Origin of the sequence: Pseudomonas sp. H3(2019) (genome assembly GCF_007713465.1) — a bacterium.
Lineage (GTDB): Bacteria > Pseudomonadota > Gammaproteobacteria > Pseudomonadales > Pseudomonadaceae > Aquipseudomonas.
Map to the genome: position 1 here is coordinate 1 of NZ_VMSG01000025.1, position 57,671 is coordinate 57,671.

Below are 57,671 nucleotides of genomic sequence, written 5' to 3' on the forward strand. Positions count from 1 at the left end.
GATCAAGATCAACAGCGGCAGGCGAGCTAACGCTCGGCCTGTTGAGTGGTTGGGGGCGGGCGCGTCACTTCGCTGATCGTTCCCACGCTCTGCGTGGGAATGCCGCCCGGGACGCTCCGCGTCCCTTCCCGGATGTGACGCAGAGCGTCAAAGGATGCATTCCTTCGCTGCGCGTGGGAACGATCGAATCAAACGGTGATGTTTCTGGGCAAGCTCGTCGGAGATTTCCCGCACGTTGTAGCGGTGTGCGTGAACTGGCGTGAATTGGGCTTCACCGATAGTCTTTGGGCTGTCACTGCAAATTCAGTGACAGGGTGTGGAAGCCCTTATATCGTTAGGCGCACAAAGCGCCACCAGTTCGGCGTTTTTTTATCGTCTGAGTTTTATGGTGGCTGTGCGCGGGGCGCTTTCGAGCGCGCCGGGTGCCTAACGTCCCGGTCTTCCACACCTGCGTACAGCCGCCACCTATTGCGTGGAAGTGATAACTGGCGGCTTCAATCCATACGTTAGGAATCAGAATAATGAACACCTACACCCCCAATCCACCCTACGTCCCGCCAACTTCTCATCCTTCCAACCGCTACATGGCCCTCACCAGCAACTGCTCCGACATGCCGACCTTGTTCGTCGACACCCACGCGCCGCTCGATATCCTGCTCGACGCTGCCCGTTATCGCATTCGTGCGGTGACTCAGGTGCTGGAGAACCTGGCGATGCGTGGGGAGATTGCCAGCGATTCGGTGATCCTCAACGATTTCGCCTTGCTGTGCGCCATTCCGTTGCGTGATGGCTGTGATCTGCTGGATGTGCTCGGGCGGCGGTTGCCGGAACCGGTTTTGGATTCAGTTAAATAGAGTGTTCAGTGCGGTCTGTCTTTTTCTCGATCCTGCGACAGGCTTTTCACGAATTACTTACATCCTGAAGCGCAGATTGAACTGACAAAAGGATTTGACCCCATCAAGCAGAAAGCCCGCCATGTGCGGGTTTTTTGCTGTTTGTTTGGCGAGTTATGCGGCAACCGCCTGCCGCTGTTGCTTGAGCAACGGCACGGCGCGTACCGAGCTGCCAGCTTGCAATTGCAGGCGCTTGGCGGTCAGGCGATCGACCAGCAAGCTATTGCCGACCAGTCGGGCGCGGGCGGCGGTGATCCGGCAGTTTTCCAGGCGCTGGTTATGGATCAGCCAGAGCGGTGCATTGTCGTCAGGTGTGCCGACCATCAGGTCCAGCGACTGGCTGTTGCGCACGGCACGGATTTTCGAGACCTGGGCTTCGATAACCGGGCCGCCGTCGAAGATGTCGATGTAACCCTTATGGGCAAAGCCTTCGTTGCAGAGGATTCTGCGCGCCGGTTCGGCGTTTTGATGGGCCTTGCCGATCACCGCCTGGGCTTGCTCGGTGAGCAGGCAGGTGTACAGCGGCTGACGTGGCATCAGCTCGGCGATGAACGACTTGTTGCCGAGCCCGGACAAGTGATCGGCGTGGCTGAAATCCATTTTGAAAAAATGTCGACCCAGGCTGTCCCAGAACGGCGAGCAGCCTTGCTCGTCGGCGCTGCCGCGCAGTTCGGCGATCAGTTTTTCGCCGAACAGGTGCGGGAACTCGGCGACAAACAGCAATCGCGCAACCGACAGCAGCCGGCCATTATGGCCCTGGCGCTGATCCGGGCGCAGGAACAACGAGCAGATTTCCGATTGGCCGGTCATCTCGTTGTTGAGGAACAAGGTCGGGATTTGTCGACGGATTCCCAGGTCTGCCGAGGTGTTGACCGTCAACCCGACGCGGTAGTTGTACCAGGGCTCGCGCAGCCCGACGGCACCTGCCAGGGCGCTGACGCCGATCACTTGCTGATCGTCGTCTTCGAGCACAAACAGATAGTCGGCGTCAGCCCGTTCAACCTGCCCGGCAAAGGTCCGCTGCGCCCAGCGTATACGCAGGGTCAGACGCTCCTCGTTGGCCGGCAGCGTGGTGAACCCTGGGCCGGCGTGGCGTGCCAGCGCCAGTAACGCGGGCAGGTCGGTCATTTGAACCGGGCGCACGATCATGATGGAGCTCCTTGGGTGCGGAAGACCTGCTTCATAGCGCAATCAGCCGAACCGGGCCGCCATTGTCCAGTTGCAAGGCGTCAAGCTGGGCGGTGTTGAGCAAGACGGGCTCGTCCGCGCTCCAGTCCAGATCGGCGATAATCGCCCGGTAGTTTTCCAGCGCGTCATTGCTCAGCAGGTACGGCGTCTTGCCGCCGCTGTGTGAGCTCAAGTGCGCAACGGCCGTGCGGGTCTGGGCGATCGAACGAATACTCGGGGCGCGTGCAAACAGTGTTGGCCCACCATCGAAGAGGTCGATGTAGCTGTTGGTCTCGAAGCCTTCACGTTCAAGGATATCGAAGGCTTCCTGGCCATCCGGATGAATCCGGCCAATACACGCCTGAGCGCTTTGCGGCAGCATCGGCACGTAGATCGGGTAGTGCGGCATCAACTCGGCGAGAAAGCTTCGGTTCTGCAAGCCGCAGAGACGTTCGGCCTCGACGTAGGGCAGGTCGAAAAAGTGCTTGCCCAATGCATCCCAGAACGGCGACTCACCCGTATCGCTGCTGTAGCCGACGATTTCGGTAATTACTGCGTCGGAAAAACGCTGAGGATGGGCGGCGATGAACATCAGCCGGGCCCGCGAAAGCATTTCCGAGGAGGGCGTGCGCTCAAGCTCGGCGTTGACGTGAAAACCGCGCAGCAAGGTATGGGCGCTGAGGTCCTGGCATAACGACAGCGCCGGCACCCCGTGATGAATGTTCAGCTCGCGCGACTCACTGGTGAACGGGCGGTTGCGCAGGCTGTAGAAGGGCTCGTTGAAACCGGCGGTCGCGAGGACTTCCGAACAGCCCAGCAGCCGTTGACTGGCCAGATCCTCCAGCACGAAGAAATAGTTCTCCGGGCCAGGGTTCTTCACGTCACTGGCAAACGATGCGCAGGAAGCGAGAATCTTCTGGCGCAGGCGCTCGGTGTCGTCCGGCAACGAGGTGACACCCACCAGACTGTCGCGTGCCAGTTGCTGCAACTGAGGCAAGTCGGTTAACTGAACTGGACGTAAGGCCAGCATGGAGGTACTCCTGTATCAAAGGGCCTGATGCCGGGCATCAGGCTTGACTATCACTGTCGGTTTCCACGCATTACAACGGCGTTAGGCTAATCCTTGCCAGCGACCGCTCGACGTTTCAAACACAGGCCTTTCTTAACTGTTGGAAGGGTCCGGCAACACAGCGCTGGCGCCGATTCTGTTGAGGAAAAACAGGTAGACCAGGCCCGCCGCAATCCAGATGCCACCGAGCTTTTGCGCATCGACACCCATGTTGTACAAGATGGCGCTGACGATGACGAAGCCGATCACCGGGCAGACCAGATGACGGATCACCTGGCCGGATTTCTGCCGACGCCAGTAGTGGTTGATCACGGTCAGGTGCAGCAGCATGAAGCCGCTCAGGGCCCCGAAGTTCACCAATGAAGTCAGGGTGTCCACCGAGTTGATGAACAGGTAGCAGATCAGCAGCGACAGCACCGCCACCAGGTAAATGCTGATGTGCGGGGTGTTGTGTTTGGGGTGTACCTTGGCCAGCACTTTGGGCAGTTTACCGTCGCGTGCCATGCCAAATAGCAAGCGCGATACCGCGGCTTGCGAGGTGATCGCCACCGCCACGCCCCAGGCCAGTGCCGTGGCCACACCGGTGACAGTTGCCAGCCAACTGCCGGCGGCGATTTCGGCGATTTCATAGAACGCGGTATCGGCGGACTTGAATCCCATGCCAGCGGCCAGGTCCGTTGCGATCCAGGTCTGCACGACGAAAATCACCCCCATGACCACCAGCGTGATCAACGCGGCTTTGCCGACGCTGCGGCCCGGATCGCCCTTGATCTCTTCTGCCAGGGTCGAAATCGCATCGAAGCCGAGGAACGACAACACCGCAATCGACACCGCTTGCATGAGCAACGCGAAGTTGAAGTGCTCAGGGTTGTACAACGGCGCCAGGGTCAGCTGGCCGTTACCGGCGCCACCGTGCAAGGCGGTCCAGGCGTAGAACAGGAAAATCCCCAGCACCACCAGTTGCGCCAGCAGAAAGATGATGTTCATCCGTGCGGTAAAGGTGATTCCCCGCAGGTTGACGAAGGTCGCACTGACCAGGAAGGCGAGGATGAAACCGACCTTGGGAATGTCCGGGTACAGGTGATTCAACGCCATCGCCGCATACACGTAGAGCAGCGGCGGGATCAGCAGGTAGTCGAGCAGCATCAGCCAGCCGGCGATAAAGCCGACATGCGGGTTCAGCCCGCGTTGAGCATAGGAGTAGACCGAGCCGGCAATCGGGAAGGCTCGCGCCATACTGCCGTAACTCAATGCGGTGAACACCATCGCCACCATGCCGATGATGTAGGCCAGTGGCACCATGCCGGGCGCCTCCTGGTTGACGTAACCATAGACGCCGAACGGGGCGATGGGGATCATGAAAATCATCCCGTAAACCACCAGATCGGTCAGCGACAGGCTGCGTTTCAACTCTTGCTTGTAGCCGAATTCTTCTATTTCCATGAAGCAGTTCTCCTTGTAAGCCACTATGGCAATGTGTTTGAACCAGGCAGTTCATAAACACGCTGACGCGTTTGTTATCGTTGCTTTACCGGTATAACTATCGGTGTTTTTTCAGCTTGAAACGGTTCGCTTGACGCCGTGGCTCTACAGCAACGGCGCCAGATAATCGCTCCAGGTCTGGACTGCCAGCCGATTGCGCAACAGGTCGTTGCGCACCTCGATCAGCACCGAATCGATGCCTCGGGCGTCGCCGTGAAACGGCACTGTCATGTCGTTCGCCGGATTGATTCTGTAGGGCTGATTGCCGGCGACCCGCAGTGGATGACTGGCCAACCCGTCGATCAGCCGGTTCGCATAATCCTCGGCCTGCCCGTAGAGCACGCCGGCTTCCAGCGCCCGAGGCTGGCCGAAGTAGATCGGCGTGAAGCTGTGAATACCCACTACCCGCACCGCACGGCCTTCGGCCAGACGTGTATCGATCAGTTCGCCAAGGCGGGTGTGAAACGGCGTAAACAGGCACTGGCGTCGGTAGTCGCGGGTCGCTTCGTCGAGGTTCTGATTCCCTGGCACCGGGTAAATTTCGCTCTTGGCCAGGATGCTGTCCGGGGCCCGCAACGGACGGTTGAGGTCGATCAGCAGGCGCGAGTAGTTGGCCGCCAGCAGGGTTGCGCCGAGGGCTTTGGACAGGCTCTCGGCGAGCTCCAGGGCGCCGATGTCCCAGGCAATGTGCTCGTGCGCGGCCTCGCGGCTCAACCCCAGATCGTTCAAGGCCGGCGGGATGTAGCGGCTGGCATGTTCACACACCAGAATCAGCGGGTGCTCGGACGCTTCCAGGCTCAGGCTGTACGCCGGCTCGGTGTAGAGTCCAGACTCGGCAGATTCAGTAGAGGCGTGCATAGTGCTCACAGAGTTGGGCGGGCGACAGGTGTTGGGTCAAGGCGAGTTCCTCGGTTTTGACGGCGAAATAGGTGTCGAGCAAGGCGCTTGGCAAGGCTTCAAGCAAGGCCTCGCTGCCCCGCAAGTGGCTCAGGGCCTGCGCGAGTGACGCGGGCAGGGCGACGATGCCGCGGCGCTGGCGTTGTTCTTCATTCAGCGAATCCGGGACTTCATCGGTGATCGCGTTTAGCGCCAGGCGTTGCTCGATGCCCAGTCGGCCGGCAATCAGCACGGCAGCCAGCGCCAGATGAGGGGAGGCCGTGGCGTCCATGGCGCGGAATTCGAGGTTGAATTGCGCGGCCTCGGATTTGCTGCCCAGGCTCACGGTCGGGCAGATCCGCAGCGCCGCTTCGCGGTTGCGTTGGCCCAGGCACGCATACGACGCGCTCCAGTGATGCGGTTGCAGGCGCTCATAGGAAATCGGTGTCGGCGCGGTCAACGCGCAGAGGGCCGGCAAGTAGTGCAATACGCCTGCGGACCAGTGCTGGCCGAGGGTCGACAGGCCATTGGCGGTCCCGGCGTCGTACAGCACCGGATCGCCGGACAGGCCGTGCAGGCTCAGGTGCAGGTGCACGCCGTTGCATACCGCGTGCTCGGACGTCTTGGGTGCAAAGCTCAGGTTCAGGCCCATTTGCCGGGCGATCTCACGGGTGATCTCGCGCACATTGACCGCGCGGTCGGCCGCCGCGACACCCTGGGTCGGACGGCAGGTAATTTCGTATTGGTGTTTGCCATATTCGGGCAGGAACATTTCCGGCTCGACCCCACCTGCGCGCAAGGCGCTGAGCAGCCAGCCGCCGAATGCCGCGCCCTGACGCTGGGCCTCCAGCGAAAATGCCAGATGCTCGGTCTGGGCGCTGTCGGTGGTGAGGTTGAATTCGTGCTCGAAGGCCGAAGTGATCTGCAGCCCCAGTTCATCGTGGTAACGCTGTATTTCGTTGCGCAGCAGCGTCCGCGGGCAGGCCGCCCATGGACGGCCATCGGTTTCGCAAATGTCGCCATGGATAAAATCCAGGGCCGGCGCACTGGCATCGGGACCGTTGCTGACCGTTACGCGACTGGCCAGGTCGGGGATCAGCCGCAAGTCACCGTAGGCACCCCACGGATTACTGGAGGCGATGATGTCTTGCGGGGTCAGCGCGCTGTTGGCCGGGACCCAACCGCAACCGGCGGCTTTGTAGTGTTCGAGTTCATCGCTGGGAAACGACCGGCCGCGGGTCACGCCGATCAGGTCCGTGGTGACGATGGTGGTCATGGCCACGGGCGTCAGGGGTTCACTGCTGTTGGCGCGGCTCATGCCTGCAACGCCTGCAAACGGTCGAGCACGGTCTGCGTGTCGGTGATCCAGCAATAGCCCTTGATCGCGTTCAGGCACGCCAGATGGCGTTGCTCGGTGTAGGTCGCGCAGGCGTCTTCGACCAACGTCACCAGATAGCCGCGGTCAGCCGCATCGCGCACGGCCATGTCGACACACTGGTCGGTGACGATGCCGGCGATGATCAGATGGCGGGTTTGCAGATTGCGCAGCACATAGTCGATGTTGGTCGAGTTGAAAACTCCGGAGGAGGTCTTGGGCAAGACGATTTCGTTTTCGGCCGGTGTCAGCTCTTCAATGATGGCGGCGTGTGGGCTGCCTTTTGGCAGGTGCATGTCCGACAGTTTGTGGTCCAGCGAGCGGTCGCGACCGTCGGCGGTGAGGCTTTCGATAAGCGTGTGCAGAACGTTCTGCCGAGCCGTGCGCACGGCCGCCAACAGCCTGAGCTGATTGGGAATCACCTGCTGGCGGGTACGCTCGAGGAAATACCTGGCATCGGGCCCTTGCAGGTGCGGGTCGAACTGCGGCTCAAGCCAGGCGCGTTGCATGTCCACCAGCAGCAGCGCGGTGTGGTCGGTAGCAAACGGCAGGTCACGGGGCGAGTGATGGGGGAGCATAAACATCCTTATTTTTCCTCCAGCAGGTGAGTGGTGAAATCGCTTCGTAGTGCATCGATGCCTTCCAGTCGCTCGGCGAGATCCGGGCAACGCGGCGTCAGGCAGGCAATCAAGGCTTCGACCTGGGCCAGCGCCGGCACCAGGGTGTCGAAGGCTGACGCCGACTCCACGGGCGCAGTGATCACCAGATCCGCCATCTCGCGCAGCGGCGAGGCGTAGATATCGGTGAACAGCACGACACGCGCATGCCGGTTCCTGGCTGCGCTGGCAACGCGCAGTGCCTGGGATTGATAGCGTCGATAGTCGAACACCAGCACCACGTCCTGGCGTTGCACATCGAACAGCCGATCGGGCAGTTGCGCATTGTCTTCCAGGGCAAAACAGCCCGCACGCAACAGGCGCAAATGATTGAGCAGGTAGTGGGCGAGGAAACTGCTGAAGCGACCGCCGAAGCAATGCACTTGATGCCGTGCATCCAGCAGCCATTCGGCCAGAATGCGCACATCTTCGGGTTGGGTCAGGGCCTGGGTTTCGAGCAGGGCGCGGTGACTGTCCGCCAGGTAATGGGTCCAGACATCGTCTTGCTTGAGGTGCGAACGCGGTTGCAACAGCGCACTGGGCGAGCGCAACCGGTGATCCATGTCGCTGAGTAGCGCGTCCTGAAAATCGGCATAGCCACCGAAGCCGAGTTTTTTCACCAGGCGCACGATGGTCGGATCGCTGACGCCGGCATGCTCGGACAGGCGTGACATCGGGCCCAGCCCGTTGCGCGGGTACTGGTCCAGCAATGCACGTATGACTTTGCGTTCCGACGGCGTGAGGTCCAGGCCGGGATCGGTGATCCGGTCTCTGAGTGAGGGCATCCGAGCTCCTGCTAGAGGGGTGTGTTGCTTTTATTTCACAATCCGTTAAATCAGTATTTATGTAATTTATGCTACATGTCTAGTGAATTTTTTCATGTGCCTGAAAAGCACTAAAGTGGGGCGAAAGTCTTGTCGGACAAGGCCTGCGTGGCTTTCGCCTGATGTTGTACGCTAGTGCTTCATTCCGTGTAGGAAATTGGCACGTTTTTCTACGGATAGTCCGTTGGACACGATGACGCACAGCGAGGTGAAGCATCCATGAAGCAGCTACTGGTCATCGGCATCGGTGCCGGCAATCCCGAATACATCACCATGCAGGCGGTCAATGCGTTGAACCGGGTCGATGTGTTCTTTCTGATGGACAAGGGGCAGAGCAAGGACAAGCTGATCGACCTGCGGCGGGAAATATGCGAGCGCTATATCACCGAGCCGGCTTATCGCTTCGTCGAGGCCCACAGCCCCGAGCGGGTGCGCGGCGATGCGGACTACAATGCCAGCGTCGTAGAGCTGAACCGCGACAAGCAACAGCTCTTCGAGCGCTTGATTAACGAGGAGATGACGGACAACGAATGTGCGGCGTTTCTGGTGTGGGGCGATCCGGCGTTGTATGACAGCACCCTGCGGATCTTGCAGGCGATCATAGAGTCCGGTCGTTGTACCTTCAACTTCGAGGTGATTCCCGGCATCAGCAGCGTCCAGGCCTTGGCGGCGCAGCACAAGGTGCCGTTGAATCGCATTGGGCGCTCCGTTGAAATCACCACCGGCCGCCGGCTGGCTGCGGGCCAGGTCAGCGATGCCGACAGTCTGGTGGTGATGCTCGACGCAGAAGATTCCTTCAAGCTGGTTGCCGATCAGGAGCAGCAGATTTACTGGGGCGCCTACCTTGGCACGCCGGATGAAATTCTCATTTCCGGCAAGCTCAAAGACGTTGCGCAAGAGATAACGCGGGTCAGGAAAGCTGCACGGTTGGCCAACGGCTGGATCATGGACACCTATTTATTGCGCAAGCCTGAATCGCCAGAGTGAGCGCGGTTGTCAGTAAACCCAGACTTCCACCCGGCGATTCTTGATTCGTCCTTCATCGGCACTGTTGGCCGCCACCGGCATTTCGGCGCCGAAGCCACGAATCTCGCGAAACACCACGCCGCTTTTCACCAGCTCGCGGCGCACGGCCATGGCGCGCAGCTTCGAGAGCAGGGCGGCCCGCTGCGAATCGGTCTTGGCATCGCCGAAGCCAACCAGTGTCACCTGTTTGTTCAGCTTGTCGTGTTGCCTTAAATAGTCGAGTACCCGCGACAGGTCCTGTCGGGCCTTGTTGTCCAGGCTGGCGCTGCCTTCTTCGAAGCGAAAATTCACCGTGAGTCGTTGTGCATGCTCAATGATTGCCCGGTAGTCGTCAGGCATCTGCGGGTTCGGCGTGACGTTCATGGCTTGCACCGTCTGCGCGATAAATCCACTGGCGGCGACAATCGCCTGGCCCTTGCTGCTCTGGGTGAATTTCACCAACGCGTCGGCCCAGGGGTTCTGGCCATCAGGCGGCAAATAGAAATACAACCGACGCGACAGCGGATAGTCCTCGGTGGCGATCAGGCTGTTGAGCGGCAACATCGGCTGTGAGTCGCCATCGACAATCGCCACAGCCTTGGCCTGACGCACGTAAGGCAAGCCGATAAAGCCGATGCCTTGCGGGTCCTGGCTGACCGCATCGGACAGTTGCTCGCTGGATTCGAAGCGTTTTGCCGAACCCGCCAGCGCTTTCCCGCGATGGCTCAGCAGCAGTTCCTTGAAGGTGTCGTAGGTGCCCGAATGGTCATCCCGGGCGTAGAGGTTCACCGGGCCACCGGTGCCGCCGAGTGCTTCCCAGGTTTTCACTTCGCCGCTGAAAATCCGCGCCAGTTGTTCGGTGTTCAGCTGCGTCAGCGGGTTTTGCGGATGCAGGATGATTGCCAGGCCATCGATGGCGATGACTTGCTCGGTGCTCGGGCTTTTCAGGTCGCCGAGGGTTTCGAGGTCGATCAGTTCGCTGTCCTTGATCGGACGCGAAGACGCCGCCAGGTCGGCACTGGCGTTTTTCAGTGCGGCGAAACCGGTGCTGGAACCGTGGGCGGCGATGTCCACGACCACCCGCCGACCCTGGGCTGTCTGGCCGACAATTTGCTGCTCGTTGTCTCTGTCCGAGACTTCGCTATGAACCTTTTGCAACCCTTGTTCCAGCAACAACCCTTTGACCAGCGCCGGGCCCAGGTCCGCACCGATGGTGTTGGAGCCTTGAATGCGCAGGGCAGGGCCACGCTCGGGTATCGGCAGCTCAGCGGCGGTGGCAGCGAAAGGAAGCAAACCGCAGAGCAGCAGCGGTAACAGAGCGCGCAGCATCAGGCCGACACCTTTCAAGGTCACAGGAAGTGTCGGGAGAATAAGACATTAAGGTTGCTGAAATATGACGACACAATGATCGTTCCCACGCTCTGCGATTGATCGTTCCCACGCACCTGCGTGGGAATGCAGCCCGTGACGCTCCGCGTCACTGGACGCGGAGCGTCCCCAGAGGCGTTACCACGCAGGAGCGTGGGAACGATCGATGTCTCGAAATGCAGCGATCAGCTCAGCTCAAGCCAGATCGGTGCATGGTCCGAGGGTTTTTCCATGCCACGCAGTTCGTAGTCGACACCGGCGGCCTTGACCCGTGGCAACAGCCCCTGGGAGGCCATGATCAAGTCGATGCGCAGGCCGCGCTTGGGCTCGTCTTCAAAACCACGGCTGCGGTAATCGAACCAGCTGAAGCGGTCGGTCACGTCCGGGTTCAGGTGGCGGAAGCTGTCCACCAGGCCCCAGTTCTTCAAACGGGCCATCCACTCGCGCTCTTCCGGCAGGAAGCTGCATTTACCGGTTTTCAGCCAGCGCTTCATGCTGTCCGGGCCGATGCCGATGTCGCAGTCTTCCGGGGAAATGTTCACATCGCCCATCACCACCAGCGGCTGGTCATTGCTGAACTGGGTTTCGAGCAGCGTCTGCAAGTCATTGTAGAAGCGCTCCTTGGCCGGGAACTTGGTCGGGTGGTCGCGGCTTTCACCCTGTGGGAAATAGCCGTTCATGATCGTCACCGGTACGCCGTTGGCATCGGCGAACGTGCCCCAGATGAAGCGGCGCTGGGCGTCTTCTTCATCGCTGGCAAAGCCTTTGTGCAACGCGAGCGGTGCCTGACGTGACAACAGGGCGACGCCGTAATGACCTTTTTGGCCGTGGAAGCTCACGTGATAGCCCAGCGCCTCAAGCTCGGCGAGCGGGAACTGGACGTCGTCGACCTTGGTTTCCTGCAAGCCGATGACGTCCGGCTGGTGCTTCTCGATCAGTGCCGCCAGTTGATGGGGGCGGGCGCGCAGGCCATTGATGTTGAACGAGACGATCTTCATGGTCGGCAGTCCTGGCAAAACTGCGATGCTAGCTGACATGTACGAAGTCAGCCAGCATGGCAGTAGGGTAGATGCACTGCTAATGTCCTTTAGTGTGGGAACGATCAGCGTTGTAGCGGGTTCGTACTTATAAGAACGGGGCCATTTTAGCCCCGCTCAGGGGAGATAAACCGTCATGCCTGAAACCTCAACTGCCATTGCTGATGTCCACCGGCTCGACAGTGGCTATTCGCACGAAGCTCGCTCCTTGCTGTACCACGCCTATCGACACGAGCCAGTCTTCAAGTACTTGTTCGAGGCTGAACGCCCTGGCTATGAACACCGGGTCCGGGCCACGGTACGGGAACTGGTCGAACAGCATTTTGTGCAGGAATTGCCGGCGATCGGTCTGTTGATCAATGACCGGTTGATCGGCATTGCACTGATCGCGCCGCCGCAACGTCGTCTGGGCATTACCGAAAGTTGGGCCTGGCGCCTGCGGATGGTGCTGAGCGCCGGGTTGCGTTGTACCCGGCGTTATCTGGAGTATCACGCGGCGGTGGCGGCCTGCCTGCCATCGGACTCGGTGCATGTTCTGCCGTTGCTGGGGATTCATCCGGAGTTTCAAGGCCGGCACTTCGGCGAGCAGTTGCTCACAGCCGTGCATAACTGGTGCGCGGTCGATGAGCATTCCCAAGGTGTAGTACTCGACACTGGGAATCCGCGTTATCTGGAGTTCTATAAGCGTCAGGGTTATGAAGAAATTGGCGAAGTTGCTGTAGGGCCTGTTCTCGAGCACGTGTTTTTCCACGCCAATCCGCAGGTGTTACATAGCGCAACAGGTTGAGGTCGAACTTTTGTACAGATTGTTCGCTCTATCACGCCCCTACGCTCGTGATAGCATCCGCGCCTATGAAGTTTCCAGGAAGATTTACCAGCGGTTTACTCGTGCTGTTCAGCAGTGTAGCGGCCCTGGCGCAAAGTGAATTGGACGTCAGGATCAAACCGTCCAACGATGAACTGAAGGCCAATATAGAGGGCTATATCGGCGGCCTCGGCGATCGCGATGAGGAAGCCTTGTTGCGCTTTCGTCGTGGCGCCGAAGAGCAGGCCCGCAAGGCCGCCCAGGCCTTGGGTTATTACCAGCCCCATATAGAAAGCGAAGTCAAAAACGGCAAGTCGCCAACGTTGGTGTTGAACATCGATCCCGGCGAGCCGGTGCATTTGCGCAACGTGACCATTCGTGTCGACGGTCCGGCTGCCAGCCTCAAATCCTTTCGTGTGCCCAAGAGCGACCTGCTCTCATCCGGTGCTGTGCTCAATCATGGCCATTACGAAGACGCCAAGCGGCTGATCCAGAATCAGGCTTCGCGCTTCGGCTTTTTCAGTGGGCGCTTTACCAGCCAGAAACTGTTGGTCGACCCTCGGGCCGGCGTCGCGGACATCGAGCTGATTTACGACAGCGGCCCGCGTTATGCCTTGGGCAAGGTCAGTTTTACCGGCGATACGCCGTTCGACGAAGACCTGCTGCAACGCATGGTGCCGTTCAAGAGCGGGGCACCGTATGACTCCGAACTGATCGCCGAACTCAATCAGGCGTTGCAAACGAGCGGCTATTTCGACGCGGTGCGGGTTGATGCGGCGCCGACCGCTGCGGCCAATGACGTGATTCCGGTGGCGGTCAAACTCGACACGCGCAAACCGCGCACCATGGGCCTGGGGCTGGGCTTTTCGACTGACGTCGGGCCGCGGGCCAAGGCCAACTGGACCCGACACTGGGTCAATGCCGAAGGCCACAGTTATGGCTGGGAAGCGGAAGTCTCGGCGCCACGGCAGAACGTCGGCCTCTGGTACGACGTACCACTGGATCCGCCACTCACCGACAAACTGCGGTTTGCCGGTGGTTATCAAAATGAAGAGCTGGCCAACACCGACAGCCTGAGCAAGTTGCTGACTCTTGGGCCTGAATGGCACAGCAAATTGCCCAGCGGCTGGCAGCGGGTGATTTCGTTGAAATGGCAACGCGAGGAGTATCGCCTCGGCGACGATTCGGGCCTGAGTACCTTGCTGATGCCCGGCATCAGTTATTCCTATCTGCGCAGTGATAACCGCATCGACCCGCACAACGGTTATCGCCTGCAATTCGAGAGCAAGGTGGCCAAGCAAGGGTTGGGTTCGGACACCAACGTGGTGTATGGCACCGCATTGGTCAAAGGCATCACCACCGTGTGGGACAACCATCGGTTCCTCGCTCGCGCACAGCTCGGTGGCAGTGCCACCAATGGTTATCGAACCATACCGCCGTCATTGCGCTTCTTTGCCGGTGGCGATCAGAGCGTGCGCGGCTACGACTACCAGAGTCTGTCGCCGGAAAACTCCGCCGGCGAGCGCGTGGGTGGGCGCTACATGGTGGCTGGCAGCGTCGAGTATCAATATTCCATCGCCGAAAAGTGGCGCATCGCAACCTTTGTCGATCAGGGCAACTCGTTTAACACGCTGGACCTGCCGAGCCTCAAGACCGGGGTCGGCGTTGGCGTGCGCTGGGTTTCGCCGGTCGGGCCGATCCGCCTCGACCTGGCCCATGCGCTGGATGATCCCGGTGGTATTCGTTTGCACTTTTCCATGGGGCCTGAGCTGTGAAGCGTGGTTTGAAAATAGCGCTGCTGGCGATGCTCTCGCTGGTGGCGTTGCTGTTACTGAGCATCGGCGCCTTGCTCGGTACACAAGCGGGCAGTCGTTGGACGCTGGGCCAGGTGCCGGGTTTGAGCGTGGAAAATTTCCAGGGTCGCCTGGGCGGCCAATGGAGTGCCGATCATCTGCTCTGGCGGCAAACGGGCAGTCGGGTCGAGCTGAACAAGCCGGTGTTTGTCTGGTCGCCACTGTGCCTGCTGCGCATGACCCTGTGCATCGAGCAATTGAAGACTGAGCAAGTCATTCTGCAATTTGCCCCAAGCAACGAAGCCAGCAGCGGGCCGATCAGCCTGCCCGAGTTGAAATTGCCGGTGGCAATCCAGTTGGACGAGGTGCAAATCGGCAGCCTGTTGCTTAACGGCAGTGAGCAGCTCAAAGACCTGCAACTGGCCGCGCACTGGACGGCCAAGGGCTTGCAGATCGACGCTGTGCATTTGCAACGCGATGACCTTAGCCTGGACCTGTCCGGGCTGCTGCAACCGACCGGCAACTGGCCGCTCAGCGCCGAAGGCAAGCTGACCTTGCCGGCACCGGGTAAAGCCCCCTGGACGCTGGCGCTGAAAGTCGATGGCGATTTGCTGAAAACCCTGAACCTGCACGCCGACAGCAACGGTTACCTGCAAGGTCAACTGACGGGCGAGTTGCAACCGTTGGTGGAAAACTTGCCGGCCAAGGTGCGGATTACCGCCGATGGCTTCAAGGCCGGCGCCGACTTGCCGGACACCTTGCAGCTCAATCAGCTGGAACTGACCGGCAACGGTGACCTGAAAAACGGTTACCAGTTGCTCGGCAAAGCGACATTGCCAGCGGAGCAGGGCCCGGTCGCGTTGCTGCTGCAAGGCAAGGTCGACGCCAAGGGCGCGCAGATCGCCGGGCTCGATCTGAGTGCCAACGACACGCAAAACCTGAAACTGAGCGGGCAACTCGATTGGTCCGAGGGCCTCAGTGCCGAGGCGAAAATCGATTGGCTGGACTTCCCGTGGCATCGGCTGTACCCGTTGATTGACGAACCCCAGGTGGTGCTGCGCAGCTTCAATGGTGAAGTGTCCTACCGCGACGGCAACTATCTGGGCAACTTCAAGGCAGCGCTGGATGGTCCGGCCGGAGCGTTCAGCCTGAGTAGCCCGTTCAGCGGCGACCTGACGAAAGTCTTCCTGCCGGAATTCAAACTGGCGGCCGGGCAGGGCAAGGCCGAAGGGCATTTGAACCTGCAGTTCGCCAATGGCATTGCCTGGGACACTGCGCTGGATTTGTCGGCGATCAACCCGGCGTACTGGCTGGCGGAGCTGCCGGGAACCCTGGCCGGACCGTTGCGCAGCAAGGGTGAAATGAAAGATCAACACCTGAGCCTCAATGCTGACCTCGACCTCAAGGGCAAGCTGCGCGGTCAGCCGGCAGTCTTGCAAGCCAAGGCCGATGGTGCGGGCGAGCGCTGGAACCTCAGCGCGCTGCATATCCGTCTGGGCGACAATCGCATTGATGGCAGCGGCAGTCTGCAACAGAAACTCGCCGGCCGGATCGACATCAAGGCACCACGTCTCGGCCAGCTCTGGCCGCAGTTGCGCGGTCAGCTCAACGGTCGGGTTGACGTAGCCGGCAACCTCCAGGCACCGCAAGGCAAACTCAGCCTGCAAGGCGTGCAATTGGCGTTCAACGATAATCGCCTGCAAAGCCTGAACTTCGACGCCAGTCTCGACAGCGCGCAACGGGCGAAGATCGACCTCAAGGGCAGCGGCATTCAGGCCGGCGACACTCAACTGGGCACGCTGACCGCCAGCGGCCAGGGCGATATCAAAAACCAGAAGCTGCAACTGGACCTGCTGGGCCCGCAACTGAAACTGGCGCTGGGCCTCGACGGCAATCTGGATAAAGGCAATTGGCGCGGCCGTTTGGCCAGTGGCGACCTACAGGCTGGCGGCCAGGACTGGAAGCTGCAAAATCCGGCAAGAATCGAACGCTTGGCCGACGGCAAGCTGACTTTCGGCGCGCATTGCTGGATGTCCGGGCAGGCCAGTCTGTGCGGCGAAGACCAGCGGCTGATGCCCGAACCGAAGCTGCGTTACCACCTCAAGCAGTTTTCGATCGACAGCCTCGCGCAATGGTTGCCGAAAGATTTTGCCTGGCACGGCAAGCTCAATGCCGATGTGCAACTTGACCTGCCGGCCAGCGGCCCGAAAGGTCAGATCATGGTCGATGCCAGCGGCGGTACGTTGCGCATGAAAGAAAAGGATCAGTGGCTGGATTTCCCTTACCAGACGCTGAAGCTGACCAGCACCCTGAACCCGAAACGCATCGACACGCAGCTCGACTTTGTCGGTGGCAAGTTGGGCGAGCTGATGGTGCAGGCGCAGATCAATCCGCTGCCCAAGAACAAACCCTTGAACGGTTCGTTCCGTCTGAGCGGTCTGGACCTGTCGGTGGCGCGACCGTTTGTGCCGATGGTCGAGAAACTGACCGGGCGCCTGAATGGCAGCGGCAGTTTGTCGGGCGGGCTGCTGGCGCCGCAGGTCAATGGCAACCTGACCCTCAGCGACGGTGAAATCTCCGGACCACAGCTGCCGACGCGTTTTGAGGCGTTGCAGCTTCAGGCGCAGATTGCCGGCGAGAGCGTGCAGCTCAACGGCGGCTGGAAAAGCGGCAAGGCCGGGCAGGGCAGCTTGAACGGGCATGTTGCCTGGGGCCAGGCGTTGGTGGTGGATCTGAGCCTCAAAGGCACACAACTGCCGGTCACGGTCGAGCCATACGCCGTGCTGGAAGTAGCGCCGGACCTGAAAATCTCGATCAACAACGACAAACTGGCGATTGTCGGCAAGGTGCAGGTACCCAAGGGCGAAATCACCGTGCGTGAGTTGCCGCCATCAACGGTCAAGGTCTCCGATGACACGGTGATCGTCGGTCACCAGACCGAAACGGGCAAACCGCCGATGGCCATGGCAATGGACATCGATGTGGTGGTAGGCGAGGACAAGCTCAGCTTTGCCGGGTTCGGCCTGACGGCGAACCTGCAAGGTCATGTGCACATCGGTGACAACATGGACACCCGCGGCGAACTCTGGCTCAACGATGGCCGTTATCGTGCCTACGGCCAGCGCTTGACGGTACGGCGTGCACGACTGCTGTTCGCCGGGCCCATCGATCAGCCGTATCTGGACATCGAAGCGGTGCGCCAGACCGACGACGTGATCGCCGGAATTCGCCTGAGCGGCAGCGCCGAGCAGCCGACCACGCAGATCTTCTCGGAACCGGCGATGAGCCAGGAACAGGCATTGTCCTATCTGGTGCTCGGGCGTCCGCTGACCAGCAACGGCGAAGACAACAACATGCTGGCTCAAGCCGCGCTGGGACTGGGCTTGATGGGCAGTTCCGACCTGACCGGCAGTCTGGCCAAGGATCTGGGCATTCAGGACTTCCAGCTCGACACCCAGGGCAGCGGCACCACCACCAGCGTGGTGGCCAGCGGCAACCTCTCCGAGAAACTCAGTTTGCGTTACGGCGTCGGCGTATTCGAACCGGCCAACACCATCGCCTTGCGCTACAAGCTGAGCAAAATGGTCTACCTGGAAGCCGCCAGCGGCATCGCCAGTTCGCTGGATATCTTCTACAAGCGGGATTTTTAACCCTCCCGTCCTTCCTTCTGAGTGATCGTTCCCATGCTCCGCGTGGGAATGCATCCCGTGACGCTCCGCGTCACTTTCAAAGCGGCCGCAGAGCGTCCATGGCGGCATTCCCACGGGGAGCATGGGAGCGATCTACTGTGCCATTTATCAGTCGATTACAAAGCTTCCTAACTATTACGTTGACATCCGCTGCCTAGGCAGTAATATCTGGACATACTTTCCCTGCCTAGGCAGCTAATGGGTGGTCAGATGAAACATTTCACGCCAGACGAATTCCAGAATTGCCACCTCGGTCTCTTGCTCGGGCGCGCCGCGCTGCTCAAGGACCGGATCATCGATACGCACATGGAACCCCATGGCATCACCGCCGCGCAGTTCAAGGTGCTGATCATCATGGCCCAGTTCGGCGTCGATACGCCGGCCGAGCTGTGCCGACACCTGTCGCTGGACAGCGGTTCGATGACCCGCATGCTCGATCGTCTGGAACAGAAGGGTTTTCTCTCCCGCCAACGCTGCGAAGGCGACCGCCGTCAGGTGCGGCTGGTGCTGACCGGGGAAGGGCAGAAGCTGGCCGACCGTCTGCCGCATATCGGTGCCGAGGCGATGAACGAACTGGCAGGCGCCATCACGCCGGAAGAGTTGAAAACCCTGGAACAGATCCTGAAGAAAATTTTGCTGGCGGCTGGTGACTCGATCACTTTGCTGCGGGTAGGTGACAAATGAGCCGTAAAACCTTGCGTACCGGCCTCAGCCTGGTGCTGTTGGCCATGAGCCTGGCCGGGTGTGCCAGCTACAGCGGCCTGAACACCCAGGGCGTGAGCCTCGATGCGAAAACCCTCAAGGCCGGGCAGTCCCTCAACGGTGTCAGCCTGTCGCCGGCGGCCTGGCCAAAAAGCGACTGGTGGAAAAGCCTTGGCGACCCGCAGCTCGACGGTTTGATCCGCGAAGCGCTGCACGACAGCCCGGACATGCAGATCGCCGACGCCCGCGCCCACCAGGCCAGCGCCGCCGCTTATGCCGCCGACGCCGCGCGGATGCCGACCCTCGATGCCAGCGCCAGTGTCAGCCGCTCGCGTCTGGCCCGTGACAAGGACCCGACCGGGGTCGGCGGCAGCTACGCCACGGTGCGCAGTATCGGCGCCAGCTTCAATTACACCTTCGACCTCTGGGGCGGTCAGCGTGCCACCTGGGAAGCGGCGCTGGGCCAGGCCCGCGCGGCTGAAGTCGATCAGCAAGCCGCACAGCTGACCTTGTCGGCCGATGTCGCCCGCGCCTACAGCAACCTTGGGCAGGCCCATATCGTTTATGACCTGGCTAACGACGACCTCAAGCGCACCCGGCAAATGCTCGATCTGAGCAAGCGTCGGCTGAGCTCCGGCATCGACAGCCAATACCAGTACCAGCAAACCGAAAGCCTGGAAGCCAGCTCCGAAGCGACGTTGATCGACGCTGAAAAGACCCTGCAGAGCGCGAAAATCGCCCTGGCTGTGCTGCTCGGCAAAGGCCCGGATCGCGGTAATGAGATTGCCCGGCCGAAAGTCCTTCAGGCCAACGCCGTGGCGTTGCCGTCGACGTTGCCGGCTGAATTGCTCGGTCGTCGCCCGGACCTGATCGCCGCGCGCTGGCGGGTCGAGGCGGCGAGCAAAAGCATCGACGCCGGCAAGACAAAGTTCTATCCGAACCTCAACCTGAGCGCAGCCGCCGGTACCGAATCATTGTTGGGTGACGCGATGTTCGGCTCGGCGAGCCGCTTCTTCAACATTATGCCAACCGTGTCGTTGCCGATCTTCGATGGCGGTCGCTTGCGCGCCAACCTCGATGCACGCGACGCCGACTACGACCTCGCTGTCGCGCAGTACAACAAGACACTGGTGAAAGCCTTGGGGGATGTCAGCGACACGATTTCCCAATTGCGTGACATCGGTCGGCAGATCGGTGCGCAGCAACACTCCACCGACATCGCCCAGGATTCTTACAACACGGTGGTCCAGCGTTACGGTTCCGGCATCGGTAACTACCTGGACGTGCTCAGCATCGAGCAGCAATTGCTCCAGGCCCAGCGCCAGTTGGCGAACCTGAATGCCGAGCAGATCGATCTGTCGATTCAACTGATGCAGGCACTGGGCGGCGGGTTTCAAGCCGACACCCTGGCCACGGCCACCTCATCCCCAGCGCCTGCCACGCTGAATCAATAATTCAAGGTACTTGTCATGGCCACTATCGAAAACAACCCAACGCCTGAAAGCGCCCAAGACGCGGGCAATTCAGGCAAACGTAAATTCATGCTGCTGGTGCTGACGGTCCTGGTCATTGTTGGCTGCCTTGGTGTCTGGGGCTGGCACGAACTCTACGGACGCTGGAGCGAAAGCACCGACGATGCCTACGTCAACGGCAACGTGGTGGAAATCACGCCGCTGGTCACCGGCACGGTTGTCAGCATCGGCGCAGACGATGGCGATCTGGTCCACGAAGGCCAGGTACTGGTCAACTTCGACCCGAACGATGCGCAGGTCGGCCTGCAAAGTGCACAAGCCAATCTGGCCCGCACCGTGCGCCAGGTGCGCGGCCTGTACAGCAACGTTGACGGCATGAAAGCCCAGGTCAACGCCCAGAAAGCCGAAGTGCAAAAGGCTCAGGACAACTTCAATCGCCGGAAGAATCTGGCAGCGGGCGGGGCGATCTCCCAGGAAGAACTGTCCCACGCACGGGATGACCTGACCTCGGCGCAGAACGCCCTGGCCAATGCTCAGCAGCAACTCGCCACCACCAGCGCGCTGGTCGATGACACGGTGGTTTCGTCTCACCCGGACGTCCAGGCCGCTGCTGCACAAGTGCGTCAGGCTTACCTGGCCAACGCCCGCAGCATACTGATCGCGCCGGTCACCGGTTATGTGGCCAAGCGCACCGTACAGCTTGGCCAACGGGTTCAGCCGGGGACTGCGCTGATGGCGGTGATCCCGCTGGATCAGCTGTGGATCGACGCCAACTTCAAGGAAACCCAGCTGCGTGACATGCGCATCGGTCAGCCGGTGGACATCGAAGCCGACCTCTATGGCAGCCAAGTGAAATACAACGGCACCATCGACAGCCTTGGCGCCGGGACCGGTAGCGCATTTGCCTTGCTGCCGGCGCAAAACGCGACCGGTAACTGGATCAAGATCGTTCAGCGGGTGCCGGTGCGGATTCACATCAACGCCGAGCAACTGGCCGCACATCCGTTGCGGGTGGGTCTGTCGACAATGGTCAACGTCAACCTGCGCGACCAGAGCGGTCCGGTGCTGGCGCAGCAATCGCCACAAAAGGCTTCGTTCAGTACCAACGTCTACGACCGTCAGCTGGCCGAGGCCGACGCGATGATTACCCGCTTGATCCACGACAACAGCTCACTGGCGGCCAAAACCGCTCAACGCTGATTCGCCAATCCCTCAGCTGCGGCCGTAACGGTCGCAGCGACTGCCTCGTTTCAAAGGATTCGCGATGAGTACTAACGCGTCTTTCAAGCCGCCCAGCCTGGTGCTCAGCACCATTGGCCTGTCGCTGGCGACCTTCATGCAGGTGCTCGACACCACCATCGCCAACGTGGCCTTGCCAACTATTTCCGGCAACCTGGGCGTGAGTTCGGAGCAGGGCACCTGGGTCATCACGTCGTTCGCCGTGAGCAACGCCATCGCGCTGCCGCTGACCGGCTGGCTGAGCCGGCGCTTCGGTGAAGTGAAGCTGTTTCTCTGGGCCACGATTTTGTTCGTGCTGGCGTCGTTCCTCTGCGGGATCTCGACCTCGATGCCTGAGCTGATCGGCTTTCGCGTACTTCAAGGCCTGGTGGCAGGTCCCTTGTATCCGATGACCCAGACCCTGCTGATCGCGGTCTATCCGCCGGCCAGGCGCGGCATGGCCCTGGCGTTGCTGGCGATGGTGACGGTGGTGGCGCCGATTGCCGGTCCCATCCTCGGCGGCTGGATTACCGACAGCTACAGCTGGCCGTGGATCTTCTTTATCAACGTACCCATCGGGATTTTCGCGGTAATGGTCGTGCGCCAGCAACTGAAGGCGCGGCCAGTGGTGACGAGTTACCAACCCATGGATTACGTCGGTCTGATTACATTGATCATTGGCGTCGGCGCGTTGCAGATCATCCTCGACAAGGGTAATGACCTGGACTGGTTCGAGTCGAACTTCATCATTATCGGTGCGGCTATTTCGGCGATTGCGCTAGCAGTGTTCGTGATCTGGGAGATGACCGACAAGCACCCGGTGGTGAATCTGCGGCTGTTCGCCCATCGCAACTTCCGCATCGGCACCATCGTGCTGGTCTTGGGTTACGCCGGGTTCTTTGGCATCAACCTGATTCTGCCGCAGTGGCTGCAAACCCAGATGGGCTACACCGCGACCTGGGCCGGCTTGGCGGTGGCACCGATCGGTATTCTGCCGGTGTTGATGTCACCGTTTGTCGGCAAGTACGCGCACCGGTTCGATCTGCGGCTGCTGGCCGGGCTAGCGTTCCTGGCGATTGGCTTGAGCTGCTTCATGCGCGCCGGGTTCACCAATGAGGTGGACTTCCAGCACGTGGCGCTGGTGCAGCTGTTCATGGGGATTGGTGTGGCGCTGTTCTTCATGCCGACCCTGAGTATTCTGATGTCCGACCTGCCGCCGCATCAGATCGCCGACGGCGCGGGCCTGGCGACATTCCTGCGGACTTTGGGCGGCAGCTTTGCGGCCTCGCTGACCACCTGGATCTGGATCCGTCGCGCCGATCAGCATCACGCTTACCTGAGCGAAAGCCTCAGCACCTTCGACCCGACGACCCGCGATACCTTGAATACCTTGGGCGGGGCGGGCAATCCGGCGTATGCGCAGCTCGATCACCTGCTGACCAGCCAGGCGTACATGCTTTCCACTGTGGATTACTTCACGCTGCTGGGCTGGGGCTTTATGGGATTGATTCTGCTGGTATGGCTGGCCAAGCCGCCGTTTGCGGCGAAGGCGGGGCCGGAGGCCTCAGGGCACTAGAGGAAGGATCGTTCCCACGCTCTGCGTGGGAATGCCTCAACGGACGCTCCGCGTTCGGCTCTGGATGTGACGCGGAGCGTCACGGGCTGCATTCCCACGCAGAGCGTGGGAACGATCAATGAACGATCAGCTCGAAAAATCAAACGCCGCCAACTGAAACCCCTGCTCATCCACCTGCAATGCCCACCCCTGGCGATCCCAATCCCCCAGAACAATGCGCTTGGCCGCTTGCTCGCCAATCTGCAATTTGTGGATGGCGGGGCGGTGGGTGTGGCCGTGGACCAGGGTTTTTACGCCGTACTGCTGCATGATCCGCGGGATTTCCTCGGGGGTCACATCGACGATGTCGTTGGCTTTCATCCGGGTTTGCGCGCGGCTCTCGCTGCGTAGCTTGCGCGCCAGTTTGCGGCGGGTACGCAGCGGCAGATGGCGCAGGATGAACAAGCTGATGGGGTTGCGCAGATAACGACGCAGCTTCATGTAGCTTTCGTCGCGGGTACACAGGCTGTCGCCGTGCATCAACAGCACCGGCTCACCATGGAGTTGCACGACACTTGGATCCTTGAGCAAGGTGCAGCCGGCTGCTTTGCAGAAGGCCTTGCCGAGCAGGAAGTCGCGATTGCCGTGCATCAGAAAGATCGCCGTGCCGCTGTCGCTAAGTTCGCGCAGGGCCTGGCAGATGGAGCGTTGGAAGGGGCTCATGGCGTCGTCGCCAATCCACACCTCGAAAAAGTCGCCGAGAATGTACAACGCTTGCGCCGAACGGGCGCGGGTGGCGAGCAAATCCAGAAACGCCCGGGTAATGTCCGGGCGTTCCTCTTCCAGATGTAAATCTGAAATCAGTAATATCACTCAATGATCTCGGCTTTCTCGATGATCACGTCGTCTGCTGGAACGTCCTGGTGGCCGGACTTCATGGTGGTCGAAACACCTTTGATCTTGTCGACAACGTCAGTGCCGGCGGTCACTTTACCGAACACGGCATAACCCCAGCCCTGAACGTTCTTGCCGCTGTGGTTGAGGAAGCTGTTGTCGGCGACGTTGATGAAGAATTGTGCGGAAGCCGAATGCGGCTCCATGGTGCGGGCCATGGCAACGGTGTACTTGTCGTTGGAAAGACCATTGTCAGCTTCGTTCTGGATGCTTGGACGCTTGTCTTTCTTTTCCTTCATGCCAGGCTCGAAACCGCCACCCTGGATCATGAAGTTGCCGATGACACGGTGGAAAACGGTGTTTTCGTAGTGGCCGGCTTTGACGTATTCGATAAAGTTGGCCACGGTGATCGGGGCTTTCTCGGCGTTCAGTTCCAGGACGATGTCGCCGTGGTTGGTGGTCAGTTTGACTTGAGTCATGATTACTACTCTATTCAAGGAATTCGTGGCTTTCGGGGCGCTGCGTGACGCGTGCGAGCCCGTACCTGTTTGGCGAAAAATCACCAAGGTGCGCAGTTTAGCGCGATGGCTGCGAATTTCGAGGCTGTTTTTCAAATCAGGTGGATTAAAAACAGCAGTTTTGGGGCCTGCTCTGTCAGGCGCTTGACCGCATCGGCTATGATAGCGGCTTTGTTTTGTCAGGCCTCCATGAAGGCCACGCACTTGTACGTTCAAGGATCCTATGAGCAAGCCGACTGTCGACCCCACCTCGAATTCCAAGACTGGCCCTGCCGTGCCGGTCAACTTCCTGCGCCCGATCATCCAGGCGGACCTGGACTCGGGTAAGCACGCGCAGATCGTCACCCGTTTCCCGCCTGAGCCCAATGGCTACCTGCACATCGGTCACGCCAAGTCGATCTGTGTGAACTTTGGCCTGGCCCAGGAATTCGGTGGCGTGACGCACCTGCGTTTCGACGACACCAACCCGGCCAAGGAAGATCAGGAATACATCGACGCCATCGAAAGCGACGTCAAGTGGCTGGGCTTTGAGTGGTCCGGTGAAGTGCGCTATGCCTCGCAGTATTTCGACCAGTTGCACCAGTGGGCGGTCGAGCTGATCAAGGCGGGCAAGGCCTACGTCGACGACCTGACTCCTGAACAAGCCAAGGAATACCGCGGCAGCCTGACCGAGCCGGGCAAGAACAGCCCGTTCCGCGACCGCTCGGTTGAGGAAAACCTCGACCTGTTTGCCCGCATGAAGGCCGGCGAGTTCAAGGACGGCGCACGCGTGCTGCGGGCCAAGATCGACATGGCCTCGCCGAACATGAACCTGCGCGACCCGATCATGTACCGCATCCGTCATGCCCATCACCACCAGACCGGTGACAAGTGGTGCATTTACCCGAACTATGACTTCACCCACGGTCAGTCGGACGCCATTGAAGGCATCACCCATTCGATCTGCACCCTGGAGTTCGAAAGCCATCGTCCGCTGTACGACTGGTTCCTCGACAACCTGCCAGTACCGGCGCACCCGCGTCAGTACGAGTTCAGCCGTCTGAACCTGAACTACACCATCACCAGCAAGCGCAAGCTCAAGCAACTGGTCGATGAAAAGCACGTCAATGGCTGGGATGATCCGCGCATGTCCACGCTGTCGGGTTTCCGCCGTCGTGGCTACACGCCGAAATCGATCCGCAACTTCTGCGAAATGATCGGCACCAACCGTTCCGACGGCGTGGTTGACTTCGGCATGCTTGAATTCAGCATCCGTGACGACCTCGATCACAGTGCCCCGCGCGCCATGTGCGTACTGCGTCCACTGAAAGTCGTGATCACCAACTACCCGGAAGGCCAGGTCGAAAACCTCGAACTGGCGTGCCACCCGAAAGAAGACATGGGCGTGCGCGCTCTGCCATTCGCCCGTGAGATCTACATCGACCGTGAAGACTTCATGGAAGAGCCGCCGAAGGGCTACAAGCGTCTGGAGCCAGCCGGTGAAGTGCGCCTGCGCGGCAGCTACGTGATCCGTGCCGACGAAGCGATCAAGGATGCCGATGGCAGCATCGTCGAACTGCGTTGCTCGTACGACCCTGAAACCCTGGGCAAGAACCCTGAAGGCCGCAAGGTCAAAGGCGTGATCCACTGGGTGCCGGCCGCGGCCAGCGTCGAGTGCGAAGTGCGTCTGTACGATCGTCTGTTCCGTTCTCCGAACCCGGAGAAGGCCGAAGACAGCGCCGGTTTCCTGGACAACATCAACCCTGACTCACTGCAAGTCCTCACCGGTTGTCGTGCTGAACCCTCGTTGGGCAATGCACAGCCGGAAGACCGTTTCCAGTTCGAGCGCGAAGGTTACTTCGTCGCGGATATCAAGGACTCGAAACCGGGCGCTCCGGTATTCAACCGTACCGTGACCCTGCGTGATTCGTGGGGCCAGTGATCATGCAGGCTTGACCGGCTTTGCATAGAGAGAAGGAACCGTCGTGCTTACGATCTACAACACGCTCACCAAGAGCAAAGAAGTCTTCAAACCGCTGGATGGCAACAAGGTGCGCATGTACGTCTGCGGGATGACCGTGTACGACTACTGCCACATTGGCCATGGCCGCAGCATGGTCGCGTTCGACCTGGTGACCCGCTGGTTGCGGTTTAGCGGTTATGACCTGACTTATGTGCGCAACATTACCGACATCGAAGACAAGATCATCAATCGCGCTCGCGAGAACGGCGAGCCGTACGACGCGCTGACCGAGCGCATGATCACCGCGATGCACGAGGACGAGGCGCGCCTCAACATCCTCAAACCGGACATGGAGCCGCGTGCCACGGATCACATCCCAGGCATGCTGACCATGATCCAGACCCTGATCGACAAGGGCTACGCCTACGCACCGGGTAACGGCGACGTGTACTACCGCGTCGCGAAGTTCATGGGCTACGGCAAGCTGTCGCGCAAGAAGATCGAAGACCTGCGCATCGGCGCCCGCATCGAAGTCGACGAGTCGAAACAGGACCCGCTGGACTTCGTACTGTGGAAAGCCACCAAGCCGGGTGAGCCGAGTTGGGAATCGCCATGGGGCGCCGGGCGTCCGGGCTGGCACATCGAGTGCTCGGTGATGTCGACCTGCTGCCTCGGTGAGACCTTCGATATTCATGGCGGCGGCAGCGACCTTGAGTTCCCGCACCACGAGAACGAAATCGCCCAGAGCGAAGCGGCCACCGGCAAGACCTACGCCAACGCGTGGATGCATTGCGGGATGATTCGCATCAATGGCGAGAAGATGTCCAAGTCCTTGAACAACTTCTTCACCATTCGCGACGTGCTCGACAAGTACCACCCGGAAGTCGTGCGTTACCTGCTGGTATCGAGTCACTACCGCAGCGCGATCAACTACTCGGAAGACAACCTCAAGGACGCCAAAGGCGCTCTGGAGCGTTTCTACCACGCGTTGAAAGGCCTGCCGAAGGTTCCGGCCGCCGGTGGCGAAGCCTTTGTCGAACGTTTCACCCAGGTGATGAACGACGACTTCGGCACGCCGGAAGCCTGCGCGGTGCTGTTCGAGATGGTGCGCGAGATCAACCGTCTGCGTGAGAGCGACCTGAACGCGGCGGCAGGTCTGGCGGCGCGCTTGAAAGAACTGGCCAGTGTGCTTGGCGTGTTGCAGCTTGAAGCCGATGACTTCCTGCAAGCCGGTGCTGAAGGCCGGGTTGATGCAGCAGAAGTCGAGGCGCTGATTCAGGCGCGCCTGACTGCCCGTGCCAACAAGGACTGGGCCGAGTCGGACCGCATCCGCGACCAGCTCACCGCCATGGGTGTGGTGCTGGAAGACGGCAAGGGCGGCACGACCTGGCGCCTGGCTGACTAAAGCCTGCTTGAGCTAAAAACAAAACCCGCCTTGTGCGGGTTTTTGTTTGTTGGAAGTAATCTTTGTTGAGATGGATCGTTCCCACGCTCTGCGTGGGAATGCCTCAATGGACGCTCTGCGTCCGCTTTGGCATGTGACGCGGAGCGTCACGGGCTGCATTACCACGCGGAGCGAGGGAACGATCACATCAGCTGCCACCGGTCTCTTTGCAGGCATATTCCGAGAAAGGGGAGAGCATTTCCCCCAAACGCAAAAACGGCACCCGAAGGTGCCGTTTCTGTTTTCTGCTGAGTGTCGCTTAAGCGATCAACCCGCCAAGCCAGTCTGCTGAACCAGTGTCAGCAACGGCTGTGGATACAGGCCGAGGAAGAACGCCAGCACTGCGATGGCCAGCAGCATCACGCCGCCGGCCTTTTGTTCCCAGTGCAGCTGGGCGTCGACGCGACGCAGGTTTGGCTCGATCAGGTACAGGGTGACCATGACGCGCAGGTAGTAGAAAACGCCGATGGCGCTGCCCAGTACCAGGGAGCCGACCAGCCACCATTGGTGAGATTCGACACCGGTGGCGATGATGTAGAACTTGCCGATGAAGCCTGCGGTCAGCGGGATACCGGCCAGCGACAACATCATTACGGTCAGAACGGCGGTCAGGTACGGACGACGCCAGAACAGGCCGCGGTACTCGTACAGCGCATCAGCGTCACGACCTTTGTACGGCGAGGACATCAGGGTGATCACACCGAAAGCGCCGAGGCTGGTAATCACGTAGGTGACCAGGTACACGCCGATGGCTTCCATCGCCAGACCCTTGCTCGCCACCAGGGCGATCAGCAGGTAACCGAAGTGGGCGATGGACGAGTAACCCAGCAGACGCTTGAGGTTGCTCTGGGTCAGTGCCAACAGGTTACCGAACAGGATCGAGGCGATCGCGATCACGGTCAGCACGGTGCTCAACACACCGCTGCTGGCCACTGGCGATATCTGGAACAGACGCACCATGACCGCGAACACGGCAACTTTCGAGGCAGTGGCCAGGAACGCTGCAACCGGTGCCGGGGCACCTTCGTAGACGTCCGGCGTCCAGAGGTGGAACGGTACCAGCGACAGCTTGAATGCCAGGCCGATCAACATCATGCCCAGGCCCATCTGCGCCAGCGGGCTTGGCAGGCCGGTGGCCGCAAGGGCGTGGCCGATGCCACTGAAGCTCAGGGTGCCGGCTTCGGCGTAGAGCAGGGCCATACCGAACAACAGGAACGCCGAACCGGCTGCCGACAGCACCATGTACTTGATGCCGGCTTCCAGTGAGCGCTTGTTGAAGAAGGCATAGGCCACCAGACCGTAGACCGGTACCGAGAGCAGTTCCAGACCGACGAACAACCCGGCCAGGTGCTGCGCGCTGACCAGAACCAGGCCACCGGCGGCGGCCATCAGGATCAGCAGGTACAGTTCTTCACGGTTGCCCGGGTAACCCGTACCGCCTTCGCCGAGGTAGGCATGGGCGAGAGTGACGCAAGCGAGGGTGGCGACCAGGATCAGCGCCATGTACAGGCAGGCAAAGCTGTCGATCTGCAGCAAGGGCGTCACGGCCAGAGGCGCGACTTTCAGGGCTGGCAGGATCGACAGCAAGGCCAGGTTCAGACCCGCGACCGACAGCAGGAAGGTCTGCGAGTGGTTGCGACGCCAGGCGATCGCCAGCATCACCACGATGATCGTGGCGCTGGTGATCAACAATGGCGCAAGCGCGATAAAGTGTTGAATCGTAAAGTCCATAGCGCTCTTACCGGGCCGAAGCGAGTTGAGTGAAGGCGGTACCGAACCATTGCTGCACGCCATGCATCGTCGCGGCAGAGGTATCGAGGAACGGTTGCGGGTAGACGCCGATGTAAATCAGCAATGCCGCCAGTCCAACCACCATGATCATTTCGCGAGTATCCATGCCATGCAGCACGGCGTCCGATTTGGACGGACCGAAGTAGGCACGGTGAATCATGATCAGCGAGTAGACCGAACCGAACACCAGGCCTGCGGTCGCGATCACGGTAACCCATGGCGCGCTGGCGAAGGTGCCGATCAGGATCAGGAACTCACCGACGAAGTTACCGGTCACCGGCAGGCCCAGCGAAGCTGCAGCGAAGAACAGGCTGATGGCGGGCAGGTAGGCGATCTTCGACCACAGGCCACCCATTTCACGCATGTCGCGAGTGTGGGTGCGCTCGTAGAGCTGGCCGCAGAGGATAAAGAGCGCCGCTGCCGACAGGCCGTGCGCGAGCATCTGGATCACTGCGCCTTGCAGGGCCAGTTGGCTGCCGGAGTAGATGCCGATCAGTACGAAGCCCATGTGCGAAACGCTGGAGTACGCAACCAGACGCTTGATGTCGGTCTGGGCGAACGCCAGGAACGCACCGTAGAAGATCCCGACCAGGCCCAGGGCCATGGCGAACGGCGCGAACTCGGCCGACGCATTCGGGAACAACGGCAGGGCGAAACGCAGCAGACCGTACGCAGCGGTCTTCAGCAGAATACCGGCCAGGTCAACGGAGCCCGCAGTCGGTGCCTGTGCGTGAGCATCCGGCAGCCAGGAGTGGAACGGCACTACTGGCAGCTTCACCGCGAAGGCGATGAAGAAGCCGAGCATCAGAACGTACTCGGTGGTCAGCGACATCTTGGTTTTCAACAGGTCGGCGTAGTTGAACGTAATCACGCCCGTGCTGTTGAAGTTGACCAGTACCAGACCCAGGATCGCCACCAACATGATCAGGCCGCTGGCCTGGGTGAAGATGAAGAACTTGGTCGCCGCGTAGATCCGGGTTTTCTTGCCGTCCGAAGAACTGTGACCCCAGAGCGCGATGAGGAAGTACATCGGCACCAGCATCATTTCCCAGAAGAAGAAGAACATGAACAGGTCGAGGGCCAGAAACACGCCAACGACACCGCCCAGGATCCACATCAGGTTCAGGTGGAAGAAGCCAACGTGACGCTGGATCTCTTTCCACGAGCAGAGTACCGAGAGGACACCCAGCAGACCGGTCAGCATGATCATCAACAGCGACAGGCCGTCGAGGGCCAGGTGCACGTTGATGCCGAAGCGCTCGATCCAGACATGCTTGAACTCAAGCGCCCAGGTCGGATCGGCGCCAGGCGCCGGAGCAAATGAATAGTTACCGTGGGCCCACAGCCAGAGGCCGAGAGCGAGTTCCAGGGTCATGGTCAACAGCGCAATCCAGCGGGGGAGGGTAGCGCCGAAGCGCTCACCCATCCAGCACAGCAGGCCGCCGATGAAGGGGATCAGGATTAGCCAAGGCAGAATCATGACGGGCTCGTTTCCTTTCGCAAGTTCGCAAGGTTCATATCAGACCGCTACCAGCACGACAGCGCCGATAACCAGCACGGCACCAGCAGCCATCGAGGCGGCGTACCAACGCAGTTGACCCGTTTCGGTACGGCTCAGGGAGTTGTGACCCCCTTTGGCCATCCGCGGGATCAAACCGATGGTTTGGTCGAACGGGTCTTTGCGCAGCATGTGGCTGATCGCAAGGTACGGCTTGACGAACAGTTTGTCGTAGATCCAGTCGAAGCCCCAGGCCGCGAACCACCAGGCCGAGAGTAGACGGCCGATGCCGCTGTTGGCGATGGCGGTGACGAAGCGACGCTTGCCGAGGAACAGCAGCGCGGCCAGCAGGATGCCGGACAGGGCGATAGCACCCGAGACCAGTTCCAGGCTGTGCTTGGCTTCGCCGCCGGCATGGCCAACGCTTTCTGGCAGTACGCCGTGCAGTGGCGGAACGATCATCGCGCCAATGGCGGTCGACAGTACGATCAGCACCGACAGTGGCAGCCAGTGGGCAATGCCGTGGCCGGCGTGGGCTTCGGTCTTCACTTCACCATGGAACGCGATGAAGATCAGGCGGAAGGTGTACAGCGACGTCATGAAAGCACCCACCAGACCTGCATAGAGCAGACCGTGGTTGCCGCTGGCAAAGGCTTCCCAGAGGATTTCGTCTTTCGAGTAGAAACCTGCGGTCACCAGTGGCAGGGCCGCAAGGGCCGCGCCGCCGACGATGAAGCTGGCGTAGGCCAGTGGCAGTTTCTTCCACAGACCGCCCATCTTGAAGATGTTCTGCTCGTGGTGGCAGGCAACGATCACCGAACCGGAAGCAAGGAACAGCAGGGCCTTGAAGAACGCGTGGGTCATCAGGTGGAAGATCGCGCCTTCCCAGGCACCCACGCCCAGCGCCAGGAACATGTAGCCGATCTGGCTCATGGTCGAGTAGGCGAGGATACGCTTGATGTCGGTCTGGACCAGGGCTGCGAAACCGGCGAGCACGAGGGTCACACCGCCGACGATTCCCACTAGATGCAGGATATCCGGTGCCAGGGCGAACAGACCGTGTGTACGGGCGATCAGGTAGACACCGGCGGTCACCATGGTCGCGGCGTGGATCAGTGCCGAAACCGGGGTAGGGCCGGCCATCGCATCCGCCAGCCAGGTTTGCAGCGGCAGTTGCGCGGATTTACCGACAGCGCCGCCCAGCAGCATCAGGGTCGCCATGACGATCCAGAAGTCACCGGTCTTGAAGTGCTCAGGCGCTTTGACCAGCAGCTCTTGAATGTTCAGCGTGCCCAACTGCTGGAACAGGATGAACAGGCCGATGGCCATGAATACGTCGCCGATACGGGTGACGATAAAGGCTTTGAGTGCGGCGTTACCGTTGTTGCGGTTGCTGTAGTAGAAACCGATCAACAGGTAGCTGCACAGGCCCACGCCTTCCCAACCGAAGTACAGGAACAACAGGTTATCGCCCAGTACCAGGAACAGCATGCTGGCGATAAACAGGTTGGTGTACGCGAAGAAGCGCGAGTAACCGTCTTCACCGCGCATGTACCAGGACGCGAACAGGTGGATCAGGAAGCCTACGCCGACGACCACACCAAGCATGGTCACGGACAGGCCATCCAGGTACAGGGCGAAGTTCGGCTTGAAGTCGCCTACCGACATCCACTGCCACAACACCTGGGTGACGTGACCGCCTTCAGGCGGCGCGACGTTGAACTGCCAGATCACATAGGCAGCAACGATCGCCGAGAGGCCGACGGAGCCGACGCCGATCAGCGCCGAGAGGTTTTCCGAGAAGCGGCCGCGTGAGAACGACAGCAGCAGGAAACCGATCAGGGGGAATACGAAAGTCAGATAGAGAAGGTTCATCCGCGCATCTCGCTGGCAGCGTCGATATCGAGAGTGTGGAAGCGGCGATGCAGCTGCAACAGAATCGCCAGGCCAATACTGGCCTCGGCGGCTGCCAGGCTGATCACCAGGATGAACATGATCTGTCCATCCGGCTGGCCCCAACGGCTACCGGCAACGATGAAGGCCAGTGCGGAGGCATTCATCATGACCTCCAGGCTCATCAGCACGAAGAGAATGTTGCGGCGGACCATCAGGCCAACCAGACCGAGGCAGAACAGGATGCCGGCAACCGCCAGACCATGCTCGAGAGGGATAGCAGGCATAAAGTTACTCCTTCGCCTCGTTGCGGCCCAAGTGGAACGCCGTGACGGCTGCAGCGAGCAGCAGCATCGAGGCGAGTTCGACCACCAGCAGATAAGGACCGAACAGGCTGATGCCCACGGCCTTGGCGTCTACGGTGGTGTGGCCGACGCCGGTGCCGCTGGAATGGCTGAATAGCACATACAGCAGCTCAGCCAGCAGCAGCGCAGCCAGTACCACCGGACCCGCCCAGATACCGGGCTTGAGCCAGACGCGTTCTTGCTGAACCGAGGCGGGGCCGAGGTTCAGCATCATCACCACGAACACGAACAGCACCATGATGGCGCCAGCGTAGGCGATCACTTCCAGTACACCGGCAAATGGAGCACCGAGGCTGAAAAAGGTCATCGCCACGGCGAGCAGAGAAATAATCAGGTAGAGCAGGGCGTGCACAGGATTGGTGTTGGTGATCACGCGAAGCGTGGACACAACGGCAACTCCGGACGCGAAATAGAAAGCGAATTCCATCTTTCTTCCTTAAGGCAGCAAGCTCTTCACGTTGATCGGTTCGGCTTCATTCTGCGCGGAGCCTTTCGGCTTGCCGGCAATGGCCATACCTGCAACACGATAGAAGTTGTAGTCAGGGTTTTTGCCGGGGCCGGAGATCAGTAGATCTTCTTTCTCGTAAACCAGGTCCTGACGCTTGAACTCGGCCATTTCGAAATCCGGTGTCAGCTGGATCGCGGTGGTCGGGCAGGCTTCCTCGCAGAGGCCACAGAAAATGCAGCGCGAGAAGTTGATACGGAAAAACTCCGGGTACCAGCGACCGTCTTCGGTTTCGGCTTTCTGCAACGAGATGCAGCCGACCGGGCACGCCACGGCGCACAGGTTGCAGGCAACGCAACGCTCTTCACCATCAGGGTCGCGGGTCAGGACGATACGCCCACGAAAGCGCGGCGGCAGGTACACCGCCTCTTCCGGATACTGCAGCGTGTCACGCTTGCGGAAGGCGTGGCCGAAGATCATCACCAGGCTGCGAAGCTGGGTGAAGAAGCCATGCACGATGTCAAAAATATACTTCATGATTCTCTATCCTCACTGAGCCGCGATGGCGGGCGTGTTGAGCAACACGATCGCAGCGGTCACCAGCATGTTGACGAGGGTCAGCGGCAGGCAGAACTTCCAGCTGAAGTCCATCACTTGGTCATACCGTGGGCGCGGAATCGAGGCGCGCAGCAGGATGAAGAACATGATGAAGAACGCGGTTTTCAGTGCGAACCAGATGAACGGGATCTGCGGCAGAATGCCGAACGGACCGTGCCAGCCACCGAAGAACAAGGTCACCAGCAGCGCCGAAATCAACACGATGCCGATGTACTCGCCGACGAAGAACATGCCCCATTTCATGCCGGCATATTCAATGTGGTAACCGTCGGCCAGTTCCTGCTCCGCTTCCGGCTGGTCGAACGGGTGACGGTGAGTCACGGCGACGCCGGCAATGAAGAAGGTCAGGAAACCGAAGATCTGCGGAATGACGAACCACAGGTGCTGGGCCTGGTAATCAACGATGTCGCGCATGTTGAACGAGCCGACCTGGATCACGATGCCCATCAGCGACAGGCCCATGAACACTTCGTACGACACGGTTTGTGCCGAGGCCCGCAAGCTGCCCAGCAGGGCGAACTTGTTGTTACTCGACCAGCCGGCGAACAACACCGCGTAGACCGACAGACCGGCCATGGCGAAGAAGAACAGGATGCCGATGTTCAGGTCCGCGACACCCCAGGTCGGGGTGATCGGGATGATCGCGAAGGCAATCAGCAAGGCGCTCATGGCCACGACCGGCGCCAGGGTGAAAATCACCTTGTCGGCGAACGGCGGCGTCCAGTCTTCCTTGAAGAACATCTTGATCATGTCGGCGGCGATCTGGAACGCGCCGAACGGGCCGACGCGGTTCGGACCGTAACGGTCCTGCCAGAGGGCGAGCAAACGACGCTCGACCCAGCTCAACAGCGCGCCGCAGACCACTACGGCGAGCAGAATCACGATGGCCTTGAGCACCGCGATGATGATGTCGATCACTTCAGGAGTGAACAAGGTCATTGCGCTGCCTCCTGCAGACCGTCAACGGATTTGCCAAAGATTGCCGGTGGAATGCCGGCGATACCCGCAGGCAGCGCCACCAGGCCGGCGCCCAGCTCTTCGTTGATGCGCAGCGGCAGACGCAGGGTCTGGCCGGCAACGTTCAAGCTCAGCATGGCACCGTCATTGACGCCCAGACGATCGGCTTCGGACTTGGCCAGCGACACGTAGGCGGCTGGAATGCGTTCCTGGACCGGAGCGGCTTTCGACGAGTTCTCGTCGCTGCCGAACAGGTGATAGAACGGCACAACCTGCCAGGTGCCTTGGGCCGGGTTGAATGCACGCGGAACACTGGCGAACCAGTTCAGCGAATCACCCTGGCTTTCGATCAGGCGAGCACCCGGATCACCGGCACGCAGGTGACCGCCGACTTCGTCCTGGAACTTGTTCCAGGCTTGCGGCGAGTTCCAGCCCGGCGACCAGGCGAATGGCACTTGCTGACGCGGCTCGACGGAGCCCGAGTAACCTTCCATGGAGAACGAGAACGCGGTGTCGTTGTCCTGGGAAGTACGCGGCTCGTGCACGCTGATGTCGGCACGCATGGCAGTCCGGCCGCTGTAACGCAGCGGTTCGCGAGCCAGTTTCAGGCCTTTGATCCGGAACGAAGCGGACGGCGCGGCGCTGACGATACCGGCCAGTTGCGAGTTGCTCGAAGCGCAGGCAGCGGTGACGTGGTCCAGTTGGGTCCAGTCGATCGGCTGGTTCAGCAGGGTCGCGCGCAGGGCATGCAGCCAGCGCCAGCCTTCGTGAACCAGGATGCTTGCATCGAGGTAAGTCGGGTCGAAGACCTGGAAGAAGCGCTGGGCGCGGCCTTCCTGGCTGACCAGCGTACCGTCGCCTTCAGCGAAGCTGGCGGCTGGCAGAACCAGGTGCGCGCGATCGCTGGTAGCGGTCTTCTGATGGTCAGCAACGATCACCACTTTAGCGGCGGTCAGGGCTGCATCGACCTTGGCTTTGTCGGTACGGGTGTACAGATCGTTTTCCAGCACCACGATGGCGTCGGCTTTACCCTCGATCACCGCTTGCAGGGCTGCATCGACCGATTCGCCGCCGAGCATGGCCAGGCCGAGGCTGTTGGCCTCTGGCACGATCAGGCTGATGGAACCGTTCTTCTCGCGCAGCTTCAGGGCTTTGGCGATGTTCGCCGCTGCTTCGATCAGCGCTTTGGAGCCCAGCGAAGTACCGGCGATGATCAGCGGACGCTTGGCCGCGAGCAGGGCATTGGCAATGCGTTGAGCCAGTTCGAGGGCTTCGCTGTCCAGGCCTTCGACGGCTGGGGCGCTGGCGTCGAGGGCGTGAGCCACGGCGAAACCGATACGTGCCAGGTCGTCTGGAGCGGCGTGAACGCATTCTTCAGCCACGTCGTCGAGCTTGGTTTCGGCCAGGCTGGCGATAAACAGCGGGTTCAGCGCGTGCTGACCGATGTTTTTCACTGCAGCGTCGAGCCAAGGCTGAACGCGCATCGCGTCGGCCATGTCTTCGGCTTTGCCTTTGACCGATTGACGCAGGGCCAGGGCCATGCGCGCAGCGGTCTGGGTCAGGTCTTCACCGAGGACGAAAATCGCGTCGTGGTCTTCGACGTCGCGCATGTTCGGGATCGGCAGCGGGCTGTCTTTCAACACCTGCATGACCAGGCGAATACGCTCAAGCTCGGACGCTTCGATACCCGAGTAGAAGTGCTCGACACCGACCAGTTCGCGCAGGGCGTAGTTGCTTTCAAGGCTGGCACGCGGCGAACCGATACCGACGATGTTGCGACCGCGCAGCAGGTCAGCGGCTTTATCCAGCGCTTCGTCGAGGCTCAGCTTCGCGCCGTTGGCCAGCAGTGGCTGACGAGGGCGATCTTCGCGGTTGACGTAGCCATAGCCGAAACGGCCACGGTCGCACAGGAAATACTGGTTCACCGAACCGTTGAAACGGTTTTCGATGCGACGCAGTTCGCCGTAACGCTCACCCGGGCTGATGTTGCAACCGCTGGAGCAGCCATGGCAGATGCTCGGCGAGAACTGCATGTCCCATTTACGGTTGTAGCGCTCGGAGTGAGTCTTGTCGGTGAACACACCGGTCGGGCAGACCTCGGTGAGGTTGCCAGAGAACTCGCTTTCGAGGGTGCCGTCTTCAACGCGACCGAAGTACACGTTGTCGTGGGCGCCGAATACACCGAGGTCGGTACCGCCGGCGTAGTCTTTATAGAAGCGTACGCAGCGATAGCAGGCGATGCAGCGGTTCATTTCGTGGGAAATGAACGGGCCCAGTTGCTGGTTCTGGTGGGTACGCTTGGTGAAGCGGTAACGGCGCTCGTTGTGGCCGGTCATTACCGTCATGTCTTGCAGGTGGCAGTGACCGCCTTCCTCGCACACGGGGCAGTCGTGCGGGTGGTTGGTCATCAGCCATTCGACGACGCTGGCGCGAAACACTTTGGCTTCTTCGTCATCGATGGAAATCCAGCTGCCGTCGGTCGCAGGGGTCATGCAGGACATGACGATACGACCACGCTTGTCGTTCTCGTCGGTGTACTGCTTGACGGCGCACTGGCGGCAAGCGCCAACGCTGCCGAGGGCGGGGTGCCAGCAGAAATAAGGGATATCGAGGCCTAGCGACAGACATGCCTGTAACAGGTTGTCTGCCCCATCGACTTCGAGCTCTTTGCCGTCTACGTGGATAGTGGCCATGGTTCAAAGTTCTTCGTTGGCCCGGTGTCAGCGGGCGTGGCTAATGGAATCTTGTTATCCGTCCAAATCCAAACAGCCTTGAAAGGCGTCATCGGACGAAAGGCGAACGGCACGGACCGTTCGCCTTTTTAAAGCGTTAAGCGCCGACTACGATCGGCCTTGCCAGAGGCGGGACGGCGGCGCGGGTGGGCGCGATGCCGGCTTCGAACTCTGGACGGAAATACTTGATGGCACTGCCCAATGGCTCCACGGCACCCGGTGCGTGAGCACAGAAGGTCTTGCCTGGGCCGAGGAAGCCGACCAGACCCAGCAGGGTCTCGATGTCCCCGGCTTGCCCTTCACCGTTCTCGATGGCGCGCAGGAGCTTGACGCTCCACGGCAAACCGTCACGGCACGGGGTGCAGAAACCGCACGACTCACGGGCGAAGAACTCTTCCATGTTGCGCAGCAGGGACACCATGTTGACGCTGTCGTCCACCGCCATTGCCAGGCCGGTACCCATACGGGTGCCCACTTTGGCGATGCCGCCGGCGTACATTTGTGCGTCCAGGTGTTCCGGCAACAGGAAGCCGGTACCGGCGCCGCCTGGCTGCCAGCACTTGAGCGTGTAACCGTCGCGCATGCCGCCGGCGTAGTCTTCGAACAGTTCACGACCGGTGACGCCGAACGGCAATTCCCACAGGCCCGGGTTCTTGACCTTGCCGGAGAAGCCCATGAGCTTGGTGCCCATGTCTTCGCTGCCTTCACGCGCCAACGATTTGTACCAGTCCACGCCGTCGGCAATGATCGCCGGCACGTTGCACAGGGTTTCAACGTTGTTTACGCAGGTCGGCTTGCCCCACACGCCAACGGCGGCAGGGAAGGGCGGCTTGGAGCGCGGGTTGGCGCGGCGGCCTTCGAGGGAGTTGATCAGTGCGGTTTCTTCACCGCAGATGTAACGCCCGGCGCCGGTGTGGACGAACAGTTCGAAATCGAAGCCGCTGCCCAGGATGTTCTTGCCCAGCAGGCCTGCCGCCTTGGCTTCTTCCACGGCACGGTTCAGGTGCTTGGCGGCGGTGGTGTATTCGCCACGCAGGAAGATGTAGCCGCGGTAGGTTTTCAGCGCGCGAGCACTGATCAGCATGCCTTCGATCAGCAGATGGGGCAGTTGCTCCATCAGCATGCGGTCTTTCCAGGTGTTGGGTTCCATTTCGTCCGCGTTGCACAGCAGGTAGCGGATGTTGATGGATTCGTCTTTGGGCATCAGGCCCCACTTCACGCCAGTGGGGAAGCCCGCGCCGCCGCGACCCTTGAGTCCGGAGTCCTTTACGGTCTGGACGATATCGTCCTGGGACATCTCGGCGAAGGCTTTACGCGCTGCCGCGTAACCGTTCTTGGCCTGGTACTCGTCGAGCCAGACAGCCTCGCCGTCGTCACGCAGGCGCCAGGTCAGCGGGTGGGTCTCTGCGCTGCGCTTGATGCGATTGGCAGGGCCGAAGGAAGTCAGGGTCATACGTAGCCCTCGAGCAATTTGGCAACGCCAGCAGGCTGCACATCACCGAATGTGTCGTCGTCGATCATCAACGCCGGCGCCTTGTCGCAGTTGCCGAGGCAGCAGACCGGCAGCAGGGTGAAACGACCGTCGGCGGTGGTTTGACCCAGGCCGATGCCCAGCTTGCTCTGGATTTCGCTGACCACCGACTCGTGGCCACCGATGTAGCAGACCATGCTGTCGCAGACGCGAATGATGTGACGACCGACTGGCTGACGGAAGATCTGGCTATAGAACGTCGCCACGCCTTCAACGTCGCTGGCCGGGATACCGAGGATTTCGCCGATGGCGTAGAGCGCGCCGTCAGGCACCCAGCCACGTTCCTTCTGGACGATCTTCAGGGCTTCGATCGACGCCGCGCGCGGGTCTTCGTAGTGATGCAGCTCGTGCTCGATGGCCGAGCGCTCGGTTTCGCTCAGGGCGAAACGGTCTGTCTGGATAAGCGTGCTGTTCATGCTTAGCGGTCCACGTCGGCCATAACGAAGTCGATACTACCCAGGTACGCGATCAAGTCCGCGACCATGCTGCCTTTGATCACCGAAGGGATCTGCTGCAGATGCGGGAAGCTTGGGGTGCGAATCCGGGTGCGGTAGCTCATGGTGCCGCCATCGCTCGTCAGGTAATAACTGTTGATGCCCTTGGTCGCTTCGATCATCTGGAAGGATTCGTTGGCCGGCATGACCGGGCCCCACGAAACTTGCAGGAAGTGCGTGATCAGGGTCTCGATGTGCTGCAGCGTGCGCTCTTTCGGCGGCGGCGTGGTCAGCGGGTGATCCGCCTTGTACGGGCCTTCCGGCATGTTGCGCAGGCACTGGTCGATGATCTTGATGCTCTGGCGCATTTCTTCGACGCGCACGATGCAACGATCATAGGCATCGCCATTGGCCGCCAGCGGTACTTCGAATTCGAAGTTCTCGTAGCCGGAGTACGGACGGGCTTTACGCAGGTCGAAATCGCAACCGGTCGAACGCAAGCCTGCACCGGTGACGCCCCATTCCAGGGCTTCTTTGGTGTTGTAGGCAGCGACGCCGATGGTCCGGCCACGCAGGATGCTGTTGTCCAGTGCGGCTTTCTGGTATTCGTCCAGACGCTTTGGCATCCACTCGACGAAGTCTTTGACCAGTTTTTGCCAGCCGCGCGGCAGGTCGTGGGCGACGCCACCGATGCGGTACCAGGCCGGGTGCAGACGGAAACCGGTGATGGCTTCGATCACCGTGTACGCCTTCTGGCGGTCGGTGAAGGTGAAGAACACCGGGGTCATGGCGCCGACGTCCTGGATGTACGTACCCAGGAACAGCAGGTGGCTGGTGATCCGGAAGAACTCGGCCATCATGATGCGGATGACGTCGACCTTCTCGGGCACTTTGATGCCGGCCAGCTTCTCGACCGAGAGCACGTACGGCAGGTTGTTCATCACGCCGCCGAGGTAGTCGATACGGTCGGTGTACGGGATGAAGCTGTGCCAGGACTGGCGCTCGGCCATCTTCTCGGCACCACGGTGGTGGTAGCCGACGTCCGGCACGCAGTCGACGATCTCTTCGCCGTCCAGTTGCAGGATGATGCGGAATGCGCCGTGAGCCGAAGGGTGGTTCGGGCCCAGGTTGAGGAACATGTAGTCCTCATTGGCGCCGGAACGTTTCATGCCCCAGTCTTCGGGCTTGAAGCGCGCAGCTTCTTCTTCAAGCTGATGCTTGGCCAGTGTCAGGCTGAACGGATCGAACTCTGTGGCACGGGCCGGGTAGTCCTTGCGCAGCGGGTGACCTTCCCAGGTCGGCGGCATCATGATGCGGGTCAGGTGCGGGTGGCCGGCAAAGTTGATGCCGTACATGTCCCACACTTCGCGCTCATACCAGCTGGCGTTCGGCCAGATACCGGTCACGGTCGGCACGCTGAGGTCGCTCTCGGACAAGGCGACCTTGATCATTACGTCACTATTACGTTCGATCGACATCAAGTGATAGAACACAGTGAAGTCGGCACCGCTCGGCAAGCCCTGGCGCTTGGTGCGCAGACGCTCGTCCACGCCGTGCAGGTCATAGAGCATGACGTACGGCTTGGGCAGGTTGCGCAGGAAGGTCAGGACTTCGACGAGTTTGGCACGGGCAACCCAAAGCACCGGCATGCCGGTGCGGGTGGCCTGGGCGCTGAACGCCTCAGGGCCAAAACGGTTGTTCAATTCGACGACCACATCCTGGTCGTCTGCCTTGTAAGGCGGGATGTACAGAGCACTGCCTGTAGTCATGGTTTTTTTATCGCTTTCGGTCAACGTAAAGAATGAAGCCAGTTTCTCGTTTCTTTGTAAGAACAGATCTGGATCAGACTTCGTCGGGGCTGCGCAGGTTGGTTACCTGAATACGCTGTTCGCGGCGCTGTTCCTTTTGCGAAGGCATCTCGGCGCGGTAAACGCCTTGATCGCCAACGACCCAGGAAAGTGGGCGACGCTCCTGGCCAATCGACTCCTGCAACAGCATCAAGCCTTGCAGAAAAGCTTCAGGGCGGGGCGGGCAGCCAGGCACGTAGACGTCCACGGGCAGGAACTTGTCCACCCCTTGAACGACGGAGTAGATGTCGTACATGCCACCGGAGTTGGCGCACGAACCCATGGAGATAACCCACTTCGGCTCGAGCATCTGCTCGTAGAGACGCTGAATGATCGGCGCCATCTTGATGAAGCAGGTTCCGGCAATAACCATGAAATCCGCTTGACGCGGCGATGCCCGGATAACCTCGGCGCCAAAGCGCGCGATGTCGTGGGGCGCCGTGAAGGCGGTGGTCATTTCCACGTAGCAGCACGAAAGACCGAAGTTATACGGCCACAGGGAGTTCTTACGCCCCCAGTTGATCGTGCCGTTAAGCACGTCTTCGAGCTTGCCCATGAAAATGTTTTTGTGGACTTGATCTTCTAACGGATCGGAGACGGTTTCCCGTGCGCCAATCGGGTACTGCTCGTTAGGAGCATCGGGGTCGATCCTGGTGAGATTGTATTGCATCGCCAAAGCCTCATTGTTTCAGCTTCGCCTGCCGCTTACGACGAGCTTCCGGAGCCCAATCAAGGGCGCCCACTCGAAATAGGTAGACAAGACCTGCCAACAGAATTGCTATGAAAACGAGAGCTTCGACGAATCCGGTCCAGCCGCTTTCGCGGACGGACACAGACCAGGCAAAGAGAAATAGGGCTTCGATATCGAAGATCACGAACAGCATCGCGACCAGATAGAATTTGGCTGAGAGCCGCAAGCGGGCGCCACCGGTAGGTAGCATGCCGGACTCGAACGGTTCGTTTTTGCTGCGGCCCCAGGCTTTTGACCCGAGGAGGCTGGAGACGCCGAGCATGAAGGCGCATAGGCCGCCGACACCCAGAAGGAAAATGGCAAAGCCCCAGTTGTGGGCCATGAGTCCTGTCGCTTCGGGCATGCTGGTAATCCTTAACAGAGAGCAAAGGTCTCTGAGCTTGAAAAGAAATAAAGCAGTGACGATATGTCGCAGCAATCAATCGCGGTGATTTTATGGCTAAACACCGAGCAAGTAAAATTCCTGTAGCGAAATTATTTATAAGAATAAGGACATAGCGCACCTCAAACGGCCTGCAGCCCGTGCGTTACGGGCATTAGCCGGGGTTTTGTCAATAATGTTTTGTGCGAGTTGTAACGAACATGAATGGTGCCAAATGATAATCAATATTGTTTGCGGCGGTTTTTGAACTGTTATTCGGGGTGGTGGCTGGAAAGTTGCGCTTACATACCGGTTACTGCAAGTAGCGCGCGGGGTCGTTTTACTCTGTTTTGTCGATCGAAATACCGCTCTGGATCAATGTTTTTGCTCGCGGCTCCGGGTACGCACGTGACTCCTGTAGCAGCCTTCGGCAGCTGCTACGGGAGATTTGATGTCTGTGAAATCCCGGGCAAAAAAACGCCCCGAACCAGTCGGGGCGTCAGATGTTTGGCATTCCGGTTAGTTTTTTACCTGGTCCGGATGGGCCGTTTGCTCAGGTGAACCGGATTAGTGGAACTGTTCTTCTTCGGTGGAGCCGGTCAGCGCGGTCACCGAAGAGGAGCCGCCCTGAATCACGGTGGTCATGTCGTCGAAGTAGCCGGTGCCCACTTCCTGCTGGTGCGCCACGAAGGTGTAACCCTTGGCAGCGTCAGCGAACTCCTGCTCTTGCAGCTTCACGTAGGCAGTCATGTCGTTGCGGGCGTAGTCGTGCGCCAGGTTGAACATGCTGTGCCACATGTTGTGAATGCCGGCCAGGGTGATGAACTGGTGCTTGTAGCCCATGGCGGACAGTTCGCGCTGGAACTTGGCGATGGTCGCGTCGTCCAGGTTTTTCTTCCAGTTGAAGGAAGGCGAGCAGTTGTACGACAGCAGTTGGTCCGGGTATTCCTTTTTGATCGCTTCAGCGAAGCGACGGGCTTCGTCCAGGTCCGGCTTGGCGGTTTCGCACCAGATCAGGTCGGCGTACGGCGCGTAGGCCAGGCCGCGAGCGATTGCCTGGTCGAGGCCGGCGCGTACTTTGTAGAAGCCTTCCTGGGTGCGTTCGCCAGTCACGAACGGCTGGTCGTACGGGTCGCAGTCGGACGTCAGCAGGTCAGCAGCGTTAGCATCGGTACGGGCCAGGATGATGGTTGGAGTACCGGCAACGTCAGCCGCCAGACGAGCCGCGATCAGCTTCTGTATGGCTTCCTGAGTTGGAACCAGTACCTTGCCGCCCATGTGGCCGCATTTTTTCACTGAGGCCAGTTGGTCTTCGAAGTGAACGCCGGCAGCGCCTGCTTCGATCATGCTCTTCATCAGCTCATAGGCGTTCAGAACGCCACCGAAACCGGCTTCAGCGTCGGCAACGATCGGTGCGAAGTAGTCGATGTAACCCTCGTCGCCCGGGTTCTTGCCGGCTTTCCACTGGATCTGGTCGGCGCGACGGAACGAGTTGTTGATGCGCTTGACCACGGTCGGTACGGAGTCGACCGGGTACAGCGACTGGTCCGGGTACATCGATTCTGCAGAGTTGTTGTCTGCAGCAACCTGCCAGCCCGACAGGTAGATCGCCTGGATACCGGCTTTAACTTGTTGTACCGCCTGGCCGCCGGTCAGGGCACCCATGCAGTTGACGAAATCTTTCTCGGGGCGGAAGGCTGGCTTGGCACCCTGGGTCACCAGGTTCCAGAGCTTCTCGGCGCCCATTTTTGCAAAGGTGTGCTCAGGTTGAACCGAGCCACGCAGACGGACGACGTCAGCAGCGGAGTAAGTGCGTGTCACGCCTTTCCAGCGCGGGTTTTCAGCCCAGTCTTTTTCAAGGGCTGCAATTTGCTGTTCGCGTGTCAGTGCCATGGAGATAAACCTCGTCGCGTCTTTTGTGGAAAGTGGTTCTTGGTGGAAAATTCCAGTTGCCAATACGCACATTCAAATGGGGCGTAGATGGCTGCTCGCTGACCAGAAGCTTAGGCGGTCAAGTCGGATCTGGCGGGGAAGGCGACGGGATGAACGATGGGCTCGAGGATGAAAGCTGAGCAGGTAAGGGCGAACTGGCGGGCGCATTCGGGCGTCGTGGGCCTTTATACGATCATCAGTGTGTTGCCGGGCTACCTATTACGCTTCCGTCCCTCGGGACAACTTCGTTCCAGTCGCAACCTCGTCAAACACACCTTGTGGGCGGTACAGACGCGAATCGGCTCAGGTCGGTAAGGTTAGAGCGCGATCCGAAGGCCCTTGCCAGGGCCCCTGATTAGCGGGAGCGAGGCCATCATGCCTTCGCTTTTTTGGCTCGTCAAACGTTTTGTAGTGCTATTTTTCAAGCACTACATCTTTAGTCTAATACGACTAATCAGTCAGTTTTTGGTGTGCTAGTCCAAGGTCTCGACTTTTACTCGCAACGTCATGTCATCCCGTCCCTGAGTAGAGTAGCTGCGGCTCATAGCCCGTTTGTCGGCTTGCGTCTGGCGGTTGACGCCAGCCAGAGTGATCCACTCGCCCAGGCGGCCGCTGACGGTTGTGTCGGTACTTTGCACGTTCACTACATCGGGACGTTCCTGGCTCGTGCGGTCGCGGTTGGTGCTGATTGCCAGGTGAACGATGTCGCCGGTAACGCTGGCTGTGACATAAAAACCTTGGGTGACGTTGCGGTATTGGGTCTGGCTTTGCAGGTGGGCGTAGTTGTTATTCGGATTTTGTGGCTGGCGGGAGGTGTTTGTCTGGTTTGGCGGTGCGGCGTAGGCATCGGTCTGGGTGGTGGTCAGCGGCACGCTCTGGCCAACCTGGATCAGCGCCGGTGTGCCTTCGCTGGTCTGGACCTGCTGGATCCCGCCTTCACGGCTGTCGGTGCTGTAGGTGATGATCTGCGTTTGCCGATCGGCGTTGTTTTGCTGGTTGTTTTCGTTGGTGTCGACCGTGATCAGCAGGCGCTTGGGTACGGTGTCGAGTTGTGCGATCAGGGCTTTGAGCTCGTCGATCTTGTCGGGTTCGGCGTTGACTATGAGCTGGTTGCCGTAGGCGCTGACCTTGCCGTCCCTGCCGATAAAATTCTGCGCTACCGGCAGCAGGTCGGCGCTGGTGCGATTGTTGAGCTGCACCACTTCGGTAGCGGCGACGACCGAGAAACTGCAGGTCAGTAGCAGCGTGGTGAGCAGGGTGCGTAGGGACATGTCCGTTATCTCCGCGATCAAAGGCTTGAGTTTGCCAGTTTGTCGGCCTGCGGTGGGGCAAGTTGAATCGTAGACAGCAAAACGCCCCGCTACCTGAGGATGGCGGGGCGTTTTTGTGGTGTTCTTCAGGCCGCCTTCGCGAGCAACTCGGTCTTAGGCCGAATGACGCACCATGTCCACGTGCGGAATCCCTGCTTCCAGGAACTCTTCACTGACCACGGTAAAGCCCAGGCGCTCGTAGAAAGCCGTGGCCTGAACCTGCGCGCTGAGCATTTGCTGCTTGAGCCCGCGCTTCTCGGCTTCACCGATCACTGCTTGCATCAGATTGTCGCCGACCTTCAGGCCGCGCCAGTCCTTGAGCACCGACACCCGGCCGATATGACCATCGGGCAGCAGGCGGGCGGTGCCAATCGGAAAGTCGCCTTCGAAGGCGAGGAAATGCACGGCGCTCGCGTCGTCGGCATCCCATTCCAGTTCAGGTGGAACGGATTGCTCGGCGATGAACACCGCTTCACGAATGCGCCGGATCTCGGCGATATCCTTTTGCCAGTCTGCGACACGTACGCGAATTTTATTCATCGGCAAATCCCAGGCTACCTTGCTTGACCAGTTCGCACAGCAGGTTGCGGCCGTCTTCATCGCTCAGCCATTGGCCAAGGTTGTCGATGTGCAGCGCATCGGCGGCGCAAATCATTTTCAGCAGTTCGCGCAGCTTGCCAGGCAGATAACGGCTCTGGCCGCTGGCGAACAGCAGCAGGTCGTCGTCGACTTCGGACCAGGCCAGGCGCGCGCTTGGATTGCGAATCAGCACGGCGCCTTGTTCAAGGCTGCTCAGCAGGTCGTCTTCTTCCAGTTCCGGGCCAACCACCAATTCCGGGTAGCGTGGCTCGGTCATGAACTGGCCGAACCAGGTCAGCAACAGGCGCTCGTCGCTCATGTGCTCGGCCAGCAGGCTTTTCAAACGGTCGAGCGCATCATGCTGGATCTGGTGCGGGTCGATCGCTGGTTGTGCGTCAGCATCGGTGTAACGTTCTTCGTCAGGCAGGAACTGGCTGAGGAAGTCGGTGAAGTGGGTCAGCACTTCGGCGGCGCTTGGGGCGCGGAAGCCGACCGAGTAGGTCATGCAGTCATCGACGGCCACGCCGCAGTGGGCCAGGCGCGGGGGCAGGTACAGCATGTCGCCCGGTTCCAGGGTCCACTCGTCGGTGGCTTCGAAGTCGGCGAGGATGCGCAGGTCGGCATGTTGCAGTAGCGGACTGTCGGAATCGCACATCTGGCCGATTTTCCAGTTGCGCTTGCCGTGGCCTTGCAGCAGGAACACGTCGTAGTTGTCGAAGTGCGGGCCGACGCTGCCACCTGGGGCGGCAAAGCTGATCATTACGTCGTCGATGCGCCAGCTCGGCAGGAAGCGGAAGTTTTCCAGCAGTTCGGCGACTTCCGGCACGAACTGATCGACGGCCTGCACCAGCAGGGTCCACTCGCGCTCTGGCAGCTTGCTGAATTCGTCTTCGGCGAACGGGCCGCGACGCAGTTCCCAAGGGCGCTCGCCGTGCTCGATGACCAGGCGCGATTCGACTTCTTCTTCCAGCGCCAGGCCGGCCAGTTCGTCGGCGTCGATCGGGCTTTCGAAGTTAGGGATCGCCTGGCGGATCAGCAACGGTTTTTTCTGCCAGTAGTCGCGCAGGAATTCCCGTGCCGTGATGCCGCCCAGAAGTTGAAGAGGAATATCAGGATTCATGTGTAACCTATTGAAAAAAAGTACTTTTCTGACGGGAATAAAAACGCCCGGCGCTGCCGGGCGTCTCAAAGGGTCAAGCGGTCGATCAGATGCGTTTGGCTTGTGCCACGGCGTTGCCGATGTAGTTGGCCGGGGTGAGCTTTTTCAGCTCGGCCTTTGCTTCGGCAGGCATGTCCAGTGCATCGATGAAAGTTTGCAACGCTTCAGGGCTGATGCCCTTGCCGCGCGTCAGTTCTTTCAGCTTTTCGTACGGGTTTTCAATGTTGTAGCGACGCATCACGGTCTGGATTGGCTCGGCCAGAACTTCCCAGCACGCGTCCAGGTCTGCAGAAATCTTCTGAGCATTGAGCTCTAACTTACTGATTCCCTTGAGACTTGCTTCGTATGCGATCACGCTGTGGGCGAAGCCGACACCGAGGTTGCGCAGTACGGTGGAGTCGGTCAGGTCGCGCTGCCAGCGGGAGATCGGCAGCTTGCTCGCCAGATGCTGGAACAGGGCGTTGGCGATACCCAGGTTACCTTCGGAGTTTTCGAAGTCGATCGGGTTGACCTTGTGCGGCATGGTCGAAGAGCCGATTTCGCCAGCGATGGTGCGCTGCTTGAAGTAGCCCAGGGAGACGTAGCCCCAGATATCGCGATCGAAGTCGATCAGGATGGTGTTGAAGCGCGCGATCGCATCGAACAGCTCGGCGATGTAGTCGTGCGGTTCGATCTGCGTGGTGTACGGGTTGAAGCCCAGGCCCAGCTCGTCTTCGATGAAGGCGCGGGCGTTGGCTTCCCAGTCGATCTCAGGGTAAGCCGACAGGTGAGCGTTGTAGTTGCCGACGGCGCCGTTGATCTTGCCCAGCAGCGGTACGGCTGCGACTTGAGCGATCTGGCGCTCCAGACGGTAAACCACGTTCGCCAGTTCTTTGCCCAGGGTGGTCGGCGAAGCCGGCTGGCCGTGGGTGCGCGACAGCATTGGCACGTCGGCGAAGCGGATGGCCAGCTCGCGGATAGCTTCGGCGGTTTGGCGCATCAGCGGCAGCATCACGTCATCACGGCCTTCACGCAGCATCAGGGCGTGGGACAGGTTGTTGATGTCCTCGCTGGTGCAGGCAAAGTGGATGAATTCACTAACGTTGGCCAGCTCAGGCAGCTTGGCCGCCTGTTCCTTGAGCAGGTACTCAATGGCTTTAACGTCGTGGTTGGTGGTGCGCTCGATCTCTTTGACGCGCTCGGCGTGTTCCAGAGAGAAGTTTTCCGCCAGGGTGTTCAGCACGGCGTTAGCTTCGGCGGAGAACGCCGGTACTTCGCTGATGGCAGGGTGAGCGGCCAGGCGCTGGAGCCAGCGCACTTCAACCAGGACGCGAGCACGGATCAGACCGTATTCGCTGAAAATCGGGCGCAGGGCCTGGGTTTTGCCGGCGTAGCGGCCGTCAACAGGGGAAACCGCAGTGAGCGAAGAGAGCTGCATGGGGTGTTCTCGGACAGTCGGGCAACGAAATGGGGCGCGTATCATACATGAAAAAGTTCCGCTGGTCCGTTGCCAACTGACCAGCGTCTTACGCGTTACAGGCTAAAAATCAGTATTGCAGGCGCAGTTCAGCTGCTGCGCATCAGCGGATAAAGCTCTTTGAGCAGTTTGCGGCGACTGATCACCAACTGCCAGCGATGACCGCCCAGCTGCCGCCACAAGCGCGCCGAGCGAATACCGGCCAGCAACAGGGCGCGGATCTTCGAGGCATTGCTTGGCTGCTGCAGGTTGCGCATGTCGCCGTGCACCTGAATACGTTGGCGCAGAGTGCTCAAGGTGTCCTGATACAGCGCGCCACAGGCGGCGATCACGTTTTCATGGGCCGGGCCGAAATGCTCGACCTGGGACTGAATCTGCGGCAGGCGCTTGCCGATCACTTCAAGCATGTCACCGCGCTTGGCCAGTTGCCGCTCAAGACCGAGCATCGACAGGGCATAGCGCAGAGGTTCTCGCTGCAAGGTGCTCGGGTCGCGTTCGAGGGCGCCGATCAAGGCGCGATAACCTTCGCGCAGATTGATATCGTCGCCGCCGTAGACCTCCAGCGTGTCCTTGGGGTCGATGATCAACAAGCTGCCAAGCATGCAGGTCAGGCCGGCTTCAGTGACCTGCCCGGTCTTGGCAATCTTGTCGACCAGAACGGCGGCGAGAAACACGCCGCCGAGCGCTATCAGTTGCTCCTGAGTCGGGCTCATGCGCGCGAATCCTTGCTGCTCCAGGGTTCGGCGACTTCGATGACGCCGCCACCAAGGCAGATTTCGCCGTCGTAAAACACCACCGATTGACCTGGGGTGACCGCGCGTTGCGGGTCATCGAAGGTGGCGCGGTAGCCGTTGGCGGTTTTTTCCAGGGTGCAGGGCTGGTCGCTCTGGCGATAGCGGACTTTCGCCGTGAGTTTGCGTGGCGAGCTCAGATCGACCGGGTTGACCCAGTAGATGTCCGAGGCAAGCAGGGCGCGGGAGAACAGCCAAGGGTGATCATTGCCCTGGCCAACGATCAGCTCGTTGTGTTCCAGGTCCTTGATCAGTACGTACCACGGCTCGTCGCTGGCGTCTTTCAAGCCGCCGATGCCCAGGCCCTGACGCTGGCCGATGGTGTGGTACATCAGGCCATGGTGGCGGCCGATCACTTCACCTTCGGTGGTCTTGATTTCGCCCGGCTGTGCCGGAAGGTATTGCTTGAGGAAGTCGCTGAAGCGTCGTTCACCGATAAAGCAGATACCGGTGGAGTCTTTCTTCTTCGCGGTGGCCAGGGCGTGTTTCTCGGCAATCGCGCGCACTTCGGGTTTTTCCAGTTCGCCGACCGGGAACAGGGTCTTGGCGATCTGTTCGCCACCCACAGCGTGCAGGAAGTAGCTCTGGTCCTTGTTCGGGTCCAGGCCTTTGAGCAATTCGGTGCGGCCATCGATGTCGCGGCGGCGCACGTAATGGCCGGTGGCGATCAGATCGGCGCCGAGCATCATGGCGTAGTCGAGGAACGCCTTGAACTTGATTTCACGGTTGCACAGGATGTCCGGGTTCGGCGTGCGGCCGGCCTTGTATTCGGCCAGGAAGTGCTCGAACACGTTGTCCCAGTACTCGGCGGCGAAGTTGGCGGTGTGCAGCTTGATGCCAATCTTGTCGCACACGGCCTGGGCGTCCGCCAGGTCGTCCATGGCGGTGCAGTAGTCCGTTCCGTCGTCCTCTTCCCAGTTCTTCATGAACAGGCCTTCCACCTGATAACCCTGCTCGATCAGCAGTAGGGCGGAAACGGAAGAGTCCACGCCGCCGGACATGCCGACAATGACGCGCTTCTTTTGTGTGTCAGAAGGGGCTGGATCACGCATAGGGATTTAATGAGTGTCTTGAAAAAGGACGCGATTCTATCAGGCCCGAGCCTGCAAGGCTAAAGAGAAGGGCGGATCAGTTCGAGACTGAAGAGTTTACCGCTCAGGTAATCGTCGATACAGCGAATAATCAGCTCGCTGCGCCAGTGGTCGCGTTGTGCAAGGAGTTCGTCGCGGGTCAGCCATTTTGCGCCGACGATGCCGTCGTCGAGTTGATAATCGGGGTGGTGTTTCAACGCTTTGGCGGCAAAACACACGCGCTGGTAAGTCACGCCATTGCTTGGAGCGGTGTAAAGGTAGATGCCTACTACACCAGTGGCTTCAACGTCCCAGCCGGTTTCTTCGAGAGTTTCACGAATGGCGGCTTCGGTCAGGGTTTCGTTTGGGTCCAGATGCCCGGCCGGTTGATTGAGTACCACGCGTCCGGCCTTGAGTTCTTCGACCATCAGGAAGCGGCCGTTGTCTTCGACGATGGTGGCGACGGTGATGTGGGGTAGCCAGGTCATGAAATTGCTCCTTCTGGTGTCAAAAACAGAAACCCCGGCACGGGGCCGGGGCTTCTTTGCATCCTTACAACCTTAAACCAGCGCAGCAATCGCCGCGTTGAAGGTGTTGCTTGGGCGCATGGCCTTGCTGATCAGCTCGGCGTCGGCGTGGTAGTAACCGCCGATGTCCACTGGCTTGCCCTGAACGGCGTTGAGCTCGGCAACGATGGTTGCCTCGTTCTCGGCCAGGGTTTTCGCCAGTTGGCTGAACTGCGCTTGCAGCGCAGCGTCTTCAGTCTGGGCGGCCAGGGCCTGAGCCCAGTACAGCGCCAGGTAGAAGTGGCTGCCGCGGTTGTCGATGTTGCCGACTTTGCGCGATGGCGACTTGTTGTTGTCCAGGAACTGGCCGGTGGCCTGGTCCAGGGTCTTGGCCAGCACCAGCGCTTTAGGGTTGTTGTAAGTAACACCCAGGTGCTCAAGAGAGGCGGCCAGGGCCAGGAACTCGCCCAGGGAATCCCAGCGCAGGAAGTTTTCTTCCAGCAGTTGCTGAACGTGCTTCGGTGCCGAGCCGCCAGCGCCGGTTTCGAACAGGCCGCCACCATTCATCAGCGGAACGATCGACAGCATCTTGGCGCTGGTGCCCAGCTCCATGATCGGGAACAGGTCAGTCAGGTAGTCGCGCAGTACGTTGCCGGTCACCGAGATGGTGTCCTTGCCTTCGCGAGTACGGGCCAGGGTGAAGGCCATCGCGTCGACTGGCGACATGATGCGAATGTCCAGACCGGAAGTGTCGTGGTCCTTCAGGTATGCCTGAACTTTCTCGATCACTACGCCGTCGTGGGCGCGCATTGGGTCCAGCCAGAAGATCGCCGGGGTTGCGCTTGCGCGAGCGCGGTTGACGGCCAGTTTGACCCAGTCCTGGATCGGCGCGTCTTTGGTCTGGCACATGCGGAAGATATCGCCGGCTTCAACCGACTGCTCCAGCAGAGTGCGACCAGCGCTGTCGGAAACGCGAACCACGCCGTTTGCCTTGATCTGGAAGGTCTTGTCGTGGGAGCCGTACTCTTCGGCTTTTTTCGCCATCAGGCCAACGTTCGGCACGCTGCCCATGGTGGTTGGGTCGAAGGCGCCGTGCAGCTTGCAGTCTTCGATTGCCGCCTGGTAGATGGTGGCGTAGCAGCGATCCGGGATCACGGCCTTGGTATCGTGCAGCTGGCCGTCGGTGCCCCACATCTTGCCGGAGTCACGGATCATGGCCGGCATCGAGGCGTCGACGATGACATCGCTCGGCACGTGCAGGTTGGTAATGCCTTTGTCGGAGTTGACCATCGCCAGCGACGGACGAGCGGCGTAGACCGCCTGGATGTCCGCTTCGATCGCCGCTTGCTGCTCGGCAGGCAAGGCCTTGATGCGGGCGTACAGGTCGCCGATGCCGTTGTTCAGGTTGAAGCCGATCTGTGCCAGCACGTCAGCGTGCTTGGCCAGGGCGTCTTTATAGAACTCGGCAACGATCTGGCCGAACATGATCGGGTCGGAGACCTTCATCATGGTGGCTTTCAGGTGAACCGACAGCAGCACGCCTTTTTGCTTGGCGTCTTCGATTTCTGCGGCGATGAAGCTGCGCAGGGCGTTTTTGCTCATCACGGCGCAATCGAGGATCTCACCGGCTTGCACGGTGGTTTTTTCTTTCAGGACGGTGGTGGTGCCGTCTTGAGCGATCAGTTCGATTTTCACGGCGTCAGCGGCGTCGATCAGGGCAGCTTTTTCGCTGCCGTAGAAATCGCCGGTGCTCATGTGAGCGACGTGAGACTTGGAGTCTTTGGCCCAGGCGCCCATTTTGTGCGGGTGCTTGCGAGCGTAGTTCTTGACCGACAGCGGTGCGCGACGATCGGAGTTGCCTTCACGCAGAACCGGGTTTACCGCGCTGCCCTTGATCTTGTCGTAACGGGACTTGGCGTCCTTGTCAGCGTCGCTGGTGACGGTTTCCGGGTAGTCCGGCAGTGCATAGCCCTGGGCTTGCAGTTCTTTGATCGCGGCCTGCAGTTGCGGAACCGAAGCACTGATGTTCGGCAGCTTGATGATGTTGGCTTCAGGCGTGACGGCCAGCGCGCCCAGTTCGGCGAGGTGGTCGGCTACGGCTTTGTCACCCAATTGCTCGGGGAAGCTGGCCAGAATGCGCCCTGCAAGAGAGATATCGCGGGTTTCCACGGCGATATCAGCGGAGGCGGTGAAAGCCTCTACGATAGGCAACAGTGAATAGGTGGCGAGGGCTGGGGCTTCGTCGGTGAAGGTGTAGATGATCTTCGAGCGGTTGGGCATATTCGGATTAACTCTCTTCTTTGCTAAAGCGTGCGCAGAAACTCGCGGGGCGCCGGGTAAGCGCGTTCGTTCAAAGTCATCCATGAGCCGAATGTCGAGGTTTCTTCGCGGTGATGTTGGGTGCATCAGTCGAGCGTCAAGCGGGTGGACTGCGGTAACAGCCCGGCTTATCGGGCGGAAAATCTCGTTGCTATTTATCCAGGAGCAGGAGGCCCGCCGTCGTGACCCTGTGGTCAGCGGCGGCATTATACATAGGTAGCTGGCAATCTGCCGATGGTTCATATGCAACGAATCTCGTCCATTGGTCTAAAGGTCGCAGGGGCGCGTGCGGCGTAGAGTTGTTCGCCGTGCTTGAGTTTGGCGCTTTTCCCTTTGCTTTCAGGCTTGTACGTCGCGAACTGTGCGGCTTTGCGGCAGATCGATGGAACATAGGGTTTGCGTGCCGATTTAACTGGGGTACGCTCGGACGAAGCCAGATGTTCAATCCAAACAATGGAGTTCAGCATGGGATACAAGAAGATTCAGGTTCCAGCAGTCGGCGACAAAATCACCGTCAATGCAGACCATTCTCTCAATGTTCCTAACAACCCGATCATCCCTTTCATTGAAGGTGATGGTATTGGCGTTGATATCAGCCCGGTCATGATCAAGGTTGTCGATGCTGCTGTTAAGAAGGCTTACGGCGGCGAGCGCAAAATTTCCTGGATGGAAGTCTACGCCGGGGAAAAAGCGACTCAGGTTTACGATCAGGACACCTGGCTGCCTCAGGAAACTCTCGACGCAGTCAAGGATTATGTGGTTTCCATCAAGGGCCCGCTGACCACGCCGGTCGGTGGCGGCATCCGTTCCCTCAACGTTGCTCTGCGTCAGCAACTCGACCTTTATGTGTGCCTGCGTCCTGTGCGCTGGTTCGAAGGCGTGCCTAGCCCGGTCAAGAAGCCAGGCGACGTCGACATGACGATCTTTCGTGAGAACTCGGAAGACATCTACGCCGGTATCGAGTGGAAGGCCGGTTCGCCGGAGGCGACCAAGGTCATCAAGTTCCTTAAAGAAGAAATGGGCGTTACCAAGATCCGTTTCGACCAAAATTGCGGTATCGGCATCAAGCCGGTTTCCCTGGAAGGCACCAAGCGTCTGGCACGTAAGGCCCTGCAATACGTTGTCGACAATGATCGCGATTCGCTGACCATCGTCCACAAAGGCAACATCATGAAGTTCACCGAAGGTGCCTTCAAAGAGTGGGCCTACGAAGTGGCTGCTGAAGAATTCGGCGCAACCCTGCTCGACGGCGGCCCGTGGATGCAGTTCAAGAACCCGAAAACCGGCAAGAACGTCATCGTCAAGGATGCCATCGCCGACGCCATGCTCCAGCAGATCCTGCTGCGCCCGGCTGAATACGATGTGATCGCGACCCTGAACCTGAATGGCGACTACCTGTCCGACGCCCTGGCGGCTGAGGTGGGTGGTATCGGTATCGCGCCAGGGGCCAACCTGTCCGACACCGTGGCCATGTTCGAAGCCACCCACGGCACTGCACCGAAGTACGCCGGCAAGGACCAGGTAAACCCGGGTTCGCTGATTCTGTCTGCTGAAATGATGCTGCGTCACATGGGCTGGACCGAAGCGGCCGACCTGATCATCAAGGGCACCAACGGCGCAATCTCGGCCAAGACCGTGACCTATGACTTCGAACGTCTGATGGAGGGCGCCAAACTGCTGTCTTCTTCCGCATTCGGCGATGCGCTGATCTCGCACATGTAAGCTGATTTGCGCTGAATAAAAGACCGGCCGGCTCAAACGATGAGTCGGCCGGTCTTTTTATGCCTGAATGCCGGTTGGTGTCAGCTCAGCACGCGCTCGTGCTGGACAGTCGTTGCAGGCGCGGGCGCATTGGCCTTTACTGTAACTGAGTCGATGTTGATCGCGTGCAGGCCTTTGGGGCCCTGGATGATTTCGAAACTCACGGATTGGCCTGCTTTCAAGGTCTTGTAGCCGTCCATTTTAATGGTCGAGTAGTGGGCAAAGAGATCTTCGTCCTTGCCGTCCTCGTTGATGAAGCCATATCCCTTGGCATTGTTGAACCACTTGACCTTACCGCTAGCCATGCTCATATCCCTCTGCAACAGACTCCATCACTGGAGTATCATCCAGTTAATCCGCATCAACCCTGAAATGGGGTTGACCGTGCGGACCTTTTTTACCCACCGTGGGCTCTATTGGTTGTAACACTGATTTGCCGATAGTCAAGGTGACCAAGCAGTCGGGGTTGAAAAGCTCTGGGGCCGCCCCCACCACTGTATTCAGCTCAACTAACGAACCTTTCTTTCCATGCATGCTATCAGCCAGATTCGACTAACATTCAATCAGGATCGCCCTGATTTACACGACGACGATTCCGCAGGCATTGCTGTACAGGAGGCTAAGCCTGCGTTACAGGCGCCGCCGATGTACAAGGTGGTTTTGTTCAATGATGACTACACACCGATGGATTTCGTCGTCGAAGTGCTCGAGGTGTTTTTTAACCTGAATCGCGAGCTGGCGACCAAGGTCATGCTGGCCGTTCACACAGAAGGACGGGCAGTATGTGGAGTGTTTACCCGCGACATCGCCGAGACCAAGGCCATGCAGGTCAACCAGTACGCCAGGGAAAGCCAGCATCCGCTACTCTGTGAAATCGAGAAGGACGGTTAACGCCGACCACTTGGGTATGAGGTGAAGCTATGTTAAACCGCGAGCTCGAAGTCACCCTCAATCTCGCCTTCAAGGAGGCGCGTTCGAAACGTCATGAATTCATGACCGTCGAACACCTCCTGTTGGCTCTATTGGATAATGAGGCAGCCGCCACCGTTTTGCGTGCCTGCGGCGCAAACCTCGACAAACTCAAGCATGACCTGCAGGAGTTCATCGACTCCACCACGCCTTTGATCCCCCTTCATGACGAGGATCGCGAAACCCAGCCAACCCTGGGCTTCCAGCGTGTACTGCAACGTGCTGTCTTTCATGTGCAGAGCTCGGGCAAACGCGAAGTGACTGGCGCCAACGTGCTGGTTGCAATCTTCAGTGAGCAAGAGAGTCAGGCGGTGTTCCTGCTGAAACAGCAGAGCGTTGCACGCATTGATGTCGTCAATTACATCGCTCATGGCATTTCGAAAGTGCCTGGGCATGGCGAGCACTCTGAAAGTGAGCAAGATATGCAGGACGACGAGGGCGGTGAGTCTTCTTCTTCAGGCAATCCTCTGGATGCATATGCCAGTAACCTCAACGAACTGGCGCGCCAGGGTCGTATCGACCCATTGGTAGGGCGTGAAATGGAAGTTGAGCGTGTCGCGCAGATTCTGGCGCGTCGGCGTAAAAACAATCCGTTGCTGGTCGGCGAGGCGGGCGTGGGTAAGACCGCAATTGCCGAAGGTCTGGCCAAGCGCATTGTCGACAATCAGGTGCCTGATCTGTTGGCCAATAGCGTGGTTTATTCGCTCGATCTGGGCGCGTTGCTCGCTGGGACCAAGTACCGCGGCGATTTCGAGAAGCGCTTCAAGGCGTTGCTCAATGAGCTGAAAAAACGTCCGCAGGCGATCCTGTTC

General features: G+C 59.9%; 48 protein-coding genes (1 of these 48 running past the window's edge). 14 read left to right on the forward strand and 34 right to left on the reverse strand.

The features are described from left to right. The first annotated feature begins 521 nt into the window (after positions 1-521). The gene (locus FPT12_RS21945) at positions 522-854 is read left to right on the forward strand and encodes a hypothetical protein (protein WP_103317243.1); all 333 of its coding nucleotides are present in this window, start codon (positions 522-524) and stop codon (positions 852-854) included. Between the two features lie 153 nt (positions 855-1,007). Here the strand turns inward: FPT12_RS21945 and astA are convergent, their stop codons facing one another. The 7 genes from astA to FPT12_RS21980 all read right to left on the reverse strand — a co-directional run bounded on the left by astA (position 1,008) and on the right by FPT12_RS21980 (position 8,303). Beyond that, positions 1,008-2,042: an arginine N-succinyltransferase gene (gene astA, locus FPT12_RS21950; protein ID WP_145019958.1), complete on the reverse strand. Its 1,035-nt coding sequence runs from the start codon at positions 2,040-2,042 to the stop codon at positions 1,008-1,010. A gap of 31 nt (positions 2,043-2,073) precedes the next feature. After that, positions 2,074-3,090: an arginine N-succinyltransferase gene (locus FPT12_RS21955; RefSeq protein WP_145019961.1), complete on the reverse strand. Its 1,017-nt coding sequence runs from the start codon at positions 3,088-3,090 to the stop codon at positions 2,074-2,076. Positions 3,091-3,222: 132 nt separating this feature from the next. Beyond that, positions 3,223-4,572 (reverse strand): APC family permease, encoded by a 1,350-nt coding sequence (locus FPT12_RS21960; RefSeq protein WP_145019964.1) that lies wholly within the window; start codon positions 4,570-4,572, stop codon positions 3,223-3,225. Positions 4,573-4,716: 144 nt separating this feature from the next. After that, positions 4,717-5,469 carry an N-formylglutamate amidohydrolase gene (locus FPT12_RS21965; RefSeq protein WP_145019967.1) on the reverse strand — a complete coding sequence of 251 codons (753 nt, stop codon included), beginning with the start codon at positions 5,467-5,469 and terminating at the stop codon, positions 4,717-4,719. Further along, a complete protein-coding gene (locus FPT12_RS21970) occupies positions 5,453-6,805 on the reverse strand; it encodes a glutamine synthetase family protein (protein ID WP_145019969.1) in 1,353 nt (450 codons plus the stop codon). Before FPT12_RS21970 ends, FPT12_RS21965 begins: the two co-directional genes overlap by 17 nt. Continuing rightward, a complete protein-coding gene (locus FPT12_RS21975; RefSeq protein WP_145019972.1) occupies positions 6,802-7,446 on the reverse strand; it encodes an isochorismatase family cysteine hydrolase in 645 nt (214 codons plus the stop codon). The genes FPT12_RS21970 and FPT12_RS21975 overlap by 4 nt, the downstream gene beginning before the upstream one ends. Before the next feature lie 2 nt (positions 7,447-7,448). After that, the gene (locus FPT12_RS21980) at positions 7,449-8,303 is read right to left on the reverse strand and encodes a MurR/RpiR family transcriptional regulator (RefSeq protein WP_145019975.1); all 855 of its coding nucleotides are present in this window, start codon (positions 8,301-8,303) and stop codon (positions 7,449-7,451) included. Positions 8,304-8,561: 258 nt separating this feature from the next. On the opposite strand from FPT12_RS21980, the gene cobF reads away from it, so the two are divergent. After that, on the forward strand, positions 8,562-9,329 hold the full coding sequence (cobF, locus tag FPT12_RS21985) for a precorrin-6A synthase (deacetylating) (RefSeq protein WP_145019978.1): 768 nt from the start codon (positions 8,562-8,564) through the stop codon (positions 9,327-9,329). A gap of 9 nt (positions 9,330-9,338) precedes the next feature. Here the strand turns inward: cobF and FPT12_RS21990 are convergent, their stop codons facing one another. Beyond that, positions 9,339-10,679 carry a substrate-binding domain-containing protein gene (locus FPT12_RS21990; RefSeq protein WP_145020163.1) on the reverse strand — a complete coding sequence of 447 codons (1,341 nt, stop codon included), beginning with the start codon at positions 10,677-10,679 and terminating at the stop codon, positions 9,339-9,341. A gap of 221 nt (positions 10,680-10,900) precedes the next feature. Beyond that, positions 10,901-11,713 (reverse strand): exodeoxyribonuclease III, encoded by an 813-nt coding sequence (gene xthA, locus FPT12_RS21995; RefSeq protein ID WP_145019981.1) that lies wholly within the window; start codon positions 11,711-11,713, stop codon positions 10,901-10,903. Between the two features lie 175 nt (positions 11,714-11,888). On the opposite strand from xthA, the gene FPT12_RS22000 reads away from it, so the two are divergent. The 7 genes from FPT12_RS22000 to FPT12_RS22035 all read left to right on the forward strand — a co-directional run bounded on the left by FPT12_RS22000 (position 11,889) and on the right by FPT12_RS22035 (position 23,007). Next, on the forward strand, positions 11,889-12,539 hold the full coding sequence (locus FPT12_RS22000; RefSeq protein WP_145019984.1) for an N-acetyltransferase: 651 nt from the start codon (positions 11,889-11,891) through the stop codon (positions 12,537-12,539). Between the two features lie 65 nt (positions 12,540-12,604). After that, positions 12,605-14,332, forward strand: coding sequence for an autotransporter assembly complex family protein (locus tag FPT12_RS22005; protein WP_145019987.1), 1,728 nt, complete (start codon positions 12,605-12,607; stop codon positions 14,330-14,332). Then, positions 14,329-18,000, forward strand: a complete 3,672-nt coding sequence (locus FPT12_RS22010) for a translocation/assembly module TamB domain-containing protein (protein ID WP_145019990.1) — start codon at positions 14,329-14,331, stop codon at positions 17,998-18,000. The genes FPT12_RS22005 and FPT12_RS22010 overlap by 4 nt, the downstream gene beginning before the upstream one ends. Before the next feature lie 249 nt (positions 18,001-18,249). Continuing rightward, positions 18,250-18,723 (forward strand): MarR family winged helix-turn-helix transcriptional regulator, encoded by a 474-nt coding sequence (locus FPT12_RS22020; protein ID WP_145019993.1) that lies wholly within the window; start codon positions 18,250-18,252, stop codon positions 18,721-18,723. Further along, the gene (locus tag FPT12_RS22025) at positions 18,720-20,195 is read left to right on the forward strand and encodes an efflux transporter outer membrane subunit (protein ID WP_145019997.1); all 1,476 of its coding nucleotides are present in this window, start codon (positions 18,720-18,722) and stop codon (positions 20,193-20,195) included. The genes FPT12_RS22020 and FPT12_RS22025 overlap by 4 nt, the downstream gene beginning before the upstream one ends. Positions 20,196-20,210: 15 nt before the next feature. Then, positions 20,211-21,413, forward strand: coding sequence for an HlyD family efflux transporter periplasmic adaptor subunit (locus tag FPT12_RS22030; RefSeq protein ID WP_145019999.1), 1,203 nt, complete (start codon positions 20,211-20,213; stop codon positions 21,411-21,413). Positions 21,414-21,477: 64 nt separating this feature from the next. Beyond that, positions 21,478-23,007, forward strand: coding sequence for a DHA2 family efflux MFS transporter permease subunit (locus FPT12_RS22035; RefSeq protein ID WP_145020002.1), 1,530 nt, complete (start codon positions 21,478-21,480; stop codon positions 23,005-23,007). Positions 23,008-23,133: 126 nt separating this feature from the next. Here FPT12_RS22035 and lpxH read toward each other — a convergent pair whose 3' ends face one another. Both lpxH and FPT12_RS22045 read right to left on the reverse strand, forming a co-directional pair. Next, positions 23,134-23,859 (reverse strand): UDP-2,3-diacylglucosamine diphosphatase, encoded by a 726-nt coding sequence (gene lpxH, locus FPT12_RS22040; RefSeq protein ID WP_145020005.1) that lies wholly within the window; start codon positions 23,857-23,859, stop codon positions 23,134-23,136. Further along, entirely contained in the window at positions 23,856-24,359 is a 504-nt protein-coding gene (locus FPT12_RS22045) for a peptidylprolyl isomerase (protein ID WP_145020008.1), read from the reverse strand. The genes lpxH and FPT12_RS22045 overlap by 4 nt, the downstream gene beginning before the upstream one ends. A gap of 262 nt (positions 24,360-24,621) precedes the next feature. Between FPT12_RS22045 and FPT12_RS22050 the strand changes: the two genes are divergently transcribed. Beyond that, complete coding sequence (locus FPT12_RS22050) at positions 24,622-26,319, forward strand: glutamine--tRNA ligase/YqeY domain fusion protein (RefSeq protein WP_145020011.1); 1,698 nt, start codon at positions 24,622-24,624, stop codon at positions 26,317-26,319. A 43-nt stretch (positions 26,320-26,362) separates the two neighbouring features. Beyond that, the gene (gene cysS / locus FPT12_RS22055) at positions 26,363-27,745 is read left to right on the forward strand and encodes a cysteine--tRNA ligase (RefSeq protein ID WP_145020013.1); all 1,383 of its coding nucleotides are present in this window, start codon (positions 26,363-26,365) and stop codon (positions 27,743-27,745) included. A 306-nt stretch (positions 27,746-28,051) separates the two neighbouring features. On the opposite strand, the gene nuoN is transcribed toward cysS, so the two are convergent. The 22 genes from nuoN to FPT12_RS22165 all read right to left on the reverse strand — a co-directional run bounded on the left by nuoN (position 28,052) and on the right by FPT12_RS22165 (position 54,090). Beyond that, complete coding sequence (gene nuoN / locus FPT12_RS22060) at positions 28,052-29,515, reverse strand: NADH-quinone oxidoreductase subunit NuoN (RefSeq protein ID WP_145020016.1); 1,464 nt, start codon at positions 29,513-29,515, stop codon at positions 28,052-28,054. 7 nt (positions 29,516-29,522) lie between these two features. After that, positions 29,523-31,055, reverse strand: coding sequence for an NADH-quinone oxidoreductase subunit M (gene nuoM, locus FPT12_RS22065; protein ID WP_123583622.1), 1,533 nt, complete (start codon positions 31,053-31,055; stop codon positions 29,523-29,525). Positions 31,056-31,094: 39 nt separating this feature from the next. Then, positions 31,095-32,948: an NADH-quinone oxidoreductase subunit L gene (nuoL, locus tag FPT12_RS22070; RefSeq protein WP_145020019.1), complete on the reverse strand. Its 1,854-nt coding sequence runs from the start codon at positions 32,946-32,948 to the stop codon at positions 31,095-31,097. Beyond that, positions 32,945-33,253: an NADH-quinone oxidoreductase subunit NuoK gene (gene nuoK / locus FPT12_RS22075; protein ID WP_054597859.1), complete on the reverse strand. Its 309-nt coding sequence runs from the start codon at positions 33,251-33,253 to the stop codon at positions 32,945-32,947. Before nuoK ends, nuoL begins: the two co-directional genes overlap by 4 nt. Before the next feature lie 4 nt (positions 33,254-33,257). Continuing rightward, positions 33,258-33,758: an NADH-quinone oxidoreductase subunit J gene (nuoJ, locus tag FPT12_RS22080; RefSeq protein WP_019689817.1), complete on the reverse strand. Its 501-nt coding sequence runs from the start codon at positions 33,756-33,758 to the stop codon at positions 33,258-33,260. A gap of 9 nt (positions 33,759-33,767) precedes the next feature. Then, positions 33,768-34,313 (reverse strand): NADH-quinone oxidoreductase subunit NuoI, encoded by a 546-nt coding sequence (gene nuoI, locus FPT12_RS22085; RefSeq protein WP_218570730.1) that lies wholly within the window; start codon positions 34,311-34,313, stop codon positions 33,768-33,770. Positions 34,314-34,325: 12 nt separating this feature from the next. Continuing rightward, entirely contained in the window at positions 34,326-35,333 is a 1,008-nt protein-coding gene (nuoH, locus tag FPT12_RS22090; protein ID WP_019689819.1) for an NADH-quinone oxidoreductase subunit NuoH, read from the reverse strand. After that, positions 35,330-38,044, reverse strand: coding sequence for an NADH-quinone oxidoreductase subunit NuoG (gene nuoG / locus FPT12_RS22095; RefSeq protein WP_145020022.1), 2,715 nt, complete (start codon positions 38,042-38,044; stop codon positions 35,330-35,332). Before nuoG ends, nuoH begins: the two co-directional genes overlap by 4 nt. Before the next feature lie 136 nt (positions 38,045-38,180). Next, positions 38,181-39,536, reverse strand: coding sequence for an NADH-quinone oxidoreductase subunit NuoF (gene nuoF, locus FPT12_RS22100; RefSeq protein WP_145020025.1), 1,356 nt, complete (start codon positions 39,534-39,536; stop codon positions 38,181-38,183). Beyond that, on the reverse strand, positions 39,533-40,030 hold the full coding sequence (gene nuoE, locus FPT12_RS22105) for an NADH-quinone oxidoreductase subunit NuoE (RefSeq protein WP_007970445.1): 498 nt from the start codon (positions 40,028-40,030) through the stop codon (positions 39,533-39,535). The genes nuoF and nuoE overlap by 4 nt, the downstream gene beginning before the upstream one ends. A gap of 2 nt (positions 40,031-40,032) precedes the next feature. Then, positions 40,033-41,817 carry an NADH-quinone oxidoreductase subunit C/D gene (gene nuoC / locus FPT12_RS22110; protein WP_145020028.1) on the reverse strand — a complete coding sequence of 595 codons (1,785 nt, stop codon included), beginning with the start codon at positions 41,815-41,817 and terminating at the stop codon, positions 40,033-40,035. Positions 41,818-41,890: 73 nt separating this feature from the next. Continuing rightward, on the reverse strand, positions 41,891-42,565 hold the full coding sequence (locus FPT12_RS22115) for an NADH-quinone oxidoreductase subunit B family protein (RefSeq protein ID WP_019689823.1): 675 nt from the start codon (positions 42,563-42,565) through the stop codon (positions 41,891-41,893). Positions 42,566-42,575: 10 nt separating this feature from the next. Then, the gene (locus tag FPT12_RS22120; RefSeq protein ID WP_007905050.1) at positions 42,576-42,989 is read right to left on the reverse strand and encodes an NADH-quinone oxidoreductase subunit A; all 414 of its coding nucleotides are present in this window, start codon (positions 42,987-42,989) and stop codon (positions 42,576-42,578) included. Positions 42,990-43,574: 585 nt separating this feature from the next. Further along, a complete protein-coding gene (gene aceA / locus FPT12_RS22125) occupies positions 43,575-44,900 on the reverse strand; it encodes an isocitrate lyase (protein ID WP_054597855.1) in 1,326 nt (441 codons plus the stop codon). A 512-nt stretch (positions 44,901-45,412) separates the two neighbouring features. Continuing rightward, positions 45,413-46,210: a secretin N-terminal domain-containing protein gene (locus FPT12_RS22130; protein ID WP_145020031.1), complete on the reverse strand. Its 798-nt coding sequence runs from the start codon at positions 46,208-46,210 to the stop codon at positions 45,413-45,415. Positions 46,211-46,363: 153 nt separating this feature from the next. After that, positions 46,364-46,789, reverse strand: coding sequence for a GNAT family N-acetyltransferase (locus FPT12_RS22135; protein ID WP_145020034.1), 426 nt, complete (start codon positions 46,787-46,789; stop codon positions 46,364-46,366). Next, the gene (locus tag FPT12_RS22140) at positions 46,782-47,948 is read right to left on the reverse strand and encodes a cupin domain-containing protein (protein WP_145020037.1); all 1,167 of its coding nucleotides are present in this window, start codon (positions 47,946-47,948) and stop codon (positions 46,782-46,784) included. The genes FPT12_RS22135 and FPT12_RS22140 overlap by 8 nt, the downstream gene beginning before the upstream one ends. Positions 47,949-48,033: 85 nt before the next feature. After that, on the reverse strand, positions 48,034-49,404 hold the full coding sequence (gene purB, locus FPT12_RS22145; protein WP_145020040.1) for an adenylosuccinate lyase: 1,371 nt from the start codon (positions 49,402-49,404) through the stop codon (positions 48,034-48,036). 128 nt (positions 49,405-49,532) lie between these two features. Then, complete coding sequence (gene hflD / locus FPT12_RS22150) at positions 49,533-50,156, reverse strand: high frequency lysogenization protein HflD (RefSeq protein WP_145020043.1); 624 nt, start codon at positions 50,154-50,156, stop codon at positions 49,533-49,535. Beyond that, positions 50,153-51,286, reverse strand: coding sequence for a tRNA 2-thiouridine(34) synthase MnmA (mnmA, locus tag FPT12_RS22155; RefSeq protein WP_145020046.1), 1,134 nt, complete (start codon positions 51,284-51,286; stop codon positions 50,153-50,155). Before mnmA ends, hflD begins: the two co-directional genes overlap by 4 nt. Before the next feature lie 59 nt (positions 51,287-51,345). Further along, complete coding sequence (locus FPT12_RS22160) at positions 51,346-51,792, reverse strand: NUDIX hydrolase (RefSeq protein ID WP_145020049.1); 447 nt, start codon at positions 51,790-51,792, stop codon at positions 51,346-51,348. 72 nt (positions 51,793-51,864) lie between these two features. Beyond that, on the reverse strand, positions 51,865-54,090 hold the full coding sequence (locus FPT12_RS22165) for an NADP-dependent isocitrate dehydrogenase (RefSeq protein WP_145020052.1): 2,226 nt from the start codon (positions 54,088-54,090) through the stop codon (positions 51,865-51,867). A gap of 504 nt (positions 54,091-54,594) precedes the next feature. Between FPT12_RS22165 and icd the strand changes: the two genes are divergently transcribed. Continuing rightward, a complete protein-coding gene (gene icd, locus FPT12_RS22175) occupies positions 54,595-55,851 on the forward strand; it encodes an NADP-dependent isocitrate dehydrogenase (protein ID WP_054597846.1) in 1,257 nt (418 codons plus the stop codon). An 80-nt stretch (positions 55,852-55,931) separates the two neighbouring features. Here the strand turns inward: icd and cspD are convergent, their stop codons facing one another. Beyond that, positions 55,932-56,195, reverse strand: a complete 264-nt coding sequence (gene cspD / locus FPT12_RS22180) for a cold shock domain-containing protein CspD (RefSeq protein ID WP_145020057.1) — start codon at positions 56,193-56,195, stop codon at positions 55,932-55,934. 223 nt (positions 56,196-56,418) lie between these two features. On the opposite strand from cspD, the gene clpS reads away from it, so the two are divergent. Both clpS and clpA read left to right on the forward strand, forming a co-directional pair. After that, on the forward strand, positions 56,419-56,781 hold the full coding sequence (gene clpS / locus FPT12_RS22185) for an ATP-dependent Clp protease adapter ClpS (RefSeq protein WP_015094394.1): 363 nt from the start codon (positions 56,419-56,421) through the stop codon (positions 56,779-56,781). 29 nt (positions 56,782-56,810) lie between these two features. After that, on the forward strand, positions 56,811-57,671 hold the 5' end (the start) of the coding sequence (gene clpA, locus FPT12_RS22190; protein ID WP_145020060.1) for an ATP-dependent Clp protease ATP-binding subunit ClpA. Its footprint extends 1,410 nt past the window's final position; 861 of the gene's 2,271 nt are visible here — the first part of the coding sequence; its start codon is at positions 56,811-56,813; the stop codon falls past the right edge of the window.

What these genes read in the sequence shown, in the direction of transcription:
- FPT12_RS21945 (WP_103317243.1), top strand. Translation starts at nt 522, where the DNA reads ATGAACACCTACACCCCCAATCCACCCTACGTCCCGCCAACTTCTCAT.
- astA (WP_145019958.1), bottom strand. Translation starts at nt 2,042, where the DNA reads ATGATCGTGCGCCCGGTTCAAATGACCGACCTGCCCGCGTTACTGGCG.
- FPT12_RS21955 (WP_145019961.1), bottom strand. Translation starts at nt 3,090, where the DNA reads ATGCTGGCCTTACGTCCAGTTCAGTTAACCGACTTGCCTCAGTTGCAG.
- FPT12_RS21960 (WP_145019964.1), bottom strand. Translation starts at nt 4,572, where the DNA reads ATGGAAATAGAAGAATTCGGCTACAAGCAAGAGTTGAAACGCAGCCTG.
- FPT12_RS21965 (WP_145019967.1), bottom strand. Translation starts at nt 5,469, where the DNA reads ATGCACGCCTCTACTGAATCTGCCGAGTCTGGACTCTACACCGAGCCG.
- FPT12_RS21970 (WP_145019969.1), bottom strand. Translation starts at nt 6,805, where the DNA reads ATGAGCCGCGCCAACAGCAGTGAACCCCTGACGCCCGTGGCCATGACC.
- FPT12_RS21975 (WP_145019972.1), bottom strand. Translation starts at nt 7,446, where the DNA reads ATGTTTATGCTCCCCCATCACTCGCCCCGTGACCTGCCGTTTGCTACC.
- FPT12_RS21980 (WP_145019975.1), bottom strand. Translation starts at nt 8,303, where the DNA reads ATGCCCTCACTCAGAGACCGGATCACCGATCCCGGCCTGGACCTCACG.
- cobF (WP_145019978.1), top strand. Translation starts at nt 8,562, where the DNA reads ATGAAGCAGCTACTGGTCATCGGCATCGGTGCCGGCAATCCCGAATAC.
- xthA (WP_145019981.1), bottom strand. Translation starts at nt 11,713, where the DNA reads ATGAAGATCGTCTCGTTCAACATCAATGGCCTGCGCGCCCGCCCCCAT.
- FPT12_RS22000 (WP_145019984.1), top strand. Translation starts at nt 11,889, where the DNA reads ATGCCTGAAACCTCAACTGCCATTGCTGATGTCCACCGGCTCGACAGT.
- FPT12_RS22005 (WP_145019987.1), top strand. Translation starts at nt 12,605, where the DNA reads ATGAAGTTTCCAGGAAGATTTACCAGCGGTTTACTCGTGCTGTTCAGC.
- FPT12_RS22020 (WP_145019993.1), top strand. Translation starts at nt 18,250, where the DNA reads ATGAAACATTTCACGCCAGACGAATTCCAGAATTGCCACCTCGGTCTC.
- FPT12_RS22025 (WP_145019997.1), top strand. Translation starts at nt 18,720, where the DNA reads ATGAGCCGTAAAACCTTGCGTACCGGCCTCAGCCTGGTGCTGTTGGCC.
- FPT12_RS22030 (WP_145019999.1), top strand. Translation starts at nt 20,211, where the DNA reads ATGGCCACTATCGAAAACAACCCAACGCCTGAAAGCGCCCAAGACGCG.
- FPT12_RS22035 (WP_145020002.1), top strand. Translation starts at nt 21,478, where the DNA reads ATGAGTACTAACGCGTCTTTCAAGCCGCCCAGCCTGGTGCTCAGCACC.
- FPT12_RS22045 (WP_145020008.1), bottom strand. Translation starts at nt 24,359, where the DNA reads ATGACTCAAGTCAAACTGACCACCAACCACGGCGACATCGTCCTGGAA.
- FPT12_RS22050 (WP_145020011.1), top strand. Translation starts at nt 24,622, where the DNA reads ATGAGCAAGCCGACTGTCGACCCCACCTCGAATTCCAAGACTGGCCCT.
- nuoN (WP_145020016.1), bottom strand. Translation starts at nt 29,515, where the DNA reads ATGGACTTTACGATTCAACACTTTATCGCGCTTGCGCCATTGTTGATC.
- nuoM (WP_123583622.1), bottom strand. Translation starts at nt 31,055, where the DNA reads ATGATTCTGCCTTGGCTAATCCTGATCCCCTTCATCGGCGGCCTGCTG.
- nuoL (WP_145020019.1), bottom strand. Translation starts at nt 32,948, where the DNA reads ATGAACCTTCTCTATCTGACTTTCGTATTCCCCCTGATCGGTTTCCTG.
- nuoK (WP_054597859.1), bottom strand. Translation starts at nt 33,253, where the DNA reads ATGCCTGCTATCCCTCTCGAGCATGGTCTGGCGGTTGCCGGCATCCTG.
- nuoJ (WP_019689817.1), bottom strand. Translation starts at nt 33,758, where the DNA reads ATGGAATTCGCTTTCTATTTCGCGTCCGGAGTTGCCGTTGTGTCCACG.
- nuoI (WP_218570730.1), bottom strand. Translation starts at nt 34,313, where the DNA reads ATGAAGTATATTTTTGACATCGTGCATGGCTTCTTCACCCAGCTTCGC.
- nuoH (WP_019689819.1), bottom strand. Translation starts at nt 35,333, where the DNA reads ATGACCTTGTTCACTCCTGAAGTGATCGACATCATCATCGCGGTGCTC.
- nuoG (WP_145020022.1), bottom strand. Translation starts at nt 38,044, where the DNA reads ATGGCCACTATCCACGTAGACGGCAAAGAGCTCGAAGTCGATGGGGCA.
- nuoF (WP_145020025.1), bottom strand. Translation starts at nt 39,536, where the DNA reads ATGACCCTGACTTCCTTCGGCCCTGCCAATCGCATCAAGCGCAGCGCA.
- nuoE (WP_007970445.1), bottom strand. Translation starts at nt 40,030, where the DNA reads ATGAACAGCACGCTTATCCAGACAGACCGTTTCGCCCTGAGCGAAACC.
- nuoC (WP_145020028.1), bottom strand. Translation starts at nt 41,817, where the DNA reads ATGACTACAGGCAGTGCTCTGTACATCCCGCCTTACAAGGCAGACGAC.
- FPT12_RS22115 (WP_019689823.1), bottom strand. Translation starts at nt 42,565, where the DNA reads ATGCAATACAATCTCACCAGGATCGACCCCGATGCTCCTAACGAGCAG.
- FPT12_RS22120 (WP_007905050.1), bottom strand. Translation starts at nt 42,989, where the DNA reads ATGCCCGAAGCGACAGGACTCATGGCCCACAACTGGGGCTTTGCCATT.
- aceA (WP_054597855.1), bottom strand. Translation starts at nt 44,900, where the DNA reads ATGGCACTGACACGCGAACAGCAAATTGCAGCCCTTGAAAAAGACTGG.
- FPT12_RS22130 (WP_145020031.1), bottom strand. Translation starts at nt 46,210, where the DNA reads ATGTCCCTACGCACCCTGCTCACCACGCTGCTACTGACCTGCAGTTTC.
- FPT12_RS22135 (WP_145020034.1), bottom strand. Translation starts at nt 46,789, where the DNA reads ATGAATAAAATTCGCGTACGTGTCGCAGACTGGCAAAAGGATATCGCC.
- FPT12_RS22140 (WP_145020037.1), bottom strand. Translation starts at nt 47,948, where the DNA reads ATGAATCCTGATATTCCTCTTCAACTTCTGGGCGGCATCACGGCACGG.
- purB (WP_145020040.1), bottom strand. Translation starts at nt 49,404, where the DNA reads ATGCAGCTCTCTTCGCTCACTGCGGTTTCCCCTGTTGACGGCCGCTAC.
- hflD (WP_145020043.1), bottom strand. Translation starts at nt 50,156, where the DNA reads ATGAGCCCGACTCAGGAGCAACTGATAGCGCTCGGCGGCGTGTTTCTC.
- mnmA (WP_145020046.1), bottom strand. Translation starts at nt 51,286, where the DNA reads ATGCGTGATCCAGCCCCTTCTGACACACAAAAGAAGCGCGTCATTGTC.
- FPT12_RS22160 (WP_145020049.1), bottom strand. Translation starts at nt 51,792, where the DNA reads ATGACCTGGCTACCCCACATCACCGTCGCCACCATCGTCGAAGACAAC.
- FPT12_RS22165 (WP_145020052.1), bottom strand. Translation starts at nt 54,090, where the DNA reads ATGCCCAACCGCTCGAAGATCATCTACACCTTCACCGACGAAGCCCCA.
- icd (WP_054597846.1), top strand. Translation starts at nt 54,595, where the DNA reads ATGGGATACAAGAAGATTCAGGTTCCAGCAGTCGGCGACAAAATCACC.
- cspD (WP_145020057.1), bottom strand. Translation starts at nt 56,195, where the DNA reads ATGGCTAGCGGTAAGGTCAAGTGGTTCAACAATGCCAAGGGATATGGC.
- clpS (WP_015094394.1), top strand. Translation starts at nt 56,419, where the DNA reads ATGCATGCTATCAGCCAGATTCGACTAACATTCAATCAGGATCGCCCT.